Below are 55,785 nucleotides of genomic sequence, written 5' to 3'. Positions count from 1 at the left end.
AGTTCTGGAACAGACCTACCCGAACGTTTTCACCATCCGGTTGATCGACGACGATACGGTTAAAAGAGTCTCGTACAGTTACTCCGACGTGCTTACAAAAACGGTAGAGATCAGCTTGTGCGACGACGAAGAAGAACGCAAAATAGCCTGTAGATAAGCGTCCCCCTTGGTGCAGAACCAAGGGGGCTTACCTTTTAGCGCTTTCTTTTACGCAGGCGGCGCAGGGCCAGGCGGCTGGCACGGCCGGCGTGGTACAAGCCGATCGCGGAAAGACCCATGATGATGCCCTGAACGATGGCCTGGGCCAAGGTGAGGCCGCCAAAGAGAGTAAGGTTGAACAGGCTAAGTACAACGCCCAAGCCGACGGCCGTCAGTGGAGCGTAGTCCGCTGCGAGCCCGTGGCGCTTGAGACCTTCCACCAGGGCCACAATGAGAGCGGTAATGAGCGCTTTGTCCATAGATACCACCTCCCAACCCTAGCTTATGCCGGCGCCTGACTCAGGGTGCAGCCGAACGGCCAGGTCCCACCGCTGGTGGTGAGACCTGGCCGTTTTCGTGTACTTTCGGCGCGACGGTCAGCGCAGGTTAGGTGGACCGGCGGGCTCGGGCCGGTACCAGCCGCGCTTTTCCATGGCGGAAAACAGGGCCTCGGCGTCTTTCAGCTCCTCGGCGTGGAGCTTCGCCAGGGTCGAGCGGACCTTCGGCGTGGCGGCTTCGAGCGCGGCGGTATGGTACCCGCCGGCCACGCCCTTGGAAAGAAGCAGCATATCGGTAAGACGGTCGCGGTCGCACAGCTTTCCTTCACGCACAGCAAATTCCTCCTTGCACGCAGGGGCGTTTTAATGAGGTTGAATGGCGAGACCGGTCTCCCGGAGCAGCTCCTGCAACTTTTCCTCGTGCTGCCCGCTGCTTTGGGCGAGACGGCTAAAGAGCGCCTGCAGGTCTTCGTCCTCGGCTTCGGCGGCGTAGAGGGCGTATTTTTTTTGCTTGAGCTGCTCGGCGCTTACTTGGTCGATGAGGTGCAGCTTTTCGCGCTCGGTGGCCATTGTCACCGGTGCCATATCGTCACCTCCTCACTGCTTTAGCTAGCCTTATTATCTGTTCCACCTCCTGCGCTCATGCGGCCGGCGGTAAAGAGACATACTACTTGACAGCAGCGACGGCGGGTGCTATTATGTAATCGTAAGGATTACAATTATCGACAAGGAGGCAGACGCATGGACCTCATCAACGAGAGCAGGCTCGGTGTTACCAAAGGGACGGCCGTGGAACAAGCGGTGGAAATGAATTTCAAGGGCGAGACGAGCGAGGTCGGCCTTTACCTGGCCATGGCGCGCCAGGCCATGCGGGAAGGATTCCCCGAGGTGGCCGAGGCCCTGCGGCGGATCGCCTGGGAAGAGGCTGAACATGCTTCGCACTACGCCGAGCTCAACGGGATGATCTCCGCCAGCACCAAGGAGAACATCGAGCGGATGCTCAAGGGTGAGCAGGGAGCCAACCGCGGCAAGCGCGAGGCCGCTGTGCAGGCCAAGGAAGCCGGCCTGGATCATGCGCACGACTACTTCGACGAGTCCTCGCGCGACGAGGCGCGCCACGCCCGGGCCCTGGAAGGGCTGCTCAAGCGCTACTTCGCCTAGCTTACCCCCTGATATCCCCCAACCCCCTTCCTTCTCCGGCCTCCCCTGCGGGGCCGGATTTTTCTTGCCGGGAAAAGAGGGCACACAACCCCTCCTGTGCGCATATATTTAGACTGAGATTTTGGCAAGGAGGGAAGAGAACATGGCACCTCAACTTACAGTGCGCCGCCGCCTGCTGCGCGTCCAACGCGTGGTCGGAGAAGCTACAGAGACAAAAACCATCCAAGCTACCGTCGTCCTGCCGGTCTGTGCGATCAAGGTCTTTGAGGTTCAGGCCACCCTCAAGGACACCAAGTGCGAGGTCCGGCGTGATGGCGTCTACGTGCAGGGAACAATTCATAAACAGGTGTTTTATGTCGACCAGGGCGACCTGGTGCGCCATGTGGCGGAGGACGTGCCGTTCCACTTCTTTGTGGACGTAGAGGGCGCGGAACCCGATATGCACTGCCAGGTGCGCACTAAGATCGTCAGCGTGGACTGGACCCTTTCCGCTGATGGGCGCGAGGTGGACCAGGACGTCGCCGTGCAGGCCTTCGTCAAGGTCACCGAGACCGAGCAGATGGAGGTTGTGACCGACGTCACCGACACGAACATCCAGGTAACCCGTGAACTCCTGCGCGTCGAGAGCGTGGTGGGCGAGGACACCAAGCGGGAGACCATCGAGAGCACCGTCACGCTGCCCATGAACGCCATCAAGATCTTCGAAGTCCGGGCTGAGGTGAAAAACGTCACCACCGAGATCAAAGAAGACCTGGTCACCATCCGTGGCACCGTGCACAAGCAGATCTTCTTCGTAGATGAAGGCAACCTGGTGCGCCACCATGCCGAAAGCGTTCCATTTGCCATTTCCGTAGACATCCCCGGCGCCGAGCCGGATATGGAAGCCTTTGTGGACGTGGACGTCGTCGTCGACGAATTCTCTCTTAAGATGATCCCGGGCCGGGAGCTGAGGCAAACCCTCATCGTCGAAGCCTTTGTCAAGGTCGTCGAGCCGCTCCAGCTCCAGGTGGTTACCAACGTTACCGGCCCCAACATCATGGTGGAGCGCCGGTTGCTCAAGGTGGAGCAGGTGGTGGCGGAAGAGACCGAGCGCGAGGTTATCGAGAGCGATATCACCCTGCCCATGCAGGCCCTGAAGATCTTCACCATCATGGCGAAGATCGAGGATGTTACGGCCCAGGTCAAACGGGATAAAGTCATTATCCGCGGCACGCTGCACAAGCAGATCATCTTTGTGGACATGGGGAATCTCCTGCGGCACCATGCGGAGAACGTTCCCTTCAGCATCGTCCTCGACACTCCGGGCGCCGAAGAGGACATGACCGTTCACGAACGGGTTAAGATCATTGGCGATATAGAATTCACGCTGAAAGGCCCGGCGGCGAAGCAACCTGCGGTGGACCCGACTTGCCCGGCACCTGCGATGCCTGTACAACAACCGTGCGGCAACGTTGTCCACCAGGCTGTCGTCGTGGAAGCATTTGCCAAGGTTACCGAAGAGGTTCAGCTCAACGTGGTGGTGGACGTCCGCGAAACGGGCGCCCCGCCGACGCCACCCATGGCCGAGTGCCCGAGCATGCGCTTCCACGTGGTGCAGCCGGGCGAGAGCCTCTGGAGCATCGCCCAGCGCTACGGCGTGACCCTGGAGGCCCTTTTGGCCGCGAACCCCACCCTCAAGCAGCCGGAACTCCTCTACCCCGGCCAGAAGGTCTGTATTCCTCCCCGGGTTATTGGTCAGGGATAAAAAGCGCAAAGAAGAAAACCACGGCCCAGTCCGTGGTTTTTTGTTAGGGGTTCGTTTCCAGTTGCCTGTGCCGCAGGCGAAAAGGGCGGCTGCCTTTGCGAGCCGGGTTCAACGCCGCCCCAGCCTTTCTCTTGGGAGGATGAACCGGATCCGCCTCTTACTGGGACTTTGCACAAAAACTGGTGACACCGTTATAATTATACTGCCAACTTAATTCTACACAAAGTTATGGTAAGAGGTGAAAGAGATGCAGAAACGGTTTTCAGCGCTCCTGGCCCTGCTTTTGGTTCTTGCCTTGAGCCTGGCGGTCCAGGCCCGGCCGGCCACGGTCACCCTCCCGGCTGCCGGCGGGACCGGCTACAACCAAGTTTACAGCCAGGTCCACGCCCAGCTGCAGCGGCACCTCGGTTACCTGCTCAGTCCGGCGACCATTGCCGACCTGGCCCGGCGCTTGAGCGAACAGGTGGTTGCCCGCCTGGGCGGCGGCACCGGCACGCCGCCGGATCCGCAACCGGCACCGGCGCCGCAACCCGTACCCAAGCCGCAACCGGTCCCTGAACCACAGCCGGCGCCGGCACCCGAGCCCGCTCCTGCTCCCCGGACGGGCCTTACGGTGGACGAAGCCCGTATGGTGGAGCTCGTGAATCAGGAACGGGCCAAGGCAGGCCTCAAGCCCCTCGCCGTGGACATGCGGCTGGTGGAGACGGCGCGGGCCAAGAGCCGGGATTTGATCGAAGAGAACTACTTCGGCCACATCTCACCTAAGCTCGGCTCGCCGTTTGAACAGATGCAGCGTGCGGGCATCAGCTACCGGTATGCTGGGGAGAACCTGGCCGGCGCGCCCACCGTGGACCGGGCCCACGCGGCCCTCATGAAGAGCTCCGGCCACCGCGCCAACATCTTAAGTCCCCACTTCACGTGCATCGGCGTGGGAATAGTGGACGGCGGGCCCTATGGCAAGATGTTTACGCAGCAGTTTATCGGGTGACTGTCTTCCCTTTCTCCTGACGTGTCCCGTAAGCGCAGCGTTCTCTGCGACCCTGCGCGGGATGAAAGGCTGGGGGAACTCCACTTCGTAGAGTGAGGTGGGAAGGCGCGGCACGCCTGGACAGCGGCCGCGCCGGGCGCTTGCAGGCAGCCTTTTCTCAAACCTGATGACCCTGGATGGCGCGCAGGGTTTCCTCGCGGATGAGGGTGAGAGCCTGTTCCTTGAGGCGCAGAAAGGCGGCTGTGGTTTTGAGGGAGAAGGGGCGCGGGCGCGGGAGGTCGACCTCAAGGACAGCCTTGATTTTCCCCGGCCGCGCCGTCATCACCAGCACCTTGTCGGCGAGAAAGATGGCCTCCTCCACGTCATGGGTGACAAAGAGGATGGTCTTTTTGCTTTCTTCCCAGGCTGTAAGCAGGACCTCCTGCATCACCGTGCGGGTTTGGGCGTCCAGGGCGCCGAAGGGCTCATCCATGAGAAGCACTTCGGGATCGTTGGCCAGGGCCCGCGCGATGGCCACGCGCTGCTTCATGCCGCCGGAGAGGTTTTTCGGGAGCGCGTTTTCAAAGCCGGCAAGCCCGATAAGCTTGAGGTAACGCTCCGCCACCGCCCGGCGCTCGGCGCGGGGCAGGCCCTTAAGCTCAAGGCCGAACTCGATGTTTTCGTACACGGTGAGCCAGGGGAACAAAGTGTACGATTGAAACACCATGCCGCGTTCCGGCCCCGGCCCGGTGATGGGCCGGCCACCGAGGAGCACCCGGCCGGTGGAGGGCTCTTCCAGACCGGCGATTATTCTAAGGAGCGTGGATTTGCCGCAGCCGGAGGGCCCCAGGAGGGTGATGAATTCGCCCTCAGCCACGGTGAAGGACGCAGCGCTTAACGCCTCCACGCGGCCGGCACCGGCGGCGAAGGACTTGCTCACCCCGTCCACCTGCAGCTTGTTACCCATCAGCGCCCCTCCTTTCCCAGCCAGGGGAAGGACAGCCGGTAGGTCAGCTTAAAGAGCGCATCGGTGATAATGCCCAAAAAACCGATGACGAGGATGCCCACGATGATGCGCTCCGGCTTTAGAAAACGCGACGACTGCATGATCATAAAGCCCAGGCCGGAGGTGGCACCTACGATCTCCGCCACCACCAGGTAAGTCCAGGCCCAGCCGAAGGTGATGCGCAGCGTGTCCACGATGCCGGGCAGGGAGTAGGGGAGGATCACCTTGAAGAAGACGTCGCGGCGGCCGGCCCCCAGGGTGTAGGAGACCTCGATCAGGTCCATGGGGGTGTTCTTGGTGGCGTCCATCACCATGAGCGTAAGCTGGAAGAAGGTACCGAAGAAAATCACCGCAATCTTCTCCAGCTCGCCCAGGCCCAGCCACAGGATAAAGAGGGGGATGAAGGCGGAGGCGGGCAGGTAGCGGATAAAGCCGATCACCGGCTCAAACAGCCCCTCAAAAACCTTGAGGGTGCCCATGAGGATGCCCAGGGGCACCCCGAGGAGGGCGGCCAGGAGAAAGCCGGCGGCGACACGAAAGACGCTGAGACCGGTGTCGGCGATAAGGCCCCCGCCCTGAAGCAGCGCCAGCCCTGCCCTAAGGGCTTGGTCCGGCCGGGGCAGGAACATGGGTGCCACCAGACCGGTGTAGGTTAAGAGCGACCAGACCAGTAAAATGGCGAAAAAACAAGCGAGCCCCAGGGCTGTGTACAGGCCCCGGGGTATATCTTCTTTCGGCGTAAAAAGCTTGGGGTTTAGCACCGGTATCTCTCCTAGAGCTTATTCACGAAGGTGGGGTCAATGACAGCGGCCGCTTGGGGGGCGGTATCGATCAGCTTCTGGTCCTTGTAGAAGGCGGCCGCTTTTTCGGTGGTGGCGTAAAGGCCGCCTGGTTTCTCCGGCGTGCCGAAGAACGCCTTGTTGCCGGCCGCGTCGAAGAAGTGGAGGCCCTGGGCGGTGTCGGTGAACTCCTTAACCTCGATGCCCAGCCCTTTGGCCATAAGGGCGGCGGCCTCATCCGGATTCGCCTTGTAGTAGTCCATGGCCTCGGCCAGCGCCGCTACGAAGCCCTGCACGGCCTCCGGGTGCGCCGCCACAAAGTCGCTGCGCAGGCTGACGCTGTCCACGATGATACCCGGGAGATCTTGCGAGGAGAGGAGCACGTGGCCCTTCTTCTGCGCCACGGCCTTACTCAGCCAGGGCTCCCAGGTGACGGCCGCATCCACCTTGCCGGACACGAAAGCCGCCCCCGCATCGGCGGCGCTCATCTGAGCGATCTTGACGTCCTGGTCGCTAAGGCCGGCCTGCTGCAGGGCGGTGAGGAGGAAAAGGTGGCTGGTGGAACCTACCTCCAGGGCCACCGTCTTGCCCTTCAGGTCGGCTACGCTCTTGATGTCGTCCTTAGCCAGGATGCCGTCGCCGCCGGCCGACTCATCCAGCGCCCAGACCACCTTGATAGGCAGGCCCGCCGCCGCCAGCGTCACCTGCACGTCCTGTGCCGTAGCCATGCCCTGCACCTGGTTGCCGGCCAGCGCCTGCTTGCGCTCGGCCAGGCCCTGCACCACAGTGAGCTTGACATCCAGGCCGTGCTTGGCAAAGAAGCCTTTGTCTTTAGCCAGAAAGAGCGGGCCGTAACCCGTCCAGGTCGGCAGCGTGATGGTAAGGCTGGTGGTGCCCGGCGCCCGGTCACCGTCCACCTGCGCGGGCTTTTGCGACGCGGCGCCACAGCCGGCCAAGCTCACCACGAGCAGCAGGGCCAGCGCCGCACCGATCCACTTTTTCATCGCCTATCTTCCTCCTCATGCCATTTTTTGCCCCAGGCATCGGCCTGGTACAGTGCGTCGAGGACCATGGGGGGCGTCACCGGGTAAGGCATGTTGAACATATCTTCCACCTCGACCGAGGTGGCGGCCACCTTCTCAAGGTCGGACCGGCTCACCCCGGCGAGGCCGATCTCCGCCAGGGTGATGGGAAGCCCCGCCCCGGCCAAAAACGCCAGGTAATCCTGCACCTCGGTCGCGGCCTTTCCTTCCAGCGCCAGCTGGGCCAGCACGCCGAAGGCCACCAGCTCACCGTGGTACAAGCGGTGGACGGCCGGCAGTACAGTGAGGCCGGAGTAGATGGCGTGGGCCGCGGCGGTGCGGCAGGCGTCGCCGCCGTAACCGCTCACCGAACCGGAAAGGAGGATGATGGCGTCGATCACCTCTTCGAGCGCGGGCGTGGTCGCCCCCGCCAACGCGGCGCGCCGGGCGGCGGCCCCGGAGCGAAAGAGGACGTCCAGGGTAAGGCGGGCCAGCGTGTGGGCCGCTTCGGTGGCGGCGTTCCTTTTCTCCGGGGTGAAGGTGGCTGCCAGCTCCACCCACTTGGCCAGCGTATCCCCCATCCCGGCGCTCAGGAGGCGTACCGGCGCGTGGGCGACGATGTCCGTATCCACCACCACCAGGGCCGGACTGACGGCCGGTTTCAAGGCGATAAACACGCCGTCGTCGCTGTAGTGCACGGCCACACTGGTCCAGGCCGCACAGGTGGCCGCGATGGTGGGTACTGTGACCAGCGGCAGATTGAGTTCCGCCGCTGCGGCCTTCACCGTGTCAAGGGCCCTCCCGCCGCCTACGCCCACCAGGAGGTCAGCCTTCTGGGAACGGGCCGCCCGGGCCACGCGCTGGATGTTGGCAGCCGAGCACTGCCCGCCGTACCAAAGGGTCCCGGCCGGCTCCAGGCCGCTTTCCACCAGGCTTTGCGTGAGGACCGCGCCGGCCACCTTTAAGGCGGTCTCACCGCCGACAATCAGCGGGCGCCCGCCCCAGAGCTTCATCCAGGTTCCACAATTCTTAAGCGCCCCTGCCTGCCGCACGTAGCGGCCGGGGGCCGGTGTCAGCTGCACCAGTTCTCCCTCCCTGACAGCGATAATTATACACCATAGAGTATAATATTACAACGGGTCACAACCCCTGCCCCTGGTTCATATGAATGAAGGAGATAGGCCTTTTCAGCGGGGAAGTGAAAGGGGGCGGGGATATGGGGCCGGGAACGGTACTCGCTTTGGTGCTGGTGGCTGTCGCCTTTCTGGCCGCTTTCTGGTGGCTGCTGCGGCGCCAAGTAACCATGTCGCAGCCGAAGAAGCCGACTCTGCCGGCACCGGTGGAGAAAGCCGGCGCCCCGGAGGAGGACCGGCCACCGGCAGGGGGCGGGAAGCCGGCGCCAGAAGCAGGCGCCGAGGAGGGTGAAACCGCGCCGGGAGAAAGCGGAAAGGGCGGCGGCTGTCCGCCGGAGGAGCCGCCGCGCACGGGTGCGGTTGGCGTTGCGCCAACCGCAGAGGGCACTGGTGTGTCGGATACGGGCACCAACGCCGGTGGCGCCGTAGAACAGTGAGGGAGGAGAAACCCCATTTTTGCCGGCAGCAAGTAAGGTGGCCGCCTCGCACTGCGAGGCGGCCACCGCGGCTTTAACAGCACCTCCCGAAACGAGGGGCCACTCCTAGACCTGTGGCGGCCGTGGGTTCGGTTCCGGGCATTCGCCAGGCGGAGCAGTATACATTAGGGGGTGCGGTGCACCCAGGCGGGTGCACATGTCCTGCCGCTGCCAGACGATCTCGGCGCTTAAGAGGGCAGTGCCAATATGGTCCAGCCTGTCTTCGATGTTTTCGAGAACGGCGAGTTTTGCAGCCAAGCCGTTTAGAATCTCCTGGTGGCGACTTTCGCGCTTGCTGTTCTCTTTGAGGGTCCAGAAGAGGAGGGCGACAAAAAGTACCGCCCACAGGCCCTGGGAGGCTGCCAGCCTGAAGATCTCAAGGTCCATTGGCCCACCTCCCGCCAGAACCTAGCGGCAACCTCGACCTGGGGTTGGGTTATTCCGCAGCAGATACTGCCTGAGCCGCTTTAAGCCCCGTTTCTTCAGACGGTGAACCGCCGGCTGGGACAAACCCATCCTGCGGGCGACTTCGGTTTCGGTGGCCGCCTGCAGGATGGTGGCCTTGATGATTTTTTGTTGCTCTGCCGTGAGCAGGGAGAGAAGCTCAGCGAGGAAAAGGAGCTCTTCCGCTTGAGCGGCGGTGTCCGCCGGTCCGGCAATGGTCTCCAACCTTTCCACCGCTTCGGGCTCAGGCTCCCGGTGCACGCGTTCATTGAGGATCAGAAGTTCGTGTTCCTTCTGTCGGGCCCGCTGCTTGACTAACCTGCCAAACTCATGGCGCAGTCCGGTCAGAATCCACGTTACGATCCTGGCGTCCTCGCCCGCAGATTTACAGGCGGTCCACGGTTCTCACCTTCTTCCTTGCGGTTTCACCTTATAAAGAGGCTTGTATGCCGCTTTTTAATAACCCCCGTCGTCCTTTTTCTCTGCTGACGCCCCGCCGCGGCTTTCTTCCGGCGCCGCCTCCGGTTCGTACTGGTGGATGGCGGTCATCAGCCAAAGGACGAGATCGGAGAAAGTCTCCTCGCCGTTTAAGCGTCGGCTGTACTTTTTCAGTACCGGGAGAAAGCGGCGGACGATCTCGGCGGCAGCTTCCTTATCCCCTTTTTGCGCCGCGGTTATCAGATCTTTCAGGCTCTTCTCAGTCATTTAGCGGCCTGCCTTTCAAACAAACTCAGCTACGATCCGGTTACATAGATAGGTATTCGCTGTCTCAGCCGCCAAGGTTCAAGTGCGAAGACGGGTAAGTAAAATAGCTTCTGAAAAATAAAGGAAGCCCGCCTGCTTTCCATATTAAGGGAAAATCAAGGCGCTGACAATCGGGCGAAGGTAGGAGGCCGGCATGGTAAGTTGTTCCCGGGCCCTCCTGCCGGACTGCGGAGAAGGGGAGGACGCTCGCTGCCCGGCAGGTAGAGCTTCTGGCCGGGATAGATGATGTAGGGCGGTTCGATATGGTTGCGGGCGGCCAGTTCATCGACGGTAGTGCCGAAGCGTCCGGCGATGAGCCAGAGGGAATCGCCCGGCTGGACCACGTACGCGCCGCCTGTGCCCGGGTTGGCTTCCGGGCTGAGGTTCAGGATGCGCACCTGCGTGCCCACCTCCACCCGGTCATAGACGTACTCCACATCTGCATTGTGCATACGGACGCAGCCGTTCGAGACGGCCTGGCCGAGGAGCCAAGGGGCGTCAGTACCGTGGATGCCGTAGTAACGGCGTGAAAGGCCGAGCCAGCGGGTGCCGAAGACGCCGCCCGGGTAGGGGATTTTCTCGATGATGGTGTAGGTACCGGCAGGTGTGGGTGTCTCCGGCTTACCCACGGCCACCGGGAAGCTTTTTTCCTGGTGGTTCCCCTGGTAAAGATAGAGCAGGCGCGCCGGCACGTCGATGACGATGCTGTACATCCGTTCACCTCCTCGCCAGCATTTATATGCAGAGAAGCGGCAGGAGGCGTACGCGCTCCCGTCGAATTACCTGGACGGAAAGCGGAAAGATTAGACAGAAACAGGGGGCGATGCCGTGGCGGAGGACAAACTCTACAGCGTGGAGACTGCTGTCGCACAGACCCGCGAAGAAATCATCAAAAATCACCGTGAGTATGTAAATGCCGGCCTCACCGCCATGCTGGGGCTCATCGGCTTCGACAAGCACTTTGTACGGGCGGCCGGAACGCGTGTCTGGGACGAGGAGGGCGGCGAGTACCTGGACTTTTTGGGGAGTTACGGGGCCCTCAACCTGGGACACAACCCGCCCGCCGTCCTGGCGGCCATCGAGCAGGTGAAGGATCTGCCCAACATGCTGCAGGCGGCGCTGAATCCCCTGGCCGGGGCTGTGGCCCGCAACCTTGCGGCCATCCTGCCGAGCGGCCTTAAACGGGCCTTTTTTGGCAACAGCGGGGCCGAGGCGGTGGAGGGAGCATTGAAGCTGGCCCGCATCGCCACCGGCCGGGAGAAGATTATCTCGTGCGAAGGTTCGTTTCACGGCAAAACCCTGGGCGCACTTTCGGTGACCGGACGCAAAAAATACCAGGAGCCCTTCCGGCCCCTGCTGCCGGGCTGTGAAACCATCCCCTACGGTAACCTGGACCTTCTTGAGGCCAAGCTCAAGGGCGGCGACGTGGCGGCCTTCATTGTGGAACCCGTCCAGGGCGAGGGCGGGATCATTGTGCCCCCCGACGGCTACCTAAAGGGCGTGCGAGAGCTGACGCAGAAGTACGGGGCGCTCTTCATTGCCGATGAGGTGCAGACCGGCTTTGGGCGCACAGGGTACCTCTTTGGCTGCGACTACGAAGGCGTGGTCCCGGACGTGATCTGCCTGGCCAAGTCTTTGGGCGGGGGCGTGATGCCCGTGAGCGCTTACGTGGCGGCGGAGGAGGTTTGGCAACGCGCCTACGGCAGCATGGACAAGGCGCTGCTGCACACCTCCACCTTCGGCGGCAATACCTGGGCCATGGCGGCGGCCCTGGCCGCCATCCAGGCGGTGGTAGAGGGAAGGCTCGCCGACCAGGCCAAAGAGAAGGGCGAATACTTTCTGGGCCGCCTGCGCGCCCTGCAACAAAAATACCCCTTATTAAAGGAGGTCCGGGGGCGGGGGCTTTTTATCGGGCTTGAGTTCAACCAGCCGGAGGGGCTGCTCAACACGCTGACCGGCGGCGCCTTGAAGAACCTGGCCCACGAATACCAGGGGGCGCTGGTGGCCGGGGAACTGCTCAACAAGCACCACATCATCACCGCCTATACCCTGAACAACCCCAATGTCATCCGGCTGGAGCCGCCGCTTATCGTGACAAAAGAAGAGCTCGACCGGGTGGTGGACGCCTTGGAAGAGATCCTGAGCCGCCAAAAGAGCTTCCTTTCCATCGCCTTCAGCGCCGGTAAAAATATGCTGGGCCGGCTTACACGCTCCTAGCGGAGTCCTCGCGGCCGTCCGCGCTGCAGGGCCATGTCCGCGGGAGGGAAAAGGCCGTGATCTAAGAGGAAACGGACTTGGCCAAGAGGAGCCAGGCACCGGCCGCCAAAAAGACCACCCCCAGGAGTTTGAGCCAGGTAAAGGGCACCTTGTCCAACCCAAAGCAACCCAGGTGGTCGATGAACAGCGCCGTAAGCGTCTGGCCGACGATGATGGCCGTGGTGGCCGTGGCCACGCCGAGCTTGGGAATACTGGTGGCTACGCCGTAAATGATCAGCACGCTGAGGATACCGCCCAGCAGGGTGTACCAGGGCGCACGGGTGATCTGAGCCAGCTGCCCGTCACCCAGGCGCAAGAAAAAAAGAAGCGCCGCCGCCACGCCCAGGGCGTGCACCACCAGGGTGGCCTCCCAGAGGCCGATCACCTTGCCTAACGCGGCATTGAGTGAGCCTTGGACGGCCATGGTCAGGCCGGCGGCAGCAGCGATGGCGAGCGGAATGAGTTTCACAGCGGTACTCCTTTCGCTAGGTACGGGACAGACCTGCCTCGCAGGAGGCTTCCGGCCTGTCCTTGTTTTTTTCTACCTACTGACCTTACTGTTTAAGGCCTGTTCCGCCATCTCGATCATCTTGCGCACCATGTGGCCGCCCACCGCGCCGCAGTCGCGGGAGGGAATGTCGCCCCAGTAGTCCTCGGAGCCCTGATATACTGGAATCCCCAGCTCTGCCGCCACCTCGTACTTAAAGTTGTCCATGGCTTGGTGAGCCTCGGGAACAACGTGCTGCCTCTTGTTCCAGCTCCCACGTGCCATCAGCCTCACCTCCTGGTTTTATTTTGCCCTGAACAAAGAGCAACTTGCCCGCAAACTAAAGGAAGCAGGGACGCTTTCTTCCTGCCGAGCTAACGACAAGTTTTTGTTTTATAATAAGGGTGGACGAAAATTTTATGTTTGGTTGTAACGCTGCTCTGTCGCATGACGTCTAACGGATAGAGAAGGTGGTTGGGTTGCAGCCGGCACCCGAAGAGAAGAAAAACCACCCCGAGCCGGGGGCCGCCGACACGCGCGCGGCCTACCTGGATTTCCTCATGCGCCGCTACGGTGATCAGGTGCTGAAGTTGGCTTACTTTTATCTTAAAGACTACCACCTGGCCGAGGATGCGGCACAGGAGGTTTTTCTGAAAGCCTTTCGCCGCCTGGACGGTTTCCGGGGGGAGAGCGCGCCCGGTACCTGGCTGTACCGGATCACCGTAAATATCTGCCTGGACTACCTGCGCCGCGCCGGCCGGCGGCGCCTCTTTTCCATGCTGGGGCCGGCTGCCGATGACGAAGGAGCACCGGCGCCCGAGGCGCTCTTTTTGTCAGCCGAAGAAAAAAATCAGCTGCTGCAGGCGGTGCTGCGTCTGCCGCTCAAGTACAGGGCGGTTATTGTATTACGTTATTTCCATGATTTGGAAAATAGCGAGATAGCGGCCATATTGGGGCTCAGCCCGGGCAATGTGCGCGTGCGGCTTTTCCGCGCGCATGCGCTCCTTAGGACGTACCTGGACGAAGGAGGTGGTTCAGGTGGGGGAAAGAGACCTGGAGGAACGCCTTAGAGACCTGGGCCGCGCAGTGGAGGTACAGCTTAAGAAGCGCGGCGGCTTTTCCTCGCTCCTGCGCGCCGGGACGCTGGCCCGGGCACAAGGTGGCGGGCGCCGGCGGCGGTGCCCCCTTTGCTGGCCACCGGCTGTGGCGCTCGCCGGAGTCGCGGCGCTGCTTTTTCTGAGCCTGCGGCCGGCACCCGGCTCCGGCCCGGCGGTCACCGTGGCGGAGGAACGGGTGGACCTGGACGGCCGTCTGCCGGCCGAGGTGGTCAGGGTGCTGCGCCTCACCGCACCCGGGGCGGACTCGGCCGGTTACCTCACCACCATCTGGGCTGCGGACGCCGGCCTGGCGGGGCGTTGGAACCTGGTCTACAGTGAGGGGTGGGCGGCGGGAAGCGAGCCGCTGCCGGTGGAGGCTATTTCCCTTCCGGACGTGCCGTACCACCTGTTGCTGGCGGCGGCGCAGGAGGTGAAGACGAAACTCTTGCACTACCGCGTACTGGGCTACGATGGTACCCGGGTGGTCACCTACCTGGCGCGCTCGGGGGTACCGGCCGGGGAGGTTACGGCGGGCTTGGGTTATATCCGCGAGGCCAGCAGGCAGGGGGAGCAGCGCCTCTACTGGTGGGACGGCGCGGCCTTCACCGGCGGCGAGGTACCGGCTGTTCCCGGCCCGGTGGTGGTGTCCTACAGTCTCGACGCGGCCGGGCGACCGGCTTTCACGACCCCGGGGCCGGTCCGGCTGCGGCCTGGCCAGTACCTGTTGGCAATGGGTCCCAGGCGGCAGGAGGTGCGCCAGGCAGCCCTCCCCGCCACGGTGCTGCGGCAGGAGATGACCGGGTTCCGGGCGCTTACGCCGGGCAGCGCCCGCCTGTATCTCGTGCCGGTGCAGGGAGGCTGGCCGGCGGCTGCTTCGCTGGCGGTAGAGGTTAAAGACGACGCAGATTGAGGTGATGGCTGTGATTCGCCTGCAAAATGTAACTAAGTATTACGGCAACCAGGTGGGCGTGCGCAACCTGACGCTCACGGCGGAACCCGGGGAGATTCTCGGGCTCCTGGGGCCGAACGGGGCCGGCAAGTCAACCACCATGGGCATCATCACCGGTTATCTCCCGCCCACCGCGGGGCGCGTGGAGGTACTGGGGATTGATGTGACGGAGCACCCGCGTGAGGCGAAAAAGCACCTGGGCTATTTACCCGAGGTACCGCCGCTCTATGACGAACTTACCGTGGCCGAGTACCTGGGCTTTGCGGCCGAGATGAAGGGGCTGCGCGGCAAAAGGGCGCGCGCGGCGGTGGACAAGGTGGTGCTGGCGACGGGCCTTACCGCCATGCGCCACCGCCTGATCGCCCATCTCTCCCACGGCTACCGGCAGCGGGTCGGTCTGGCCCAGGCTATTGTGAACGATCCGGCTGTCCTGGTGCTGGACGAGCCCACCAGCGGCCTGGACCCGCAGCAGATCACCGAGATCCGCTCCCTCATCCGCGAGCTGGCCCAGGAACGCACGGTGATCTTAAGTTCCCACATCCTGCCGGAGGTGAGCATGCTCTGCCGCCGCGTGGCCATCTTAAACCACGGTGAACTTGTGGCGGAGGACACGCCGGAGAACCTGGCCCAGCGCCTTGCAGGCGGCCGCGTGCTCACAGTGGCGGTGCGCGGGCCGGCGGCGGAGGTGGCATCGCTCCTCAGCGAGCTTCCCGGCGTAGAGGGCGTGACGCCCGCAGAAGCGCTGGAAGCGGAGGCCTGCCGCTTTACCCTTACGGTGGCCAAAGACCGGGACGTCCGCCCTGAGCTCTTCTACGCGCTGGCGGACCGGCGCTATCCGCTCCTCGAACTTAGTTGGCAGAGCACTTCACTCGAGGAGATCTTCCTCAACCTGGTGACCAGGGAGGCAACTTCCCCGGCGGCGGAAAAGGAGGCAGCGTCAAAGTGAACGTCTGGCATCTAATGAAGAAGGAGCTCCGGAGTTACCTGCTCTCACCCCTGGCCTGGGTGCTGCTGGCCGTCTATTTTGCCTTGGGCGGTTACTTTTTCTCCGGCATCATTATCATTACCGGCCAGGCGGACCTGACCGGCTACTTCGGCAATATGGCCGTGACCCTGCTCTTTCTGGTGCCGGCGCTCACCATGCGCCTCTGGTCGGAAGAGGAGGCGCGCGGCACCAGCCGTTTCCTCCTGACTGCTCCCGTCACGGTGGCCGAGGTGGTAACGGCCAAGTTTTTGGCCGCCTTCTCCCTGATGCTCCTGGCAGAGCTGGCCAGCCTGGTGTATGTCCTTATCCTCTGGCGCCTGGGCAGCCCCGACTGGGGGACCGTTCTCGCTTCTTACCTGGGCTTTACCCTCCTTGTCGCCGCCTCTTTGGCGGTGGGGCTGTTTGCTTCTTCTCTATCCTCGAGCCAGATGGTGGCCGGGCTGATCGGCTTCGGGCTGCTCCTTCTCTTCTGGGTGGTGGACTGGGTCAGCTCTTCCGTGCCGGCCGGGCTGGGGAGCGTGCTTAAGGCCATCTCCTTCCCCGGGCACCTGGTGGACTTCCTCAAGGGCCTGGTGGTGACGAATCATATCGTATTTTACCTGAGCGCCGTCGTCCTGTTCCTGTTCCTGGCGGTGCAAAGCATTGCCAAACGAACCTGGGCCTAACGGGGTGAAAGATATGCAGCTTGCGAGACTCTGGAAAAATCTTAACAGCGCCGGCAGGGGCCGGGCGCTGCAGCGCGGGAGCCAGGCCACACTGCTGGCGGTGGCTCTTTTGGTGATACTGGTTTGCGTCAACGTCCTGGCGGGGCGCTTTCCCCAGCGTTTCGATCTCACCAAGAACGGCCTGCACACCCTTTCTCCCCAGACAAAGGAGGTGCTGGCGGACCTGAAGGGGCCGGTGCAGGTGACGGCTTACGTGCAGGCGGGCACGGACACCGCCCGGCAGATTGAGGACCTGCTCCAGCAGTACCGGGCGGCCTCGCCCAAGGTGACGACGACGGTGGTGGATGCCGATAAGCAGCCGGCACAGGCGAAAGCAGCGGGGGTACGCCTCTACGACACGGTGGTGGTGGAGGACGCCGGCGGCCGGCGCCAGGTGATCGAGCCGTCCAACATGTTTTCCTTGGGTGCAGACATGACCTTCAGCGAGTTCCGCGGGGAACAGGCCCTGACCCGCGCGCTCCTTAAACTGCAAAGCAAGCAGTCGGCGGTGCTCTACTTCCTGGGTGGACACGGCGAGGTGAACCTGAGCCAGGATGCGTCGGACCTTAAGAGCTACCTTACGGGCGAAGGCTTCACCGTGCGCGAGCTGAACCTGGCTCAAGGCCAGGTACCCGCCGACGCGACCTTGGTGGTGGCGGCCGGCCCCACCAAGGACCTTACCCCAGCGGAAGCGGGCCTCCTGAAGAACTATGTCGCCGGAGGCGGGCGGCTGCTGCTGCTTTTCGATCCGCGCGGCACGCAGCCGGCCCTGCCTCACTGGGCGGAGGTGGCGGCGGCGGTGGGGGTAAAGGTGGCGAATGACGTGGCTGTAGACCCACCGCGTTCCTTCTTCGCCGATCCGCTCACCTCGCTCCCGGAGCTGGGCGAGCACGAGATCACCGGTCGGCTCAAGGAGAACAACCTGAACGTCATTCTGCCCCGCGCCGCCAGCTTGAGCGCGGCCGGCAAGGACTTCACCTTCACCCCCCTCCTCGTCACCACCGGCCAGGCTTGGGGCGAGACCAACTTTAAGGCTAAGCTCGCCCGCGATGGCGCCGATGTCCCCGGGCCGCTCACCCTGGCAGCGGCCATCTCGCGCCCGAGCGCCCCGCAGGGCGCAGGCAGCGGCGCCGACACCACCGATGAGCAGCGAGTGGCGGTGGTGGTGGGCTCGAGTTCCTTCATCACCGACGCCACCTTTGGCCTTCAGGGCAACGCCGATTTCTTTACCAACGCCGTGAACTGGCTGGTAGGGCAGGATAAGCTCGTGACTATCCGGCCCAAGGCCCTGGGCACCAGCACCATCCAGCTTACCGCGAGCGGCGCCCGGCGCCTGCTCTACGGCACCACCTTGGGCCTGCCGGCCGTAATCTTGGCGGCTGGAGCGACCATCTGGCTGAGGAGGCGGGCGCTATGAAGCGCTGGCTGCTTGTTTTGGGTGTGCTCGCCCTGGCTGTGGCCCTGGGTGCCTTCACCCTGTACAGCCCGGCGGCGCGTAAAAAAGAGCAGCTTCCAAACCCCAAACTCTTCAGTTTCGCCGGCGACGACGTTGCCGAGTTCACCATCGCCGGCCCCGACGGGAGCTTTACGCTCAAACGGACCGCCGAACAGCCGGCGCCGCGCTGGGAACAGGCGGCGCCGGAGAAGGCGCCCGTGGAGGCGGCCGAGGCCTCCTTCTATGCCGACCAACTGGCCGGCCTTACGGCCGACCGGGAACTTGAGGTCGATCACCCGGACCTGGCCCAGTACGGCCTGACCAAGCCTGAACTTACAGTGACGGTTAAGCTCAGAGACGGTGCGCAGCACGTCCTCTATGTCGGAGCCGAGGCGCCGGTGGCCATGGCGCGCTACGTCACCACTGACGCTAAAAACCGGGTGTATCTTCTTTCCAGTTTCACCGCCGACCAGCTCAAGAAAAAACCCGCCGACTTCTGGCCGCAGCCGAAGACGTCCACCCCCTCCGAGGCGGGAAAGGCGGCCGAAACAGGGCAAAAGTGAGAGGCGGCCCCGAGCGGGCCGCCTCTTTCTGGGTGCGCCCGGCATGGGCGCTGTCTTCAGGGTGAAAGTACTGAACGGCGAAGGTAAAAGCAGGCGTAGCCTAAGGCAGGGATGCCTGCGGCGACGCCGGGTGCCCGCCGAAGGTGGGTGTGTCGGCTACGCCGGGGATACTGGCCGGCCGGGTCGAAGGCCCTTGAACCGGAGGGAGTCACCGAGGCCCAGGCCGATGAATAGAGCACGGCACCACCTAAGTGGGAAGCCCAGAGCCGCATGAGTTCAACCGCGCGTTGCCGAAGCCTTCGTCGACAAGCCGGGTCAGGAGTTCGGCGGCACGGGCGGGGTTGAAGACGCCGCAGATGCACTGCCGTGCCAGTTCCTGGGCGGCGTCTTCGGCTGTCCGGCGGCCGGCTTCAATCTCCCGGACCATCCGGCGGACCAGGTTGAATGAAACCATGCCGTGGCCACACATGGTGGTCACCTCGAGCAGGGAGCGCTCGGGTAGACGCTCCACCGCGCCGTGCACCCCCAGCGAGTATTCCACGGTGTGCCGTGTAAGGCCGGCTTTTTGACAACAGGCGCCGACGTGATCGAACAGGCCGGAGACCACGATGGACATCCCCGTGTCGGCGTCTTTCAGCTCCCGCAGGACGGCGACCAGGTCCTCCTGGGTGGTAAAAACGGCGTGCACCACGGTGCCGTCCTGAGTGGCGGTCAGCACGGCGTCCAGTCCCGGGTTGTACATGTTACCCCGCTTTATGTCGCCCAGGTTAACCGGGTTGTGACGGCGGAAGATCTCTTTGATGGCCTGCAGCTTCGGGCCGGAGCCGGTGCTGTTGATGCCCCGGGCGGCAATGGCCAGAACGCAGTAGTCGTGCGCCAGATTTTCCGCCGTGCCCTGCCGATGCAGCGTATGCGTCACGCCTGAGCCCTCCCCTCGTCACAGCGCGGCCGGCCTAGGCCGACGTTCGTTTTGCCGTTCGGGGACAGCGGGTACGGCAGTTCCGAGCCGACGAAGGGAAAGGAGCCGTCTTTTGGGCAGGGAGCAGCCAGGTCCAGGCTGAAAACCGTCGCGAGCTCCGGTTCAAGCTCCTTAAGGCGTGCCAGGATGGCCGGGACCTTCGCCGCAGGGGCAGCGAATTCAACGATGGCCGAAAGGACTTTCACCGGCAGCAGCTCCGGGGGCAGGCTACCGGCGGCTTTATCGGTCATTAAGGCGGTAACCGGGTTTTGGGGCTCAAATTGTACCTCAAAGGCGGCCATGGCCCGGGCCACCTTTTCTACGTCGCGAAAACGCGTTCCGGTACCGGGCCGCCCCAGTTCAATGCCGATCCCGGCGAAGCCGGGCGGAAAGCGGCCCGTTACCTCATTGGTCTTCATTTCCTCCGTGCCCCGGCCGGGTACCTGGGTGGAGGGATGCGTCGCTTCCGGGTCGGAGAAGAAACGGGCGATGTCGCGCGGGTAAGTGAGGGGCGGGCGGTAGAGGGCGCCTCCAGGGCAGCAACCGGCCCGCAGGCAGACGCCGCACTCCACGCACTCCGCCTGGTCGATGGCCGCCGTGGCGCCGGCCAGGGAGATGGCGCTCATGGGGCAGTAGTCCAAGCAGTTGCCGCATCCCAGGCACTTTGTTTCGTCGACGAGCATGGTTTCACTCCTTGCTGCTAGAGTTTGCCTGCCGGGAGAAAAAAGCTGCCACGTGCTCGATGAGCGCCGCCGAAGTCTTGATGCCGTTTAAGTACCCCGCGACGATCATGCTTTCGTTGGGAGCGTGGTTGTTTTGGTCGGCGGCGGCGAAGGGGATGGTGAGACAGGGAACGCCCAGGTGCTTTTCAAAGATGTAGTTCGGGCCGGCGCCGCCGATGCCGGGGTAGACGTACGGTTCGACGCCGTAGGCGTCGGCCACCGCCCGCCGGGCCACCGCCACCAGCGGGTGGGTGATAGGCGTGCGCGAGGGCTCGAGGAAGCCCAGAGGCTTAACCTCCGCGTCGGCATAACCGCTGCGGGCCAGGTGCTCCTTGAGGAGTTCTAAAACCCGCTCCGGCTTCTGGTCGGGCACCAGGCGCAGGTCGAGCTTGGCCGTGGCTTGGGCAGGGAGCACCGTCTTGGAGCCGGGGCCTTGGTAGCCGGCGGTAAGGCCCGAGATGTTGCAGGTGGGCTCGAAGATCATGTTCTTGTAGTAGTCGTCACCGTGGCGGTTCACCAGGAGGGAGGTTACGCCCAAGTCGGCCGCCAGGGCGGCTTTGTCGCACGGGACAGCTTCCACGGCGGCGATCTCTTCCGGCAGGAGTGGGCGCACGTCGTCGTAAAAACCAGGGATGCGCACCAGGCCGTCTTCACCCTTTAAGGCGGCCAAAAGGTGGACCAGACGCCAGACCGGACTGGGTACGGCCGCAGCGCGCATGGAGTGCAGGTCCCGGTCGGCGCCGCGCACGGTGATCTCCACGTAGAGCATCCCCTTGAGCCCCAACACCACCAGCGGGCGGCCGTTTTCCTGGACGTGGCTGTCGGAGAAAATGCACACGTCACAACGCAGCAGGTTCCGGTGGGCGGCGACAAAGGGCTCAAGGTTGGGGCTGGAGATCTCTTCTTCCCCTTCAAAGATAAACTTCACCTTGAGCGGCAGTTCACCCAGTGCGGCCCGGTAGGCCTGGATACCCTTAACGTGGGCGAAAAGCTGGCCCTTGTTGTCCGAGCTGCCGCGGGCGTAGATTTTACCGTCCCGAATCACCGGTTCAAAAGGGTCACACTGCCAGAGCTCGAGCGGCTCCGGCGGTTGCACGTCGTAGTGGCCGTAGACCAGGATGGTGGGAGCGCCGGCCGGGCCGATCTCCCCGTAAACCACCGGGTGCCGGGCCGTAGGGTAAACCGTGGCGTCGATGCCCACCTCGCGCATTTGGGTGGCGAGGAGTTCCGCGCACTCCTTCACGCCATCGTCCTGGGTGCTGATACTCCGCTGCCGGAGTAAGCGAAAAAGGTCGGCCAGCAGGGCGTCGGCGTGCGCGTCAACATAGGCGTACACAGGCTCAAGGTCCAAGGCTGCCCCTCCTTATTAGAACTATCGTACACATCTGATGACATGATGACAGATGGGATGCTAATATATTTGCCGTCGCCCGTGTTTCTCCTGCCTGATCTTAAAAAATTGTGCCGTGGGTAATTAAAGTCCGGGGAAAAAATATTTTCTACTACCCGGGAGGAATTCACCGACCGGCCGCGAATCTATCTTCTAATCTCCGCCTAAACATCTGATGACCTGATGATAGGGGATGTCTAATGCACTTACGACGAGTCGGTCGGCCGGCCGGGCTGGTTCAGGTTGTGCGCGACGAAATTGAACGCCTGATCGTGGCCGGCAAGCTGCAACCCGGCGACCGCCTGCCCACGGAAAAGGAGCTGGCTGAACAGCTGGGTGTGGGGCGGTCCTCTGTCCGGGAAGCGCTCCGGGCCCTGGCGGAAATGGGCATTGTTGAGATAATCCAGGGCAAAGGAACGTTTGTCCGCAATGAACCGCAGCAGGCCATTAAGGCTCAGCTTCAGTTTCTAATCAATTTTGAAGACAAGGCCTATGAGGATCTTACCGAGCTGCGTCGGCTGCTCGAGGTGGGACTGGTGCGCCTGGCGGCGGAGAGGGCGGGCGAAGCCGACCTCGAGCGACTGCGCGCCTCCCTGGCCGAGATGAGCCAGGCCCGAACCACTGAGCTCCTGGTGGAGGCGGGAACCAGATTTCACCTGGCGGTGGCGGAGGCGGCCAAGAATGCCTTTGCGACAGCGCTTTACGCTGCGGTAACCCAGGTGATCAACGAGGTTTACCGTCACCTGGAACGGTCGCAGGCGCAAAAAGAGCGTTCCATCATGGACCACCAAGCTATCTATGACGCCATTGCCCGACGCGACGGCGACCTGGCCGCCCAAAGGGTGGAGGCGCACCTGACGCACCTGCGCGGTGATTTTGTCGCCCGGCCGAGTGAAGGTCCGCCTTCCTAGCCGGGGCGCAAAGTCTGGAGAGTTGAGACCGCGGGTCATTTTGCCCAAAGGAGGTGACAAGGAAGGTAAATAGGCCAGCAATTATGGCAACTGCCCCATGCATTTCTAAGAAAAAGATTCGGAGGAGGTAGAACCATGCACAGAAAAATAAAATGGCTGCCTTTGCTCTTGGCGACAATACTGGCCCTTACCGCCGGTTGTTCCTCCGGAGGCGGGCAACAGCCGGCAGGTGGAACGCAAGGACAGCAGGACAGTGCCGGCGCCGGCGGTGGGAACGATGCCGTCGTTTACGGTGTTGGTGTCGATGCCACCACCATGGACCCGCAGATGGTGGACAATGTACCCACCGCTAACGCCGTGATGCATGTGCACGAGACCCTGGTAACCTGGGATAAGGACATGAACATCGTCGGCAAGCTGGCAGAGACGTGGGAGACCTCCTCCGATGGGAAGACCTGGACCTTTCACCTGCGCCAGGGTGTAAAGTTCCAGGATGGGGCGGACTTCAACGCCGAGGCGGTAAAGAAGTCCTTTGAACGCATCCTTGACCCGGCGACCGGCTCGCCGCGGCGTTCCATCCTTTCCATGATCACCGCCATGAAGGTGGTGGACCCTTACACCATTGAGCTTACAACCAATGAACCTTTCGGTCCCTTCCTTTCACAGCTGGCTACTTACAACGCGGCTATTCTCAGCCCCAAGGCCATTGATCAGTACGGTAAGGACTACGGCCGGCACCCCGCCGGCACCGGCCCCTATATTCTAAAAGAGTGGCAACCGGGCGAAAAAATGGTCTTTGAGCGTAACGAGAACTACTGGGGCGAAAAGCCCAAGACGAAAACCCTCGTCTTTAAGATTATCCCCGAAAACACCACCCGGGTGATGGCGCTGCAAACGGGCGAAGTGGACATCATCTCCAACGTACCGCCCTTCCAGATCGAGCAGCTCAAGGCCAACAAGGATGTCGAGGTTGTCTTGGCGGAAGGGTTCCGCACCATCTACCTGGGCATGAACATGAAGAATAAACCCTTCAATGATGTTCGCGTCCGCCAGGCGCTCAACTACGCCATCGACCGCGATGCCATCATCCAGACCGTCCTCGGCGGTACGGCAACGAAGGCCGTCGGCCCGGAGGCTACCTCTATCCCCGGCGCTGCCAGTGACCTGCCGACGTACGAGTACAATCCGGACAAGGCCAAGCAGCTTCTGGCCGAGGCCGGTTACCCCAACGGTGTCGAAATCAAGTTCTACGCGCCTTTTGGCCGCTATAACATGGACAAGCAGGTGGCGGAAGCCATCCAGGCCCAAATTGCACAGGCAGGGTTTAAGGCCGATCTACAGACGCTGGACTGGTCCATCTTCTCCAATGCTCTTCGAGAGGGTAAGGATACGCAACTTTTTATGGTAGGCAAGGGCTCGCCCTCCGGCGACCTCGACTTTACCTCTCAGATTTGTTGGAAGACGGGTGGTTCCCTGAACTACTCCTTCCTCTCCGATCCTACCATTGACAAGCTGGTGGATGAACAGCGGCGCACGGTGGACCCGGAGAAGAGAAAGCAGGTTTTGCACGAAATGCAGCTCAAGGTGCAGGAGGCGCTGCCCTGGGCTTCCCTTTACTACGAAAAACAAATTGTGGCCAAGCGCAAGAACATCGCAGGCGAGGTCATTTGGCCCAACGAGTTCGTTGACCTGCGCTACGTAGAAAAGAAGTAGTTCCGTCTTAAGCCGGCCCCTGGCCAGGGAGCTCCTGCTGTCCAGGGGCCGCTCCAAATCACCTTGAGAGGGTGGCCGTATGTTCAAGTATACCCTCCGCCGGTTGCTGATGCTGATCCCGCTTCTTGTTGTGGTGTCAGTCCTGGTGTTTTCTACCATCTACCTGATGCCGGGGGACCCGGCCGAGGTGATTGCCGGCGAAGGAGCTTCACAGGAAGACATCGCCAACGTGCGCCAGAGCCTGGGCCTGGACCGCCCGTTGTACGAACAGTACCTGAGCTGGATGGCACGGGCGGTGCATGGGGACTTCGGCACGTCCATACGTACCGGTCGGCCGGTAGCGCAGGAGATTGGTTTTCGCTTCAAAAACACCCTCAATCTTACCGTCTTCTCCATGCTTTTTGCCACCATTTTCGGCCTGGTCACCGGGATCATATCGGCCGTACGCCGGTATTCGGTTTACGACAACATCAGCATGGTGGTCGCTTTGATCGGCATTTCGATTACACCCTTTTACCTGGGCCTTATGCTGATGCTGTTTTTTTCGGTACGGCTTGGCTGGCTGCCGCTTATGGGCCTCGATTCCTGGCGGGCATGGATCCTGCCGGCCATTACCCTGGGGGCGCGGCCGCTGGCCATGATCGCGCGGATGACGCGTTCCAGTATGCTGGAGATTATGGGCCAGGATTATATCCTGACCGCCCGCGCCCAAGGACTACCGGAGTGGGTGATTATTTTTAAATACGCCCTCAAGAACGCACTCAACACCGTCATCACTGTGGTCGGCCTGCAATTTGGGCAGCAGCTGGGCGGGGCGGTGATCACGGAGACGGTCTTTGCGTTGCCGGGGATCGGTCGCCTGGCGGTGGAGTCCATAAAGGCGCGCGATTTTCCTGTCGTGCAGGCGGCGATCCTGGTGGTGGCCGCAGCCTTCGTCCTGGTGAACCTGGTGGTCGACCTGCTTTACGCCTACGTTAACCCGCGCATTCGCTACAGCTAAGGACGAGGGGGTAGTGCCTTGCCTCAGGTACAGGTTGCACGGCCGGCACCACCGCGGCGGGCCTGGCTCAGCCCGGCTACGCGCCGGGAACTGGCACGGCAGTGGTACCGGTTCCGTAAACGCCCGGTGGCCGTCATCGGGCTGGTGATTGTCCTTGCCTTTGTCGCGGTGGCTCTAATTACACCCTGGATAGCACCTTACGATCCTTTGCTGCCTGACTTCGCTCAAATTTTGACTAAGCCGGGGCCCCAGCACCTCTTGGGGACGGACGAACTAGGCCGCGACATCCTGAGCCGTATCCTGTACGGCTCGCAGATTTCCCTGCTCGTCGGCTTGGTGGCGGTAGGGCTGGCGGCTCTGGTTGGTGTACCGCTCGGGCTCACCGCCGGGTATTACGGCGGGACGTTTGACAACGTGGTGATGCGGATTATTGACGTTTTGATGGCGTTTCCGAGCATCCTTCTTGCCATCGTCATTGTCAGCATTCTTGGCCCCAACCTCCAGAACGCCGTGATCGCGGTGGGCGTGTTTACCGTGCCGGCCTTCGCGCGCCTGGCGCGGGGAGAGGTGCTTTCCATTAAGAATCAAGAGTATATCGAGGCCGCCCGGGCTATGGGGGCTAGTGACCTCTGGATCCTCGCCTGGCACATTTTGCCCAACATCATCTCCCCGCTCATCGTCTGGAGCACCCTGAACGTGAGTTCGGCGATTCTTACCGCTGCCGGGTTGGGCTTTCTGGGGCTGGGGGCGCAACCGCCTTCACCTGAATGGGGTGCCATGCTGGCCAAGGGGCGCGAGTACCTCCTGGTCGCACCGCACCTAACCACGTATACTGGCTTGGCCATTCTGCTCCTGGCGCTGGGACTTAACCTCTTGGGCGATGGCCTGCGTGACATTCTCGATCCAAAACTTAAGGAATAGCTGCACCGGGGGTGAGACATTGGCCTCGCTACTAGAAATCCACGACCTTTCGGTGGAGTACCACACGTTTGAGGGCCGGGCGCAGGCCGTGAACCACTTGCACCTGGTCGTCGGCGGAGGCGAAAGCCTGGGGCTGGTGGGGGAGACAGGAGCAGGCAAGACCACCACGGCGTTGTCCATCCTGCGCCTGCTGCCGCAACCGGTCGGCCGCATTGTAGGCGGGGAGATCAAGTTTAAGGGGCGCAACATTCTTGAGCTGCCTGAACTCGAAATGCGCCGCCTGCGCGGTAACGAGATCTCGATGATCTTCCAGAACCCGATGACGTCGCTCAACCCTGTCTTCACTGTGGGCGAGCAAATTGCCGCTGTTTTGGCCCAGCACCAGGGGCTGCAGCCCCGCGAGGCGCAGGAACGGGCGGGCGGCATGCTGGAAGTGGTAGGTATACCCTCTTACCGGGCGAACGAGTACCCGCACCAGTTCAGCGGTGGGATGCGCCAACGTGTGGGCATCGCCATGGCCCTGGCTTGTCGCCCGGAGCTGCTTATCGCCGACGAGCCGACCACGGCTCTCGATGTCACCATCCAGGCCCAGGTGCTGGCGCTAATGAATGAGCTGAAAGAGAAGTTCCGGATGTCGCTCATCATGATTACCCACAACCTGGGGATTGTGGCGGAAATCTGCGACCGGGTGGCGGTCATGTACGCAGGCAGCATTGTCGAGAGCGGTACAGTGGCAGCGGTGTTTGGCGCTCCGGCGCACCCGTACTCACGGGGGCTGTTCGGCTCGTTGCCCGATCTGGAAAGGCGCAGCCGGCGCTTACGGCCGGTGGAGGGTATGATGCCGGATCCGCTGCACCTGCCGCGCGGTTGCGCCTTCTACCCGCGTTGCCCGGAAGCTGCCGCGGCCTGCGCCGGAGAGCGCCCCAATCTGGTGCCGGTGGCTCAGGACCATAGTGTTGCCTGCCTGAAGGCCGGGAGGGGAGGTGGAGGCCGATGAGCACACCGCTGCTTACGGTTAAAGACCTGACCAAGCACTTTGAGGTAAAGGGACGCGGTAAACTCCACGCCGTGGATGGCGTCGACTTTGCCATCAACCGGGGGGAAACCCTGGGCCTGGTAGGGGAGAGCGGGTGCGGGAAGTCCACCACCGGCCGCTTGGTGTTGCGGCTCCTGCCGGCTACCAAGGGACAGGTTCTCTTTGCCGGCGAAAACGTCCTGGCGGCCGGGGCGGCACAAATGAAGGTCCTGCGGCGCAGAATGCAGATGATCTTCCAGGACCCGTATTCGTGCCTGGACCCGCGCAAGACGGTGCGCCAGATCATTGCCGAACCGCTCTTGATTCAACGCACTGTCAAGGGCAAAGAGCTTTGGGAGCGGGTGGACGAGCTAATGGCGGCCACAGGCGTCACGTCTGAGATGGCCGATAAATTTCCCCACGAGTTGGATGGCGGCCGGCGGCAACGGGTGGGCATCACCCGCGCCCTGGCGCTTAACCCGGAGTTCATCGTCTGCGACGAGCCGGTGTCCGCACTGGACGTTTCCATTCAGGCGCAGATCCTCAACCTGCTGCAGGACCTGCAGGAAAAGCTGGGGCTCACCTACCTCTTCATTTCCCATGACCTGAGCGTGGTGAAGCACATCTCCCAGCGGATCCTGGTGATGTACCTGGGACGCGTGGTGGAGGAGGCCGAGGGCGAGGAACTGTTCCGGCGGCCGATCCATCCCTACACTCAGGCCTTGCTCTCGGCCATCCCCGTGCCGAAGGTAGGTAAACAGCGGGAACGTATCATCCTGAAGGGCGACGTGCCCAGCCCCATCAACCCGCCGCCCGGCTGCCGCTTTGCCAAGCGTTGCTGGCGGGCAGAAGAAAGGTGCGGGAAAGAAGATCCGGTACTGAAGGAAGTGGCACCGGGACACCGAGTGGCTTGCCACCTGGTGCAGTGAGCAAGCCCGGAAAAAACAGAACCGGCGGCGTACGCTGTCTGCGCTGCCGCCGGAAAAACTACGGAGGGATGATTGGCGTGAATATAGAGGGCATCTACCTTCTGCCTGAGATGACCTGGCCGGAGGCTGAAGCAGCCTACAAGGTAGCGAAACTGGCGATTATTCCTGTGGGATCCAATGAACAGCACGGCCCCGGCATTAAGCTGAAGGTGGACGGGGCGCAGGCGTACGAACTGGCCAAGCTGGTGGCCAAGCAGGTGCATCCGCTGGCGGTTGTCACCCCGCCGGTGCACATCGGTGTTTCTTTCCACCACATGCGCTTTCCCGGCACAGTGACGTTGCGACAGTCCACCTTTATGGCCGTGGTTGAGGACATCGTCACCAGCCTGCATCGGTTCGGTTTCAAGAAGTTTCTCTTAATCGACACGCACGGCGGCAACAAACACGCCTGCAACGTGGTGGCTATGGACCTAAAAGAAAAGCTGGGTGTGGAAGTGGCGCACACCCTGTACATCGACCTGGTACGCGACGTGGTCGCCAAAATCCCGGCTGAAAAGCGCGGCCACGGGGCCGACCCAGGGTTGGCTGTCGCGCTCTACCTGGACGAGGATCTTGTGCATATGGACCGCTTAGCCAAGGGTGACGAGCACTGGCCCTACAAAATGATCGGCTCGCGGGACCAGTGGAAGGTGGACTTTCCCTTCTATACCCACGAAGTCACTGCTAACGGTGCCTTTGGCGATCCAGAGGGAACCGGCAAAGAGCTGGGGAAAGAGATCTGCGACAAGGTAGTGGAGCGGCTGGGGGTTTTTATCCGCGACTTTGTCAAGAACGCGTGATCCGGCTGTAAACTCCCAACCCGTTCGATAATGCACCTTCGCCGTGGAGAGCACTAAGATACAAGAACCGGCGCGGCGGTAAGCGGAGAAAAGCCCCATGGGCTGCAGGAGGAACGCTGCCCGCCGTTAAACAGGAGCGAAGCGGAAACCGCATCATACTTAGGGCGGCCCTACAATAGGGCCGCCCGCGCACATTTCTGCCGGCGGTTTTTCCACCTGGCCGCGGCACTGCACAACTCACCTGCCCGCACTAAAAGGGGGTGTGCGGAACCCGGCGCTCAGGCACTGCCCTCCGGTTCCGGCGGCCAGAGACCGGCGAGGGCGAGGGTCAGGCCCGGGAAGAGGGTAGAAGTGAGCTCGCCTGTGTCTTCGTATTCGGCAACCTTCACCAGGTGGTTCTCGCCGTCGCGGCGGTAGATCTCAGCGATGCGCAGCTCGGGGTCGAAAAGCCAGTACTCGCGGACATCGCAGCGGCTGTAGAGGGCGCGCTTGAGCTTCTTGTCCAGCCGGCGGGAGGCATCGGAGATGACCTCCACCACCAGGTCGGGGGCGCCCTGAATGTTCTTGGCCGTCAGGCGCTGGCGGCGGCTGTTGCTGAGGAAGATGAGATCCGGCTGCACCACATCCTCGGGGGAAAGGACGACGTCGACGGGGGCAAACAATACTTCACCCAGCGTATACTTTTCCACCTGCTCGCTAAGGACACGGAACAGTCTGGCCAACAAGCGCTGGTGCCGTGTGGTTGGTGCCGGCGTCACGTAATGCTCCCCCCCAATCAGTTCGTGCCGCCGCCCGTCTTCCGGGAAGAGCAGGTAGTCCTCGTAGGTGAGCTTGGTGGCGGCGACCTCTTCGAGTGCCATGCCCATGGCTTTGCCCTCCTTTCCTGGTTTATTATACCACAAGGAGCTCTTCATAAGACTCATCAACCTGGTCTGGGATGCCTCTGCCGCGCCCCCACCTGCTCGAATAAACCACCGACCGGTGCTTGGGCTAGGGCCGCAGTACCACCTTCACCGCCGTGTCATCCTTGTCCACCAGGGCAAAAGCATCTTTGATCTCGCTCAGCTTGAACTCGTGGGTGATGAGGGGGCGGATCTTCACCAAGCCCTGGGCCACCGGCCGCAGGGCGCGCGGCGCCCAGACGAAGCGCTCTTCGCGCGTGTGGTGGACCAGGCAGGCGTTGATGAAAGTGAAGCCGTCGTCGTGCCAGCGCGAGATATCGAGGCGCACCGGCTGTGTCACCCAGCTGTAAAAGACGAACTTCCCGCCGTAGGCCAGGGCCTGCGTGGCCTGGTTGATGGCCTCCTCGCTGCCGGCCGCTTCCACCACCACGTCGGCGCCCCGGCCGCCGGTTAGGTCTTTAACGGCGGCCACCGGGTCTTCTTCGGCGGTGTTCACCACGACGTCCGCCCCCAGCTCCTTGGCCAGGCGGAGCTTGCCGGCGCAGACGTCCACCACGGCCACGCGATAGGCGCCGGCGGCCTTGGCGCACTGGGCGATCACCTGGCCGGCGAAGCCGGCGCCGAACACCGCCACCACGTCTCCCAGCTTCACCTGCGCTTCCATGCCGGCGAACATGGCGCAGCCGACGGGCTCGCCCAGGCTCGCCAGGTCCAGGTCGAGGCCGGGCGGGACGGGCTGCAGGTCGGTCACCGGGGCCTTGAAGTAGTCGGCGAAGTTGTTGTTCCAGCCGAAGGCCATAACCGCATCGCCCACCTTGTACTCGTGGACGCGCTCGCCCACTTCCACCACGGTACCGCCGCTTTCGTGGCCGAGGTAGAAGGGGAAGCCGGGTTCCTGGCGAAACTCCGCCGTCTGCGGCGGGAGCTTGCCGCGGTAGAAGTTCTTGTCGGAGCCGCAGATGCCCATGAGGTGGTTTTTGACGATCACCTCGGTGGGCCCGCAGGTGAGTTCCCGTTCCGTGAGCTCAATATCATACGGCCCCTTCAGCACGGCAGCGCGGGTCTTGATGGACACGACGGTCACTCCTTTCTCTTTCTACAGAAAAAAGGGCGCACTGGGCGCCCCCGCACGGTTACACCAGCCCTTGGATGATCTCCGCCGCCCGCACGGGGTTAAAGACCCCGCAGACGCACTGCTTGGCCAGCTCCCGGGCCGCCTTTTCCACCGTGGTGCGCCCGGCCTTCACCTCGTCCACCAGGTGCTCCACCAGCGAGAAGGCCACCATGCCGTGGCCGCACATCGTGCTGATGTCGAGCACCGCCGGGGCCGGGAGCTTCTCCCTCGCCCCGTGGATCCCCAGCGAGTGCTCCACCGTGTGCGCCGCCGTCCCGGCGGCGCAGCAGGCCTCGCCCACCTCGTGCACCAGGCCCGAGACCACGATGGAAAGCCCGATGTCCGCCTCCTTCACCTCTTTCAGGCACTTGAGGACGGTCTCTTTATCCGTGAACACCGCGTGGACGATGGAGTTCTCCCGGAAGTTCCCCAGAATCTCGTCCTTCCCCACGGTGAACATGTTCCCGCTCTTCATGTCGCCGAAGTTCACCGGGTTGTACTTCAAAGCGATGTCGGCGAACCGTTTGAACTTGGGGGCCGCGCCCTGGGAGTTCACCCCCTGGGCCGCGATGGCAAAGATCACGTAGTCGTGGGCTAGGCCAGCGGGGTCGCCGCTTCGGTGCAGGGTGTGGGTCATGGGTTAGTCCTCCTTTGCCAGGGGCCGGCCGAGGCCGGCGTTGGTTTTGCCGTTGATGGAAGGGGTGAACCCGGCCCGGCGGGCCAGCTCCGCCGTGGGGATGGTGCCGTCCTCCGCCACGCGGCTGCAGATGTCCAGCGAGAAGACAGTATCGAGCTCGGCCGCCACCTTCTTGATGGCGGTGAGGATGGGCACCACCTGGTCCTCCCGGCAGTCGAACTCCACAATGGCGGAAAGGACCTTCTCGTTCAGGCAGTCGTCCTTTAATTTCCCGGTGCTCTGGTCCACCATGAGCTGAGTGGTGGGGTTCTTCGGCTCGAACTTGACGCCGAAGGGGGCCACCGCCTGGGCCACCTTCTCCACGTTGTAGAGGCGGGTGCCGGTGCCGGGCCGGCCGAGCTCCACGGCGATGCCGGCGTGACCGCGGCGGAAGCGGCCGGTGACGTCGTTGGTCTTCATCTCCTCGGTGCCGCGCCCGGGGACGTTGGTCCCGGGGTGGGTCACCAGAGGGTCGGAGAAGACCTGGCGCAGGATGCGCGGGTACTCGAGCTTAGGCGGCTCGAAGGCGTCCACGGGGCAGACGCCGGCGCGGATGCAGATGCCGCACTCCACGCACTCGTCCTCGTTCACCACGGCGTGGTCTTTCAGGCTGATGGCGCGCATGGGGCAGTACGGGACGCAGGACCCGCAGCCGATGCAAAGATCGGGGTTGATGCGCATGAACGGTCCTCCTCTTTTGCCGGTTGGCATTTAGATTAAAGAGAAAGTACAGGTATCTTGAAGTGGGCCGCCGGCCGGGAGCTTTTTGCTCAGTACTAGTCAGCGGAGGCGAAGATGTGGGGCAGCGCGCCGACGAGGATGCGGGCAGCGGCTGCAGCGTCGCGCACGTCCACCACCTCGCAGGGCGAGTGCGAATAGCGGCGCTCCACGTATGGCTGCAGGGCTGCTTCCATGCGCGCGGCCACACGCCCCTCGTGCCCTGAAGGGCCTGGGATCTGCACCAGTTCATAGAGCAAATCGGCGAGCAATCTAAACCTCCTCCACGACGTTTTCCAGAGTGCCGAGCCCGCTGCCGGTTATCTCCACCACGTCACCCGGCGCGAGCGCCGCCGCCTCCGGGACGATGATCCCCGTGCCGGTGAGGATGGCGGTGAGGGGTGGAAGAACGTTGGCGGAGCGAACGGTGCTGACCAGGTCGGGGATCCGCCGCTTCAAATTAGCGGTGCTGCTGGCACCTGTGAAGATTATATCCCCTTGCCGCCGGATGCGGCAAGATATGGCTATGGCATACGGATCAGGGATTTCGTCGGGGGTGACGAGGTAAGGCCCGAGGGCGCAACACTTGGCGTAGATTTTGCTTTGTGGGAGGTAGAGGGCGTTTTCCCGCTCGATGTCCCAGGCAGAGACGTCGTTGGCCAGGGTGTAGCCCAGCACCTGCCCCTCCGCTCCCACCAGCACGGCCAACTCCGGCTCGGGCGCGGTGAAGTGCGAGTCGGCCCGCTTGCCGATGGTCTCGCCCGGCCCGCTGCAGCGGGCCGCCGTACCCTTGAAGAAAACCTCCGGCCGGGCGGCGCTGTAGACCCGTTCATAAATGTTCTCTGGTTCGGCTAGTTCCTCGGCCCGAAACTCCATGCTCTTTTTGTAGGTTACACCGCATCCCCACACCTCGTCCGGGTAAAAGGGCAGGGTAAGGCGAACCTGCGCCAACTCCCAGCACGGGAGTTCCCGACCGGCCGCTACGCCCGCCACCAGAGCGGCCAGGTCGGTACCGGCGGCCAGAGCGCACCGACAGTAGGCATTGGTAGTGGTCAGCCCGTCCCCGGGCAGGGTTAAATCGCGCACAACGTTGCCCTGGAGCAGGCCCACCTTAAGCGCACCTTGTGGACCGTAAAACTGCACCAGCTTCATACTCCAGCCTCCTTCCCGCTTACCCGCCGACCACTGCACTCTGTTGCGCCAGCCGCTTCTTGTGCCAGGCGCTGAGCGCCGGAAGCAGCGTCAGAAAGACCGCGATCAAAAGCAGGGTCAGGGAGATGGGCCGGGTGAGAAAGATGGCTGCGCTGCCGTGGGAGATCATGAAGGACTGGCGGATGGAAGTCTGCAGGCGCGGGCCGAGCACGAGGGAGAGCACCAGCGCCGGGATGGGGAAACTGAAGCGGTTCATGAAGTAGCCCAGGAGCCCGGCGAAAACCATCACCCAGAGGTCGAAAACGCTGTTGTTCACGCTGTAGGCACCGAGGATGCAGACAGTAACGATGATGGGCGCCAGCGCGGAGCGCGGCACCTTAAGGACGTAAATCAAAAAGGGAATGGACAAAATGCACGTGAGGGCTACCAGGAGGTTCCCTACGTACATGCTGGCGATGAGGCCCCAGACGAACTGCGGCGCTTCCTTAAAGAGGAGAGGGCCGGGGGTGAGCCCCCACATCATGAGACCGCCGAGCAGGATGGCCGTGGTGCCGGAGCCGGGAATGCCCAGCGATAAGAGCGGAGCAAAGGCGCCGATGCTGGCGGCGTTGTTCGCCGCCTCCGACGCGGCTACACCCTCGAGGGCGCCTTTGCCCAGCCGTTCCGGGTGCTTACTCAGCCGCTTGGCGGCGATATACGAAAGGAAGGCGGCAGTGGTTGCCCCCGAGCCGGGAAGCAGGCCGATGTAAAAGCCCAAAACGGCGCTGCGTACAATGGTCCAGGCGCAACGGAGCCACTCGGCCCACGCGAGGAGGCTGTCTTTGAGCGACAATTTCTGATACAGTTGTTCGCCGCCGGTGAACTCCTCCGGACGAGCCAGCATCAGCATCACTTGGGAGAGGCCGAAGAGACCGATGACGAACGGGATGAAGGGAACGCCGGCAGAGAGGTTGACCAGGCCGAAAGTGAAGCGCGGTTGGCCTTGAATCATGTCCACCCCGATGGTGGCCAAGAGCAGTCCCACCGCGCCGGCGATGACACCCTTCACCGGATTGTCCCCCAGAAGCCAGCCGATGCTGGTGAGGGCGAGGACGATGAGCGCCGCGAACTCCGGCGGCCCGAACTTGAGCCCTAAAAAGGCGAGCAGCGGCCCCATGAGGGTGAGGATGATGATACCGATCAGTCCGCCGCAGAAGGAGGCGCTGAAGGCCATAAAGAGGGCGTGACCGGCGCGACCTTGCTTGGCGAGCTGGTTACCGTCCAGGGCGGTCATCACGGCAGGTGAGTCCCCGGGGATGTTAATGAGGATGGCGCTGATGGAGCCGCCGAACATGTTACCGTAGTACAGGGCGGCCAACATGATGATGGCCGTGGCCGGGTTCATCTTAAAGGTGAGCGGCAGAAGCAGGGCCACGCCGGCGACCGACCCCAGCCCCGGGAGTCCGCCCACGATGACGCCCATCAGGCCGCCCAGGAAGGCGAACAGGATGTTGACCGGTTGCAACGCCTGGGCAAATCCTAGCAGCAGGTAATTGAGGATTTCCATAGGTGACCCTACCTTTCCTTAAAAACCGAAAAGACCCTGCGGCAGTGGAACCTGGAGCCAGACGGTGAAGACAAGATAAGCCACTATCACGGTGGGTAGAGCGATCTTCAGCGCGGCCGCCAAGCGGTAATGTTCCAGGAGACACAGCCAGGCGACCAGAAAAAGTCCCAAGCTGACAAAGGTGCCGAGAAGGTGCATGAGCCAGATGCTTACGCCTACCGCGGCTGCCACGAGGGCGACTGTACGCACCTCCCGGACGGTTAGGGCGTCGCCTTTTTTGCGCAGGGTTTGCAGGAAAAGTGAAATACTGAGGATGAGCGTCAGGCTGCCGAAAAGTACCGGGATAAACCCGGGCCCTGGTCCCATGTCCATCCAGTAACCGTAAACCAGGCCCTTGTAGGACCAGTGCAGGCCGACGACAAAGCTTACCAGGGCGGCTAGACGATCGCCAGACATATGATCTGCCCCCGTTCTCTTAGTCCGCCACGAAGCGGGGAGGGTTTTCCGGCTCCCGGCAGGCCGCGACCCAGTAAGCCCTCCCCTATCTGGTCTTGCAGCGCGCCGGGCGCCCAAGGCAGCGGGCGGAGGATGAAACCTGCTCTGCCCGTGTGGGCAAGCCCCGTTCAGGCTGTTTTACTTCTTTATAAGCCCAAGATCGGTAAGAATCTCGGTGTACTGTTTCTCCGCGTCGGCAACGGCCTGGGCGTACTCTTCCGGTCCCAGGTACTGGGAGGTGAGGGCGTTCTTCTCGATGTAGTCCTTCTGCCAGCGCTCCGACTCGGAGACCTTCTTCAGGGCCTCGGCGATGGTCTTGACGGCGTAGTCCGGCATGTCCGGTGTACCGGAAATGGCACGAAGCTGGCGGAAGACGGCGTCGTAGCCCTGCTCCTTGAAGGTGGGAATGTCCGGGTAGGTCTTCAAGCGCTCGGGTGCCATAACGCCCAGCACCTTCACCAGACCGCCCTTCAGCTGCGAGGCGCACTCCGACGGGTTAGCCCAGGCTAACTGAACGTGCCCGCCGAGGAGGGCGCTGATGGTTTCGCCGCCGCCGTCGAAGGGGATGTACTCCACCTTAATGCCGGCGGCCTTTTGGAAGAGGCCGGTGCACATGTGGTCCTCGGAGCCGGTGCCGGTGCCGCCCACCGTGAGTTTCCCAGGGTTGGCTTTGGCGTAATCCACGGCGTCTTTCAGGGTTTTGAACTGGGAGTCAGGCTTGACCAGGAGGAAGAACTCATCCAGGGCCAGAGCGGCGATGGGCTTGAAGGTGGAGGCTTTCACCTCGGCACCGGTGGTGATGGGCGTACTGATCTGGCCGGAAACGACGCCGATGATGGTGTACGGGTCTCCCTTCTTCTGGGCCACTTCGTTCATGCCGATGGCCCCGCTGCCGCCCGGCTTGTTAACCACGACCACAGGTTGTGGCAGGAACTTGTTCTGCTGGATGATGTCCACCACCATGCGGGCCATAACGTCGCTGCCGCCGCCGGCGCCCCAAGGAACGACGTAGGTGATGGTTTTTTCCGGGTACTTGGACTCAGGTGCAGCCTGCTGCCCGCCGCTCTGCGCACCGCAGCCGGCAACGAGAAGGAGCACCATAAGTGCCGCCGCCACAACGCCAATTCGCCTTGTCACTCTTATAACCCCCTTCCGCACTTTCTGCACCATCTTTTCTGCATGATCGACGCTACCCGACTGTTCTTTCTGGCATTCGCACCTCCCTTCAGCTGCGCGACGGGAAAAAGGAGGTTGCTTAGCCGGCCGCGGCGCCCCGGCAGGGTGCTGCTAAAAGCGTGCGGCCAGGGCGGTGAGCAGGCGCGCGGCGCGCTCGGTGTTAAAGATCCCGCACATGCAGGGCTTGGCGAGCTCCGCCGCTGCCGCCGCGGCGGTGCGGCGCCCGGCTTTTACGTCTTCAATCATTTTGTGCACCAGCTGGGCCGGTACCATGGAGTGGCCGCACATGTTGGTTATCTCCAGGATCTCACGGGGCGGTAGCTTGTCGGTGCGGCCCCAGCGGCCCAGCGAGTGTTCCACCGTGTGCCGCGTGAGGCCGGCGGCGTGGCAGGCTTCGTGCACCTCGGCGGCAATGCCCGACACTACCACCGACATCCCCAGGTCGGCCTTGACGAGTTCCTTGAGCACCTCCACCACGGTTTCCTTGTTGTCGAAGACGGCGTGCACCACCGCCTGGTCCTCCACATTGGCCAGGAGGTTGTCGATACCGCCCTGATGGTAGGCGTTGCCCTTGCGGGCATCACCGATGCTGACCGGGTTGTGCTGCAGCGCAATCTGCAAGAAGGTGCGGAGTTTTTCGCCGGAACCCTGGACGTTGATGCCCTTGGACGGCATCATGAGAAATACATAATCGCCGGCTAAGTCGTCCCAACTACCGATCCGGTGCAGGGTGTGTGTCATCTCTGCTGCCTCCTCTATTCCGCCGCCGGCGGCCGGCCCAGCCCGACGTTGGTCTTGGTGTTGATGGAATACCACCAGTTGCCTTTGGCCAGTATCTCTTCGTGCGGGATAGAGCCGTCGGGGTTGCAGCGCGAGCAGACGTCCACGCTGAACACCGACTCCACCTCATGGGACACGCGCTCCAGGGTGTAGAGCACATCCTCCAGCTTTTCAAGCGGTACGGCAAACTCGATGATGGCGGAGAGCACCTTTTCGCGCAAAAGCTCGTCCTTAAACTTGCCGGTCTTGGGGTCGGCCATAAGGCTGGTGGTGGGGTTGACCTTCTCGAATTCCACCCCGAAGCGGGCGATGGCCATGGCGATCTTCTCCACGTCGCTGAGGCGCGCGCCGAGGAGCGGCCGTCCCACCTCCACGGCCACGCCGGCGCAGCCCCGCTTGAAGCGGGCGGTGACGTCGTTGGTCTTCATCTCTTCCGTGCCGCGGCCGGTGATGCCGCTTTCGGGAGCAATGGTGAGGGGGTCGCTCAAAATGCTGCGTACGCTCCGCGGGTAGCTCAGCTCGGGCTGGTACAGCGCACCCGTCTTGCAGGCGGGGCTGCGCAGACAGGCCCCACACTCCACACACTCATCTTGGTCGATTACGGCGTGCCCGCCGTCCGCGCTCAGGCTGATGGCCTGCACCGGGCAGTACAGGACGCAGCGGCCGCAACCGACGCAGCGATCTTCGTCTACCTGCATGCCACTCTCCCCTTCGTCAAGATGTTAACCAGAACTGCGTGTCTTATATAATAAGACAGAGTTTCTGGATTTTCTGTACAAGGGAAATTCGACGGTAAAAAGGTAACACCTTCTTACAACAGCTAAGATTCGAGTTTTGTAATTAAAGTACATAAACAAAACAGGCGTACGGCCTATTTCTTTTTGCGCCCGGCAGGGTTTTGGCAGTGGGAAAAGAAATGGATAGCAAGACTTCGGGTAGACGAGGAGGGGACTACGAAATGACGGACTTGAGCGTTGACCTGGCCGCTGCCTCGCAGAGGGTGCAGGTGGGGGGCAGGGAGTTCTGCGTGCTCCCGCAGGCCGCGGCAGAGAAACTGGCTAAGGGGTCTCAGCGGTCACGGCGGGAGGTGGAGCGCGCCGCGCTTACGGCTGGGATCATCCCCGGGCGTTACCTGCGCAACGTGGGCACCGTGGGGATTTCCGGCCAGTTGCGCCTCTTAAACGCCACGGTGGCGGTGGTGGGCTGTGGTGGTTTAGGCGGACTGGTGGTGGAACTCCTGGCCCGGATGGGGGTGGGCACGTTGGTGCTGGTGGACGGCGATGTTTTCGAAGACAACAACCTTAACCGCCAGCTTCTCTGCACCGAGGCCGACCTGGGGAAGCCCAAAGTGATGGCGGCCTACGAGCGCGTGCTGGCCATCAATGCCGCCGTGGAAGTGCGCTGCCACGAGACGCGCCTAACAAAGGAAAACGCCGCCTTCCTGCTCGGGGGCGCGGACGTAGTGGTTGACGCACTGGACAACCTGCCCAGCCGCTTTGTCCTGGAAAGGGCCGCGCGCCGGCTGCAGATTCCTCTGGTGCACGGGGCCATTGCCGGCTTCTTGGGGCAGGTTCTGACCATCTATCCGGACGACCCCGGGCTGGCCGAGCTTTATGGCCCGGAGGGAAGCCGCGAGCGGGGCGTGGAGGTGGAGACGGGCAACCCGGCCGCCACTCCGGCCCTGGTAGCGGCTTACCAGGCACAAGAGGTGGTCAAGATCCTTACGGGGGCAGGGGAGCCGCTGCGCCGGCGGCTGCTCTACATCGATTCGGCCGGCGGCGAGGTCTATACGCTCAACCTGGGGGAAAGGGGCAAGGAAGAACAAAAGGCCGCTGGAACCAGGCAGGGACCGGCGGTGGTCAGCTTTGTCGGCACCTCCGGGAGCGGCAAGACCACCCTTTTGGTCGAGCTGATTACAGCGCTGACGCGCCGCGGCTTGAAGGTCGCGGCGGTGAAACACTCGCACGAGGAAAACGCCGGCGACGCGCCCGGCAAAGACACACAGCGGCTCAAACAGGCCGGGGCGGAGGGGGTGGCACTCCTAACCCCGGCGCGCACGGCGCTTTTTTACCCGTTGGCGGACGAGGAGGCGGGGGCCCGCTTGACGGACTGGTTTCCCGGGGTCGACTTGATCCTGGTGGAGGGCTGGAAACACGGGCCCTTCCCCCGAGTGCTTGTATTTCGGGCCGGGGTCTCCGAGCCCTTAAGCCCGCCGCCGCCCGATACGATCGCTGTCGTGGGCGACGTGGCGGCGGCCCGGGCAGCGGGTCTCCCCGCCGACCGGCCCGGCTTCGGCTGGGAGGAAGTGGAGGAGCTGGGCGAATTCCTGATGCGTACTTTTCGGGTGGGCGCAGGGCAGAATTAGCAGGTACTTTCCGCCTCGGCCGAGAATAAAGGGGGAACATGACTCGCTGTGCGGGCCAAAATCATCCAAAGGAGGCAGGAGGAGTGGAAAAGCAGGCTGGCATGAGCTACGCGTCCTCGTTCCGGGACCAGTTCACGTGGCGGGCGGTGATCCTGGGTGCTATCGGCTCGGCCATCATCACCACCAGCTCCATGTACGTGGCCCTGCGCATGGGGGCGCTGCCCTGGCCCACCATTTTTGTGGCCATTCTCTCCTTAACCGTGCTCAAGGCGCTGGGACGCACCAACCTCAACGAGATCAACGTCACCCACACCGCCATGTCGGCGGGGGGGATGGTGGCCGGCGGGGTGGCCTTCACCATCCCGGGGATTTGGATGCTGGACAAAAATGCCGCCGTGGGCCTCTGGCCGCTCCTTACGGTCGCCCTGGCGGGTACGGTGCTCGGTGTCATCCTCGTTGCTTCCATTCGCCGCCACTTCATCGAGGTGGAAGAGCTCCCCTTTCCCATGGGGATCGCCGCGGCCGAGACGGTGCTGGCCGGCGATGAAGGCGGCCAGAAGGCCAAGTGGCTGTTCGGCTCCTTGGGGGCGGCGGCGCTGCTCACGGCCCTGCGCGACCAGTGGCAGAGAATCCCCGGGGCCTGGACGCCGCCGGCCCTCTGGTCCCGGAACATCCAATTCGGCCTCTGGGTGTCTCCCATGGCGGTGGGTATCGGTTACCTGATCGGTCCCTTCTTCACCGGTACCTGGTTCCTGGGGGCGGCGCTGAGTTACCTGCTCTTTATCCCGCTGGCCGTAAACGGCGGCTACCTGAGCATGGAGGCGGCCACCGCCCTGAAAAACAGCCTGGGCATCGGGCTCATCGTGGGCGCCGGGGTGGGTGTGCTCCTTAAGGGGGTGCTGCCCAGGGCCCGGGAGATCTTCGGGCCGCTCCTGGGCGGCAAAGGAGATATCAACCTGCGCTGGGCGCCCTTGACTGTGGCGGCCATCATCTTCCTTCTCACCACCGTGGCCGGGATCGGTTTTCTACCCACCCTGGTGACGGTGTTGGGCGTTTGGGTCACCACGGCCATGGCGGCGACCCTGGACGGCCAAACGGGCATCGATCCCATGGAGATCTTCGGCATCCTGGTGCTGCTGGCCGTGAAGCTGTTCTGGCAGCCCGACGCCACGGCCGCCTTCTTTGTGGCCGCGGTGGTGGCGGTGGCCTGCGGCCTGGCGGGGGACAACCTGCAGGACTTCAAGTCCGGGTACATCCTGAAGACGCAGCCGCGGGCCCAGGTGTATGCGGAGCTCATCGGCGGCGTGGTGGGCGCTCTGGTGGCGGTGGTGGTGCTCTTTGTCATGCACCGGGCGTACGGCGCCATGGGCCCGGGCACCGAACTGGTGGCGCCCCAGGCCTACGCCGTTTCCACCATGGTGAGCGGCCTGCCCAACCCGCCGGCCTTCCTCGTGGGCCTGGTGGCAGGCGCCGTCCTCTACTTCCTGGGCGTGCCCGGCATGACCATCGGCATCGGCATCTACCTGCCTATGTTTATCTCCACCACAGCGGCCCTGGGCGGGCTGGCGCGTTGGGTGGTGGACAAAAGGTGGCCGGGCTGGAATGAGAGGGGCCAGCTCATCTCCTCGGGCTTTTTAGGCGGAGAAGGCGTGACGGGAGTAGTCATCGCCCTGGTGCGCGTCTTCACCGGCGCTTGAAACGGATCGGCCCGGGGCCTGGGCCGTTGCCCGCCAAGGCACATCCTCAAGCCGCGTGTTGGGCACTCGGCCCTTGCCCCTCTCACAAGCTGCCGCGGTTAGCATTTTTCAGCCAGGAGGTAGACCATTATGTACAACGCCATTACCGATGTCGACGGTATCCTGGTGGGGCAGGTGAGCGACCGGCGGGCGCTCACCGGCTGCACAGTGGTGCTTTGCCCGGAGGGCGCGGCGGCCGGGGTGGACGTGCGCGGCAGCGCCCCGGGCACGCGCGAGACGGACGCCTTGAGCCCGGTGAACCTGGTGGATAAGGCCCACGCCGTGGTCCTGGCCGGGGGGAGCGCCTTCGGCCTGGACGCGGCGGGCGGGGTCATGGCTTATCTGGAAGAGCGGGGCTGGGGCTTCGATGTCGGTGTCACCAAGGTTCCCATTGTGGCGGCGGCGGTGCTTTTTGACCTGGGTGTGGGTGACTTCCGCGTGCGGCCCGACCGGGCCATGGGCTACCGGGCGGCTGAGCTCGCGGCCGGCGGGCCGGTGGCGGAGGGCAACGTCGGTGCCGGCTGCGGGGCCACGGTGGGCAAGGTGCTGGGCCACGGGCGGTGTATGAAGGGCGGGCTGGGTACGGCCAGCCTGCAGGTGGGGGAGCTTAAGGTGGGAGCGCTGGTGGCGGTGAACGCCCTGGGGGACGTGGTGGACCCGGCCAGCGGGCGGATCGTGGCCGGCGCCTTGGCGGAGGACAAAAAGACCTTCCTTGACACCGAGGCCTTCCTGCGCACCCAGCCCCTTACCCCCGGCGGAGCGATGGGGAACACCACCCTGGGCGTCGTGGCCACCAACGCGCGCCTCACTAAGGCTCAGGCCGGCAAGGTGGCCCAGATGGCCCACGACGGTTACGCCCGGGCCATCCGGCCGGTGCACACCATGCTCGACGGGGACACCATCTTCAGCTTGGCCACCGGCCGGGTGGAGGCCGATGTCAATCAGGTGGGCGCCCTCGCAGCGCAGGCGACGGCCCAGGCCGTCCTGCGGGCGGTGCAGGCGGCCGAAGGCGTGGCCGGCATCCCGGCGGCGCGGGACCTCGCTTGAGCCCCGCCCAGATACGGCAGGTGGAATGAGCCGGGGTGTGACGCGCTGGGCGGCGGCTTCCACGGCACCGCCTTCTTTCCCCGCGCACTACCCCTTCAACCGCCGGCTGCCGGCGGCGCGATGAGGATCTCGTCGCCATCAGCCACCCGGTAGTCCAGCTTTTTGCGGCGGCCGTTCACTGTAACGAGGGGCTGGAGTTCTTCCGGAAAGCCGCAGAGCGCGAGCAGTTCGGCCACCGTAACCGGTGCGGTCAGCTCCTTGACCATAACCTTTTCGCCTTCCGGCAGGTATTTTTTTAAGTAAGAAACAGGCTTAACCCTAACCTGCACACTCTTCACTCCCTGCGGGGCACTGTCCGCGCCAGGGGCGCGCCGCAGCGCGCCCCTTACCTGCTACACGTACTTAAGGAGCTCGCCCAACGCCAGTTTCTCCACCGTTTCGCGCGTGGGCACGCCGTTTTCGTCCCAGCCGCGCCGGGCATAGTACTCGGAGAGGACGCGCTCGTGCTCTGTGGCCGGGGTCTTGCCCACGCGGCCGCCTTCCTTGGCCGTGATGTACATCTTAGGCGGGAGCACATCGTCCTTGCGGCCGATGCCGTCGCGCACGTTGACGAGACGCTGCACCGTAATGACCCGTTTACCTACGTCGGCCAGCTCGGCCGGGGTCCAGTTCCAGCCCGTCACGGCGTTAAAGATGTCGGTGAGCTCGGTAAGGGTCATCCCGGCGCCTTTGACGATAAACTTACAGAACGTCAGGGAGTTGTACATCAGGCTGGCATTGGTGATGACGTAAGCCACCTCGGCGGCGCGGTCGATGTCGAAGCGCTCCGGCGGTTCATCCCAGCCGAGCTCGGGGTAGCAGAGGCCCAGGGCGGTGGCCTGCGGGTCGCCGCGCTCGTGGGAGGCGCCGATGGGGCAGGTGGCGTAGTTCACGCCCAGGCCGAAAACGGCGCGCGGGTCGTGGGCGGGGAAGTCCAGGTTCTTCACGTGGACGATGAGCTCTTCGGCGCCTTTCCCGACCATTTTCGCTGCGCCCACAATGCCTTCCTTAAAGAAGCGGCTCACGCCTTCACCCCGGGCGATCTGCTCGACGAGCTCCACCATCCGGTGGCCGTCGCCCCAGCGCACCGGGCCGCCCAGCTCGGCGTCGGTGAGGAGCCCCTTCTCGTAGCACTCCATCAGGAAACCGATCCAGGCGCCGGCCGAGATGGTGTCGATCCCCAGCATGTTGCAGAGCTCGTTGGCCTTGGTGACGGGGGCCAAGTCGTCGATGAGGAGGTTGGAGCCCAACATGGCGATGGTCTCGTACTCCGGGCCGTTACCCTCCATGGCGAACTCCGGCGGACCGTCCACCCGCACGCGGCGGTGGCAGCCCACCGGGCAGTGCAGACAGTGCAGCGGTTTCGTGTTTAGGACCTCGTTATAGTGCGGCGTCCCCAGCAGGCGCGCGCCCTCGTGCCACACGTCCCCCGTCCAGTATTTGATGGGGGTGTCGCCCATCTCCTCAAACGGTACGATAACGGCGGGTGTACCGTTCTCGCTGAAGCCGGCGCCGCGCTCGGCCAGTTCCCTCATCATTTCCCGGCTGAGCCGGTAGGCCGTTTCGCGGTCGGCCACGGGGCACTCCTGGGTCCCATAGGCGGCGATGGCCTTGAGGTTCTTCGAGCCCATTACGGCGCCGGCACCGCCGCGACCGGCGAAGCTGATGCCGTCGGAGGCGATGCAGGCGATGGGAACCAGGCGCTCACCGGCCGGACCGATACTGAGCACGCTGGCGTTCTTGCCTAGTTCATCCTTTAAGGTGCCGGTGGTTTCGCCGGTTGTCTTGCCCCAGAGGTGCCCGGCGGGGCGGAACTCCACCCTGCCGTCGGTAATGTAGAGGTAGAGCGGTTCGCTGGCCTTGCCTTCGATGACGAGCGAGTCGTACCCGGTGCGCTTGAAGATGGGCGCCCAGGTGCCCGCCCCGGCGGAATCCAGGTACGTGCGGGTTAAGGGTGACTTGGTGACCACGCTCCACTTGGCGCTCCCCGGCGCCGGGACGCTCTGCAGGCAGCCGATGCCGAAGATGATCTTGTTCTCCGGTCCCAGCGGGTCCACCTTGGCCGGTGTCTCCTCGAGCAGCACCTTGGCCCCGTAGCCAGCCCCACCCAGGAGCCTGCGCCAAACGTCCTCACCCACTGGTTCTTCCCGAAAGGTGCGGTCGGTCAGGTTTACGCGTAAGACCTTGCCCCAGTACCCGTTGCCCATACTCTGCTCCTCCTTCCGTGCGTTTACTGGGCTCTGCGGCAGCAGCAACCCATATCCATCACAGCAAACCGTGTGCCAGCGGCGGGCGGCTTAGAAAAGCGCGTGCGGCAGGGGATGTGTACCTACGGTCGGGCGGCGGATCCCCGGTTGTGATCGCAATCGGTACGCCCGTCTGTCCGATATCCGGACAGTGAACGGGAATCCGAACAGCGGCCCCGGCTCTGGTTCAAGTTATGCTTACGAAGCTTGTCGTAGAACGTGGTGCGGCCGATGCCGAGCTCCCGGGCGGCGCGCGTCACGTTGCCCCCCGAGCGGGCCAGGGCGCCGAGGAGCGCCGCCCGCTCGTCACCGCCAGGACGGAGCCGTCGGCGGCTTTCACCGGCACGGCGGTGGTCATGAGGCGGCGCGGGCCCTGGCTGGTCTCCACCAGAAACTCCCGATCGGACCAGGCCTTCCCCGTCTCCAGTGCCGCTGAGATGCCCGGGCGCGACCGTACCAGCGCCGTCACGGGGCGGCCGATGGCCTCCTGGGGGGTGACGCCCAGGGTCTTGCCGCCCAGCGGGTTAAGCTCCATTACCCGCCCCGTTCGGTCCACCACCAGAAAGCCGCTGAAAATGGCGCTCACGATTGCCGCCTGCAGCCGCCGGGCCAGGTCCAGCTCGCGGCGCAGCCGCGCCGCTTCCGCGCATCGGTCGTGTTCTGCGCCTTCCATAACCCCGAGCCCCCTTGCCGCGAACTTCTGAATTGTACTTCGCTGAGCCACCATGTTTTTCCTGCCCGGCCCGCGCCAAACGAAAACAGGACCCGCGCCCTGGCGAGCCCTGCTCATTTTTCCGTCTTCTGATAGAATCCTAGACCAGCCTTTGGATGATCTCCGCCGCCCGCACGGGGTTAAAGACCCCGCAGACGCACTGCTTGGCCAGCTCCCGGGCCGCCTTTTCCACCGTGGTGCGCCCGGCCTTCACCTCGTCCACCAGGTGCTCCACCAGCGAGAAGGCCACCATGCCGTGGCCGCACATCGTGCTGATGTCGAGCACCGCCGGGGCCGGGAGCTTCTCCCTCGCCCCGTGGATCCCCAGCGAGTGCTCCACCGTGTGCGCCGCCGTCCCGGCGGCGCGGCAGGCCTCGCCCACCTCGTGCACCAGGCCCGAGACCACGATGGAAAGCCCGATGTCCGCTTCCTTCACCTCTTTCAGGCACTTGAGGACGGTGTCTTTATCCGTGAACACCGCGTGGACGATGGAGTTCTCCCGGAAGTTCCCCAGAATCTCGTCCTTCCCCACGGTGTACATGTTCCCGCTCTTCATGTCGCCGAAGTTCACCGGGTTGTACTTTAAGGCGATGTCGGCGAACCGTTTGAACTTGGGGGCCGCGCCCTGGGAGTTCACCCCCTGGGCCGCGATGGCGAAGATGACGTAGTCGTGGGCCAGGCCCGCGGGGTCGCCGCTTCGGTGCAGGGTGTGGGTCATGGGTTAGTCCTCCTTTGCCAGGGGCCGGCCGAGGCCGGCGTTGGTTTTGCCGTTGATGGAAGGGGTGAACCCGGCCCGGCGGGCCAGCTCCGCCGTGGGGATGGTGCCGTCCTCCGCCACGCGGCTGCAGATGTCCAGCGAGAAGACAGTATCGAGCTCAGCCGCCACCTTCTTGATGGCGGTGAGGATGGGCACCACCTGGTCCTCCCGGCAGTCGAACTCCACAATGGCGGAAAGGACCTTCTCGTTCAGGCAGTCGTCCTTTAATTTCCCGGTGCTCTGGTCCACCATGAGCTGAGTGGTGGGGTTCTTCGGCTCGAACTTGACGCCGAAGGGGGCCACCGCCTGGGCCACCTTCTCCACGTTGTAGAGGCGGGTGCCGGTGCCGGGCCGGCCGAGCTCCACGGCGATGCCGGCGTGACCGCGGCGGAAGCGGCCGGTGACGTCGTTGGTCTTCATCTCCTCGGTGCCGCGCCCGGGGACGTTGGTACCGGGGTGGGTCACCAGAGGGTCGGAGAAGACCTGGCGCAGGATGCGCGGGTACTCGAGCTTGGGCGGCTCGAAGGCGTCCACGGGGCAGACGCCGGCGCGGACGCAGATGCCGCACTCCACGCACTCGTCCTCGTTCACCACGGCGTGGTCTTTCAGGCTGATGGCGCGCATGGGGCAGTACGGGACGCAGGACCCGCAGCCGATGCAAAGATCGGGGTTGATGCGCATATCAATGCCTCCTTCTCAGTGCAGCCACAAGTTGGGCAAATAGGTAACCGTAGCTGGGAAAAAGATCATTATCAAGATGACCAGAGTGATCAGGGCAAGAAAGGGAAGGACAGCTTTACTTATCCGCACGAGATCCAACTTGGCGATGCTGGAGACCACGTACAGGTTGAGTCCCACCGGCGGCGTCAACACACCGATGCTCAAATTCAAGGCAAGCAGTACACCGAACAGGACCGGATCGATGTTCAGAGCTTTTGCCGCAGGCAAGAGAACAGGCGTCAGAATGGTCAGGGCGGACACGGCGTCGAGGAACATACCAACGACAATCATAAAGACATTGACGAGGAGCAGGAACACTATCGGGCTGGATGAGACTGTCAGCAGCGCCTGCGTTACGGTCTGCGGCACCCTCTCTAGAGTCAAAACCCATGAAAGCAGGGTTGCCGTAGACATTACCATTAAGACCATCGCCGTGCTGTTGGCTGCGCGCAAGAAAATCCCCGACAGGTCTGTCCACTTAATCTCTCGATAGGCAAAGGTTCCGACTAAAAAGGCGTAAACCACGGCCACTACCGCGGCTTCTGTGGGCGTGAACACTCCGCCCAAGATTCCTCCCATTATAATTACGGGAAGAAGCAAGGTGAGGAACGCTTCCTTGAACGAGGAGGCAAACGACTTTAGGGTAGGAAAACTTTCGGAAGGATAGCCTCGTTTTCTGGCAAAAAAGTAGGTGTAAGCCATGAAAGAAAGCCCCATTAGGATACCTGGAATATAGCCGCCGACGAAGAGCTTAGCGATCGAAACCTCGCCGATTACCCCGTAAATGATGAACGGAATGCTGGGTGGGATGATTGGACCGATAGATCCAGCGGAAGCAACCAAGGCGGCGGAAAAGTCAGTCTCGTAACCACGTTCTGCCATGGCGGGTATCATTACCATACCAATCATGGCCGCACTCGCTGACGCCGACCCGAGAATCGCGGCAATGAACATAGAAGCTAAAACTACTGCAAAACCGAGACCTTCCCTTACCCACCCGATCAGACACTGGGCGAAACCAACCAGGCGACGTGAGACGCCGCCGGTGTTCATCAATTCTCCCGCAAGCATAAAGAAGGGGATGGCCATGAGCGGAAAGCTGTCGATGCCAATAAACATTTTTTGAATGAGGATTGCTGGTTCTAAGGCGCCGAAGTGCCAAAGCCAGATGCAAAGGGAACTCAAGCCGAGGCTCATAAAAATCGGTACACCTAGAAAGATAAAAAAGAACAGTGAGACTAGAAATACGAGCAGTGCCATCATGGAGGTGCTGTTACCTCCCTTTCCCTAGAATCGCGCACAGGTTACGCATAACCTCCAAGAGCGTCAGCAACGCACTGACCGGTATTGCGGCGTAAACGTAGGCCATGACGATGTTGTTAGCGGGAGACTTCTGCAGGGCCGTGGTTGGAAGCACGGCGTAGGCCCCCCACAATAGAACGACTAAGAAAAGCACCATCGCCAGATGAGCTGCCGCCTGAACTGCGCTTGCCCAGGGACCTGGCAAAGCCTTGACAAGGTTGTCCACCATTATGTGCGATTTTTGTTTGAAAGCCAGGTAGGAAGCAAGGAAAACCATCCAGATCATTAGAAAACGTGACAGTTCTTCACTCCACGTGAGGGAATGGTTCGTCAAGAAGCGCGTGTAAACCTGAGCAAAGACGAGTACCACCATCCCTGTGAACAAGGCAACAGTAAGCACTTGAACGAGCCACGTTAATTTCCTGTCAACTATATAAAATAACGATCTCGCGTCCACCGGGCCTGTCCCCCCTCGTGTGGTAGGGTGGGGGCGTAGCTTTACCGTTACGCCCCCAGACGTTATCACTTCAGACTAAGAATCTCATCCACAATACCCTTGAACTCCGGGTGATCCTTGTACATATCCTGGTAAACAGGTTGAACAGCTTGAATGAACTCCGCTGGATCGGGTGTTGTGAGTTGCATTCCTTTACTGAGGCACAGCTCTTTGCTTTTAGCCGTCTGCTCACGAAAGAGCTGCCGCTGGCGTGTACTGGCTTCTTTGGCGGCTTTGCTGATGGCGTCTTGTACGTCCTGGGGCAGGCTTTGCCACCACTTTTCACTAACCAAAATAGCAAAGTTGCCCCACATGTGATGCGTTTCGGCCACGTACTTCTGTACTTCAAAGAACGAGGAGGAAGCAACTGTGTTGTAGGCGTTTTCCTGCCCATCAACGACGCCCTGCTGCAGCGCGCTATAAAGTTCGTTGAAAGCCAGGGGCGTGACATTGGCGCCCAACGCTTTGAAAATGGCCACTGAAATGGGCGCTTCAGGAGTTCTGATCTTGAGGCCACGCAGATCCGCCAGCTTATTGATGGGTCGCTTTGAGTTCGTAACGACGCGAAAACCGTTTTCGAAATACCCCAGTGAGCGTAAGCCTTTACTTGGTAGGTCGGCCAGCAGTTTTTCACCGATAGGACCATCCAGGACCTTGTCCACGTGCGTTTCATCTTTGAAAAGGTAGGGCAGATCAAGAATATTGATCTTGGGTTCAATCGCACCCAGGACGGGACTGATATAAGACATCTGCAGTGTGCCGAGCTGCAGTTGTTCCATCATGTCTCGTTCGCCGCCCAACTGGGAATTGTCGAAAACCTGGACCTCGACCTGCCCATTCGTGAATTCTTGCACGCGAGGCTTAAAGACCTCGTTGAGGGCCATCACGCAGGGATGTGTAGAATTGTTAACTGCTCCCACTTTCAAGATGAATTTTTGACCGGGTGCCTTGTTAGCTTCTGGGGCGCTTCCTTCTTTGGGTGCTGAAGCGCCACCACAACCAACAAGACTGAACACCAGCCCAACCAGGATCAGATGAGAGACAACTCGAATCCACCTGCTCATTGCCACCCTCCTCTGCATTTTGCGCTGGTCTTTACGCCGGCTCGACGATTCTCTTATGGGCCATGTTTTCTAGAACTTGGCACACAGCTGTATGGTCCTTGTTATCCCATCCTTGGTACAGGGCCGCGCTGTAGAGCTCCTTCGTAGCCGCGGCTAAGAGAGAGGGGATATGGTATTCTTGGGCCATTTTCATATACAAGGAAACATCTTTATGCATTAGCTTGAGCTGGAAAAGTGGATGGTCATAATTACCCTTAAGGATGGAGTTGGGCGCAAAGTAATCGATAATGAAGCTGCGTCCCGAGCTCTTGCTGATCACCTCGGCTAGAATTTCAAGCTTTACTCCAGCCTGCGTACCGGTTAGCAAGGCTTCACCGAGAGCAACGGTGTGAATAGCTGCGAGGATATTATTAACAATTTTCACCACCTGGCCGGTGCCGACACCGCCCACGTGAATGATATTGGTGGCGAAGCATGCTAGCAGTGGCTTAATGGTAGCAAAGTCTTCATCACTGGCACCAACCATTGTGGTCAGTGTGCCGTTAGCAGCCCCCGTCGGGCCTCCACTAACAGGGCAGTCACAGAATCGCGTTCCTTTCTGGCCGGCTTGTTGCGCTAAGCGGCGCGTGGTGCCGGGATCAATTGTGCTCATGTCCAGGATGTAAGAGCCTTCTTTGATGTTCGCCAGAACACCTTTTTCCCCGCCCATTACTTCCTCAATGGCAGCTACGGAAGGAAGACTGGTAAATACAGCATCGCTCACCCGCACAACTCCGGCGATATCGTGAGCCCCACGTATACCGGCTGAGCTCAATGCTTCAACTTTAGTGGGATCGACATCGTATGCCACAACGTTAAAGCCGTGTTTGGCCAAATTCTTCGCCATGCCGCTGCCCATGGCACCTACACCGATGAAGCCGATGGTTTTGAACTCCATAAAATGTGCCCCCCATCTGTTTTGCGAACCCTGTCAGAGACAGCCGAGCGAATCAGCGACTACGTTCCGCCACCTCCTCACTTGACACTCAGTGATGTAGAACCACCCCCTATCCGCCCAATATGGGTGGAACAATGTACAACTGATCGTTACCGCAGAGGTGAATGTGGTTTGCTTGGTCGAGGTTGACCCTTTCTCCGTTTAATATAAAGAGAAAAGTTCCTTCTGGAGTTGAACCCGCTCCAGCAATAAGCTGTGCCACGAAGGGGGCGCGGTGTCCTGCCAGCTTGAGCGCTTCTGCCAGTGAGGTTCCCTTAGTTACCTCAATTACAATCTCCCGTTCATCGCTATCGACTCCAGGAGGTAGGTGAATCAGCAATTCCCTTTCCTCCTCGTCCTAGGAGTTGGAGTAAATATCAGATATGACGTAACCTAAGCCGAGTTCCTGAAGCCTTTGGCGAAGAGGTTTCCCTGATGCTGGATCCCACTTCTGTGCCTCGTAGTACTCGCGGGTCATAGAGGCAACGTCAATGACGATGCCTTCGAGTGGTCCGGCATCCAAGGGTGGATTACCGTACGAACGACCTGGCAACTGGAATTCTGTCACGGGTAGGCCCTCGCGAATGTTGAAGGCCTGCCTAAGAGCCGCTATGCGTGCGCCCGTCTCTTCGAGCCTTGCCAGATCATAGTCCTCGCCGGTAACGGCAGAAAGGAATTCCGGCCAGCAACTGATGTCAGAACGCAGAATCACCTGCATGCACAGGCCGGCCGAGTAAAGAGCGTGCATTATGTTTTGCACTTTTGCCGCGGCTTGGCCTTTGCCAGTAAATTGGTACTTTGTAATCTTGCCAAGGTCCAAACCAGGGATGCCACCACCGTTTTCGTAAATTACCAGACCGATTTGCGTATGACGTCCAGGTGTTGCGTCGACTTTATAATAGGTGCCCCAACTTGGGCCATAGCGTGGATCGTGAGCCGCCAGCTCTTGCCCCTGGATTTGTATTGCATACTGGAGGGCTTCTCCGCCAATTCGCTGCGCTGCAACGCGACTACCATCCGCCAGAAGTTGGCCCAAGGGACCTTCACGTCTCCCGATTTGCTTAACTGCTTCTACCACCGCCGCGTGATCGCCCCAGGACAGTTTCAGCCCACCGGCTGTTTTTTCATCGATAAGGCCTTTTTCGAAACACTCGGTGGCGAAAGCTACCGTTGCAGCGGTGGAGATCGTGTCGAGTCCCATGCGGTTGCAAATATCGTTAAGCATGATTATTGCTTCCAAGTTGTCGTTAAGCAGATTGCTGCCGAACATAGCACATGTTTCGTATTCCGGCTTGTGTGCCTCGGCGACAGCGTATGGCCCGGCCGGTACCTCATAGATGCCTCCGCAGACTAATGGACACTGCCAGCAGGCATACTTCTTTTTTTCATACTGCAGAACATGGTCATCACTAATAGCTGTAGCTTGAGGAAAGTCACGTAAACCTACGCCAGCCCAGTTTCGCACTGGGGCATCGTTACTAAATGTTGAGCTCGCTACGTGATCAACGGTCCCGTATTTCCGAAACTTTTGAGCGCTGGGGCGTGCCAACAAATCCTTTACCCATTTACTCCTCAGTTTCTTAGCTGCTTCCGGATCAGCCATGGGTATTTCTTGATTTCCGCGCGCTACGATGGCCTTCAGCTTCTTAGATCCCATTACAGCGCCGAGACCAGAGCGTCCGGCTGCCCGACCGCGATCATGTATAATTCCAGAGATGAGGGACAGGTTCTCACCGGCCGGTCCTACGCACGCGATTTGAATGTCGCTGCCCAGCCTTTCTTTGAGCACCTCTTCAGTTTCCGTGGTGTCTTTACCCCAGAGGTCTCCTGCTGGACAAATCTCGGCCCGTCCGTTATCAAGGAACAGATAAACCGGTGACGGTGCAACGCCGGTTACAAACACTGCATCGAAGCCGGCCCGCCGAAGGGCCGGTCCAAAATACCCCCCACAGTTGCTGTCACCCCAGGTTCCAGTGAGGGGGGACTTGGCACATGCAGTGAACCTGTTGCCGGACATGGCTGGTGTTCCTACCAACACACCGGTTGTAAAACCAAGTATGTTCCCGGGACCTAGTGGGTCGACCCCTGGCTTCATATGGTCGTAAATGAACTTAACACCCAGGCCATAGCCTCCCAAGAAACTGGCGTATACGTCCTCGGGCAGATGTTCCTCAGTAAGGGAGCACTTGCTTAGGTCGGCAAAGAGAATCTTTCCGGTGTTACCTTTCATCTCATGCTGACACTCCTTCACCCTGGAATCTTGGTTCAGCATTGAGAATTGCAAGATACATGCCAAAGCACTTTGTATGGGGAAGGGTGACGAAATAAGGCGCTGCACATGGCAGCGCCTTGAACAATGTTCTTATTCCGTACACACGTTGCTGTACAGTATGGCAACAAACTGAACACTTATGCGCGTGCGAGGTTCCACTTCCTTATCTTCTGGTAGATCGTCGTCCGGCTTACGCCGAGCTGTCGGGCGGTGCGTGCGATGTTGCCTTTGTTGGCGGCTAAAGCGCGTGCTAAGGCTGCGTGTTCGAGCTCCTGCAGGGTCATGCCGGAAGAGGGTTCGGCAGCCTGGGTTAGGCGAGGGGTAGAATTTGGGCCGGGACCTTTTGCACTGGCGGCCGCCACGATATTCGCGGGAAGATTGTCAGGCTCAATTTCTGTGGAGCGGGCCGCGTTGAGGGCGCGTTCAATGGCGTTCTCCAGCTCGCGGATATTGCCGGGCCACTCATACCTGGTGAGGGCGAGGAGGGCCTCGCGTGTGAAGGCGGTGGTTGATTTGTTAAGGCGCGCCGCAGTCTTCTTGAGAAAATGGTGAGCCAGAAGAGGAATGTCTTCTTTGCGGTCGCGCAGCGGGGGCAACTTTATGCTCACCACATTGAGGCGATAGAAAAGGTCCCGGCGGAAATTGCCCCTCTGCACCTCTTCTTCCAGGTCTTTGTTGGTGGCCGCGATGATGCGCACGTCGACGGGAATGACCTTGTTGCCGCCGATGCGCATGACCGCCTTGTCTTGGAGCACCCGGAGGAGTTTGGCCTGCATGTCGAGCGGGAGATCGCCGATTTCGTCGAGGAGAAGGGTACCGCCCGCGGCGAGCTCGAACTTGCCGGCGCGCCCGCTTTTGCTCGCACCGGAAAAAGCCCCTTCAACGTAACCGAAAAGCTCGCTTTCCATAAGGTCCCGCGGAATGGCTGCGCAGTTTAAGGCAAGATAAGGTCCACGGCTGCGGCTGCTGGCGTTATGAATGGCCTGGGCAAAAATCTCCTTACCCGTTCCGGTTTCACCCTGCAGAAGGACGGTGGAGTCACCTTCGGCGGCCAACGCGGCTAAGTCCACAGCCTGCCGGATGGCACAGCTGTTGCCGATGATGTCGTCGAAGGTGAAGCGGGCGCGGGCCCCCATTACTTTGGTGGCGAATTCGTGCACGCGGTCCATTTCGCGAAAGGTCTCAATGACGTAAACAACCTCACCGCTGGCGTTCTTAATGGGGATGGCCGTTTTGATCAGCCGGATGAGCCCGCGCTTGCTGTCAATAAAGAACTCACGGTCGGTCCAACCCATGCCGGTTTCAAACACGTCGAGGACCACCGGCCGCGAGTTGACGATCTCTGTTATGTGCTTACCGATGGATTTAGTCGCATCTACACCAAAAATCTTCCCACCCACTTCATTCATTTGGGCGATGTTGCCGTTGCGGTCGATGAGCATAAAACCGCTGAAAATAGAGTCGATGATGGCGGCTTGGCAGCGGTTGGAGAACTGGACGTCGGCCAGGGCCCGGCGCAGTTCCACTTGCTTCGTAATTGCTTCACCGATGGCGATGGTCATGCCCAAGGTGTTGGGATAAACATTGGCCTTATGCCCTGACATGCACAGGCAGCCGAGAAGTTCGCCTTCCTTCGTAATAAGGGGAGTAGCGGCGCAGGTGAAAGGGTGAAAGCGCGTACAGTAGTGTTGTTCGCCGACGACCTGCACGGGTGCTCGGGCCAAGAGCGCAATGACTATGGCTGAGGTTCCCACTTCGTTTTCACGCCAGCGTGCCCCGACGAAGAAGTTGTGTTTACGAAAAGCCGCCTGCAGGCGGCTGTCGCCGGCGATGCTGAGCACATAGCCATCCGCGTCGACCAGGGTGATCAAAAACCTGGCGGTGGCTGAAACGCCTAAAACCGTCCGCATGAAAGGCTCGGCAACATCTATGAGCTCCTTGCGCGTGCGGCGGCGTCTAACGATTTCTTCAGCGGTGGGAATAGGCGAAAGAAACGTGGCGTCAGGCAGCAAGCCGTACTGGCGGCAGCGCTCCTGCGACTGGCGGATTAACACCTCCGCGGCGGGCAGAAGCCCGCCTTCAGGCTCGATCAGGGGCTCAAGACCCGCAGCGTATGATCCGCTGCTTTCAGCAAGCATCTCCTTCCCCCCCACTGCACAAAATCGTGCTATTACCGTTAATTCTACATAAGTTGTAATTTACCTGCTACCGCGCGAGGACTCTGTAAACATTTCAAACACTTCCGGGCTGGGACACAAGCAGTCAGGCATTCAGAAACTTGACAATGTCTTTCGTCGCCGGAGGACAACCGGGCAGGTTCAAGCTCAGCCCGGCCGTACAGGAGCCTACGCCCGGGCCGGGGCCGCCTTGACCCCGGAAACCCTGGCCGATCTTAATCTTGTGGGTCAGTCGGGCCAGGACGCCGTCTTCCCTAAGACAGGCCAGGGCACGCAAAAGGTTTCCGTAACAGATGGAGCAGGCCGAACGCTCCTCAACCCAGCGGCTGAGTTCGCGTGCCAGAGGAGAAACGGTGGGGGCGGCCGGCGGGCGTACTTCCGGGTTAAGCACCAGAATGTCGGCTTGCTCGCACTGTGCTGAACCAAGTCCTAGTTCGGCAGCCAACCGAATGTAGGGAATGGTGAGCGGTTCGTAGCCTAAAGCCGTCGCGG

62 protein-coding genes and 1 pseudogene (2 of these 63 running past the window's edge) are annotated in these 55,785 nt (G+C 61.9%); 22 read left to right on the top strand and 41 right to left on the bottom strand.

The window, feature by feature from the left end:
• Window positions 1–157, top strand: the 3' portion of a protein-coding gene (locus K5554_RS01920) for a Veg family protein (RefSeq protein WP_255565465.1). Its footprint begins 110 nt before the window's first position; 157 of the gene's 267 nt are visible here — the last part of the coding sequence; the start codon falls outside the window, past its left edge; it ends in the stop codon at window positions 155–157.
• 37 nt (window positions 158–194) lie between these two features.
• On the opposite strand, the gene K5554_RS01915 is transcribed toward K5554_RS01920, so the two are convergent.
• The 3 genes from K5554_RS01915 to K5554_RS01905 all read right to left on the bottom strand — a co-directional run bounded on the left by K5554_RS01915 (window position 195) and on the right by K5554_RS01905 (window position 1,061).
• A complete protein-coding gene (locus tag K5554_RS01915; RefSeq protein ID WP_221039485.1) occupies window positions 195–458 on the bottom strand; it encodes a hypothetical protein in 264 nt (87 codons plus the stop codon).
• Window positions 459–575: 117 nt separating this feature from the next.
• Window positions 576–809: a spore coat protein gene (locus K5554_RS01910; RefSeq protein WP_221039484.1), complete on the bottom strand. Its 234-nt coding sequence runs from the start codon at window positions 807–809 to the stop codon at window positions 576–578.
• Window positions 810–839: 30 nt separating this feature from the next.
• Window positions 840–1,061 carry a hypothetical protein gene (locus K5554_RS01905; RefSeq protein WP_221039483.1) on the bottom strand — a complete coding sequence of 74 codons (222 nt, stop codon included), beginning with the start codon at window positions 1,059–1,061 and terminating at the stop codon, window positions 840–842.
• A gap of 156 nt (window positions 1,062–1,217) precedes the next feature.
• Between K5554_RS01905 and K5554_RS01900 the strand changes: the two genes are divergently transcribed.
• From K5554_RS01900 to K5554_RS01890, 3 genes are all read left to right on the top strand, one after another.
• Complete coding sequence (locus K5554_RS01900) at window positions 1,218–1,637, top strand: ferritin family protein (RefSeq protein ID WP_221039482.1); 420 nt, start codon at window positions 1,218–1,220, stop codon at window positions 1,635–1,637.
• Between the two features lie 142 nt (window positions 1,638–1,779).
• Window positions 1,780–3,381: an SPOCS domain-containing protein gene (locus K5554_RS01895; protein WP_221039481.1), complete on the top strand. Its 1,602-nt coding sequence runs from the start codon at window positions 1,780–1,782 to the stop codon at window positions 3,379–3,381.
• Window positions 3,382–3,628: 247 nt separating this feature from the next.
• Window positions 3,629–4,369, top strand: a complete 741-nt coding sequence (locus K5554_RS01890) for a CAP domain-containing protein (protein ID WP_221039480.1) — start codon at window positions 3,629–3,631, stop codon at window positions 4,367–4,369.
• A gap of 157 nt (window positions 4,370–4,526) precedes the next feature.
• Here K5554_RS01890 and K5554_RS01885 read toward each other — a convergent pair whose 3' ends face one another.
• From K5554_RS01885 to K5554_RS01870, 4 genes are read right to left on the bottom strand one after another with little or no spacing between them, the layout of a single operon-like run.
• Entirely contained in the window at window positions 4,527–5,315 is a 789-nt protein-coding gene (locus tag K5554_RS01885; RefSeq protein WP_221039479.1) for an ABC transporter ATP-binding protein, read from the bottom strand.
• Window positions 5,315–6,115, bottom strand: coding sequence for an ABC transporter permease (locus K5554_RS01880; RefSeq protein WP_255565462.1), 801 nt, complete (start codon window positions 6,113–6,115; stop codon window positions 5,315–5,317). Before K5554_RS01880 ends, K5554_RS01885 begins: the two co-directional genes overlap by 1 nt.
• A gap of 11 nt (window positions 6,116–6,126) precedes the next feature.
• Window positions 6,127–7,137: an ABC transporter substrate-binding protein gene (locus K5554_RS01875; RefSeq protein ID WP_221039478.1), complete on the bottom strand. Its 1,011-nt coding sequence runs from the start codon at window positions 7,135–7,137 to the stop codon at window positions 6,127–6,129.
• Window positions 7,134–8,237 (bottom strand): iron-containing alcohol dehydrogenase family protein, encoded by a 1,104-nt coding sequence (locus K5554_RS01870; RefSeq protein ID WP_221039477.1) that lies wholly within the window; start codon window positions 8,235–8,237, stop codon window positions 7,134–7,136. The genes K5554_RS01875 and K5554_RS01870 overlap by 4 nt, the downstream gene beginning before the upstream one ends.
• Before the next feature lie 134 nt (window positions 8,238–8,371).
• Between K5554_RS01870 and K5554_RS01865 the strand changes: the two genes are divergently transcribed.
• Window positions 8,372–8,725: a hypothetical protein gene (locus K5554_RS01865; protein ID WP_221039476.1), complete on the top strand. Its 354-nt coding sequence runs from the start codon at window positions 8,372–8,374 to the stop codon at window positions 8,723–8,725.
• Window positions 8,726–8,830: 105 nt separating this feature from the next.
• On the opposite strand, the gene K5554_RS01860 is transcribed toward K5554_RS01865, so the two are convergent.
• The 4 genes and pseudogenes from K5554_RS01860 to K5554_RS01845 form a co-directional block, all read right to left on the bottom strand.
• Entirely contained in the window at window positions 8,831–9,151 is a 321-nt protein-coding gene (locus tag K5554_RS01860) for a BhlA/UviB family holin-like peptide (RefSeq protein WP_221039475.1), read from the bottom strand.
• 21 nt (window positions 9,152–9,172) lie between these two features.
• A pseudogene (locus K5554_RS01855) lies at window positions 9,173–9,595 on the bottom strand (sigma-70 family RNA polymerase sigma factor); the annotation flags it as partial.
• Window positions 9,596–9,664: 69 nt separating this feature from the next.
• A complete protein-coding gene (locus K5554_RS01850) occupies window positions 9,665–9,913 on the bottom strand; it encodes a helix-turn-helix domain-containing protein (RefSeq protein ID WP_221039474.1) in 249 nt (82 codons plus the stop codon).
• Between the two features lie 155 nt (window positions 9,914–10,068).
• On the bottom strand, window positions 10,069–10,665 hold the full coding sequence (locus K5554_RS01845) for a L,D-transpeptidase family protein (RefSeq protein WP_221039473.1): 597 nt from the start codon (window positions 10,663–10,665) through the stop codon (window positions 10,069–10,071).
• Between the two features lie 115 nt (window positions 10,666–10,780).
• On the opposite strand from K5554_RS01845, the gene K5554_RS01840 reads away from it, so the two are divergent.
• Window positions 10,781–12,169 carry an aspartate aminotransferase family protein gene (locus K5554_RS01840; protein WP_255565461.1) on the top strand — a complete coding sequence of 463 codons (1,389 nt, stop codon included), beginning with the start codon at window positions 10,781–10,783 and terminating at the stop codon, window positions 12,167–12,169.
• 61 nt (window positions 12,170–12,230) lie between these two features.
• Here the strand turns inward: K5554_RS01840 and K5554_RS01835 are convergent, their stop codons facing one another.
• Window positions 12,231–12,677, bottom strand: a complete 447-nt coding sequence (locus K5554_RS01835; protein ID WP_255565460.1) for a DMT family transporter — start codon at window positions 12,675–12,677, stop codon at window positions 12,231–12,233.
• 72 nt (window positions 12,678–12,749) lie between these two features.
• Window positions 12,750–12,980, bottom strand: coding sequence for an alpha/beta-type small acid-soluble spore protein (locus K5554_RS01830; RefSeq protein ID WP_221039472.1), 231 nt, complete (start codon window positions 12,978–12,980; stop codon window positions 12,750–12,752).
• Window positions 12,981–13,174: 194 nt separating this feature from the next.
• Between K5554_RS01830 and K5554_RS01825 the strand changes: the two genes are divergently transcribed.
• From K5554_RS01825 to K5554_RS01800, 6 genes are read left to right on the top strand one after another with little or no spacing between them, the layout of a single operon-like run.
• Window positions 13,175–13,765: a sigma-70 family RNA polymerase sigma factor gene (locus K5554_RS01825; protein WP_221039471.1), complete on the top strand. Its 591-nt coding sequence runs from the start codon at window positions 13,175–13,177 to the stop codon at window positions 13,763–13,765.
• A complete protein-coding gene (locus tag K5554_RS01820) occupies window positions 13,734–14,702 on the top strand; it encodes a hypothetical protein (RefSeq protein ID WP_221039470.1) in 969 nt (322 codons plus the stop codon). The genes K5554_RS01825 and K5554_RS01820 overlap by 32 nt, the downstream gene beginning before the upstream one ends.
• A gap of 10 nt (window positions 14,703–14,712) precedes the next feature.
• A complete protein-coding gene (locus K5554_RS01815; RefSeq protein WP_255565459.1) occupies window positions 14,713–15,687 on the top strand; it encodes an ABC transporter ATP-binding protein in 975 nt (324 codons plus the stop codon).
• Entirely contained in the window at window positions 15,684–16,391 is a 708-nt protein-coding gene (locus tag K5554_RS01810; protein ID WP_221039469.1) for an ABC transporter permease, read from the top strand. The genes K5554_RS01815 and K5554_RS01810 overlap by 4 nt, the downstream gene beginning before the upstream one ends.
• A gap of 13 nt (window positions 16,392–16,404) precedes the next feature.
• Window positions 16,405–17,847, top strand: a complete 1,443-nt coding sequence (locus tag K5554_RS01805) for a GldG family protein (protein ID WP_221039468.1) — start codon at window positions 16,405–16,407, stop codon at window positions 17,845–17,847.
• Entirely contained in the window at window positions 17,844–18,428 is a 585-nt protein-coding gene (locus K5554_RS01800; protein WP_221039467.1) for a DUF4340 domain-containing protein, read from the top strand. Before K5554_RS01805 ends, K5554_RS01800 begins: the two co-directional genes overlap by 4 nt.
• Before the next feature lie 247 nt (window positions 18,429–18,675).
• Here the strand turns inward: K5554_RS01800 and K5554_RS01795 are convergent, their stop codons facing one another.
• Genes K5554_RS01795 through K5554_RS01785 form a run of 3 tightly spaced genes read right to left on the bottom strand, consistent with a single transcriptional unit; the run spans window position 18,676 to window position 21,459 of the window.
• Entirely contained in the window at window positions 18,676–19,347 is a 672-nt protein-coding gene (locus tag K5554_RS01795; protein ID WP_221039466.1) for a hypothetical protein, read from the bottom strand.
• The gene (locus K5554_RS01790) at window positions 19,344–20,069 is read right to left on the bottom strand and encodes a 4Fe-4S binding protein (protein WP_221039465.1); all 726 of its coding nucleotides are present in this window, start codon (window positions 20,067–20,069) and stop codon (window positions 19,344–19,346) included. Before K5554_RS01790 ends, K5554_RS01795 begins: the two co-directional genes overlap by 4 nt.
• 4 nt (window positions 20,070–20,073) lie before the next feature.
• Window positions 20,074–21,459 carry a M20/M25/M40 family metallo-hydrolase gene (locus K5554_RS01785; RefSeq protein ID WP_221039464.1) on the bottom strand — a complete coding sequence of 462 codons (1,386 nt, stop codon included), beginning with the start codon at window positions 21,457–21,459 and terminating at the stop codon, window positions 20,074–20,076.
• Window positions 21,460–21,698: 239 nt separating this feature from the next.
• Between K5554_RS01785 and K5554_RS01780 the strand changes: the two genes are divergently transcribed.
• The 7 genes from K5554_RS01780 to K5554_RS01750 all read left to right on the top strand — a co-directional run bounded on the left by K5554_RS01780 (window position 21,699) and on the right by K5554_RS01750 (window position 28,826).
• Window positions 21,699–22,409 (top strand): FadR/GntR family transcriptional regulator, encoded by a 711-nt coding sequence (locus K5554_RS01780; RefSeq protein WP_221039463.1) that lies wholly within the window; start codon window positions 21,699–21,701, stop codon window positions 22,407–22,409.
• 135 nt (window positions 22,410–22,544) lie between these two features.
• Window positions 22,545–24,122 carry a glutathione ABC transporter substrate-binding protein gene (locus tag K5554_RS01775; RefSeq protein WP_221039462.1) on the top strand — a complete coding sequence of 526 codons (1,578 nt, stop codon included), beginning with the start codon at window positions 22,545–22,547 and terminating at the stop codon, window positions 24,120–24,122.
• A gap of 79 nt (window positions 24,123–24,201) precedes the next feature.
• Window positions 24,202–25,122: an ABC transporter permease gene (locus tag K5554_RS01770; protein ID WP_221039461.1), complete on the top strand. Its 921-nt coding sequence runs from the start codon at window positions 24,202–24,204 to the stop codon at window positions 25,120–25,122.
• A gap of 18 nt (window positions 25,123–25,140) precedes the next feature.
• Window positions 25,141–26,043 (top strand): ABC transporter permease, encoded by a 903-nt coding sequence (locus K5554_RS01765; protein WP_255565458.1) that lies wholly within the window; start codon window positions 25,141–25,143, stop codon window positions 26,041–26,043.
• Window positions 26,044–26,062: 19 nt separating this feature from the next.
• Window positions 26,063–27,040 carry an ABC transporter ATP-binding protein gene (locus K5554_RS01760; protein ID WP_255565457.1) on the top strand — a complete coding sequence of 326 codons (978 nt, stop codon included), beginning with the start codon at window positions 26,063–26,065 and terminating at the stop codon, window positions 27,038–27,040.
• A complete protein-coding gene (locus tag K5554_RS01755; protein ID WP_221039459.1) occupies window positions 27,037–27,987 on the top strand; it encodes an ABC transporter ATP-binding protein in 951 nt (316 codons plus the stop codon). The genes K5554_RS01760 and K5554_RS01755 overlap by 4 nt, the downstream gene beginning before the upstream one ends.
• A gap of 77 nt (window positions 27,988–28,064) precedes the next feature.
• Window positions 28,065–28,826 carry a creatininase family protein gene (locus K5554_RS01750; RefSeq protein ID WP_221039458.1) on the top strand — a complete coding sequence of 254 codons (762 nt, stop codon included), beginning with the start codon at window positions 28,065–28,067 and terminating at the stop codon, window positions 28,824–28,826.
• A gap of 278 nt (window positions 28,827–29,104) precedes the next feature.
• On the opposite strand, the gene K5554_RS01745 is transcribed toward K5554_RS01750, so the two are convergent.
• The 11 genes from K5554_RS01745 to K5554_RS01695 all read right to left on the bottom strand — a co-directional run bounded on the left by K5554_RS01745 (window position 29,105) and on the right by K5554_RS01695 (window position 38,082).
• Complete coding sequence (locus K5554_RS01745) at window positions 29,105–29,692, bottom strand: Uma2 family endonuclease (RefSeq protein WP_221039457.1); 588 nt, start codon at window positions 29,690–29,692, stop codon at window positions 29,105–29,107.
• Window positions 29,693–29,816: 124 nt separating this feature from the next.
• Window positions 29,817–30,803, bottom strand: a complete 987-nt coding sequence (locus K5554_RS01740) for a zinc-binding dehydrogenase (RefSeq protein ID WP_221039456.1) — start codon at window positions 30,801–30,803, stop codon at window positions 29,817–29,819.
• Between the two features lie 58 nt (window positions 30,804–30,861).
• Entirely contained in the window at window positions 30,862–31,479 is a 618-nt protein-coding gene (locus K5554_RS01735; RefSeq protein ID WP_221039455.1) for a hypothetical protein, read from the bottom strand.
• Between the two features lie 3 nt (window positions 31,480–31,482).
• The gene (locus K5554_RS01730; protein WP_221039454.1) at window positions 31,483–32,199 is read right to left on the bottom strand and encodes a DUF362 domain-containing protein; all 717 of its coding nucleotides are present in this window, start codon (window positions 32,197–32,199) and stop codon (window positions 31,483–31,485) included.
• Between the two features lie 95 nt (window positions 32,200–32,294).
• Window positions 32,295–32,507 (bottom strand): hypothetical protein, encoded by a 213-nt coding sequence (locus K5554_RS01725; RefSeq protein WP_221039453.1) that lies wholly within the window; start codon window positions 32,505–32,507, stop codon window positions 32,295–32,297.
• Between the two features lies 1 nt (window position 32,508).
• A complete protein-coding gene (locus K5554_RS01720) occupies window positions 32,509–33,387 on the bottom strand; it encodes a fumarylacetoacetate hydrolase family protein (protein ID WP_221039452.1) in 879 nt (292 codons plus the stop codon).
• Between the two features lie 19 nt (window positions 33,388–33,406).
• A complete protein-coding gene (locus tag K5554_RS01715) occupies window positions 33,407–34,933 on the bottom strand; it encodes a tripartite tricarboxylate transporter permease (protein ID WP_221039451.1) in 1,527 nt (508 codons plus the stop codon).
• Between the two features lie 18 nt (window positions 34,934–34,951).
• On the bottom strand, window positions 34,952–35,389 hold the full coding sequence (locus tag K5554_RS01710) for a tripartite tricarboxylate transporter TctB family protein (RefSeq protein ID WP_221039450.1): 438 nt from the start codon (window positions 35,387–35,389) through the stop codon (window positions 34,952–34,954).
• Between the two features lie 177 nt (window positions 35,390–35,566).
• Window positions 35,567–36,565, bottom strand: coding sequence for a tripartite tricarboxylate transporter substrate binding protein (locus tag K5554_RS01705; RefSeq protein ID WP_221039449.1), 999 nt, complete (start codon window positions 36,563–36,565; stop codon window positions 35,567–35,569).
• A gap of 150 nt (window positions 36,566–36,715) precedes the next feature.
• The gene (locus tag K5554_RS01700; protein WP_221039448.1) at window positions 36,716–37,345 is read right to left on the bottom strand and encodes a hypothetical protein; all 630 of its coding nucleotides are present in this window, start codon (window positions 37,343–37,345) and stop codon (window positions 36,716–36,718) included.
• A gap of 14 nt (window positions 37,346–37,359) precedes the next feature.
• On the bottom strand, window positions 37,360–38,082 hold the full coding sequence (locus K5554_RS01695) for a DUF362 domain-containing protein (protein WP_221039447.1): 723 nt from the start codon (window positions 38,080–38,082) through the stop codon (window positions 37,360–37,362).
• Between the two features lie 260 nt (window positions 38,083–38,342).
• Here K5554_RS01695 and mobB point away from each other — a divergent pair, with 260 nt between their 5' ends.
• The 3 genes from mobB to K5554_RS01680 all read left to right on the top strand — a co-directional run bounded on the left by mobB (window position 38,343) and on the right by K5554_RS01680 (window position 42,532).
• Window positions 38,343–39,749 carry a molybdopterin-guanine dinucleotide biosynthesis protein B gene (gene mobB / locus K5554_RS01690; protein ID WP_221039446.1) on the top strand — a complete coding sequence of 469 codons (1,407 nt, stop codon included), beginning with the start codon at window positions 38,343–38,345 and terminating at the stop codon, window positions 39,747–39,749.
• A gap of 83 nt (window positions 39,750–39,832) precedes the next feature.
• The gene (locus K5554_RS01685) at window positions 39,833–41,446 is read left to right on the top strand and encodes an OPT/YSL family transporter (RefSeq protein ID WP_221039445.1); all 1,614 of its coding nucleotides are present in this window, start codon (window positions 39,833–39,835) and stop codon (window positions 41,444–41,446) included.
• Window positions 41,447–41,575: 129 nt separating this feature from the next.
• Window positions 41,576–42,532: a P1 family peptidase gene (locus K5554_RS01680; protein WP_221039444.1), complete on the top strand. Its 957-nt coding sequence runs from the start codon at window positions 41,576–41,578 to the stop codon at window positions 42,530–42,532.
• A 95-nt stretch (window positions 42,533–42,627) separates the two neighbouring features.
• Here K5554_RS01680 and K5554_RS01675 read toward each other — a convergent pair whose 3' ends face one another.
• The 14 genes from K5554_RS01675 to K5554_RS01615 form a co-directional block, all read right to left on the bottom strand.
• Complete coding sequence (locus tag K5554_RS01675) at window positions 42,628–42,861, bottom strand: MoaD/ThiS family protein (RefSeq protein WP_221039443.1); 234 nt, start codon at window positions 42,859–42,861, stop codon at window positions 42,628–42,630.
• 63 nt (window positions 42,862–42,924) lie between these two features.
• A complete protein-coding gene (locus K5554_RS01670) occupies window positions 42,925–44,778 on the bottom strand; it encodes an aldehyde ferredoxin oxidoreductase family protein (RefSeq protein WP_221039442.1) in 1,854 nt (617 codons plus the stop codon).
• A gap of 122 nt (window positions 44,779–44,900) precedes the next feature.
• Window positions 44,901–45,077, bottom strand: a complete 177-nt coding sequence (locus K5554_RS14640) for a helix-turn-helix domain-containing protein (RefSeq protein WP_370636933.1) — start codon at window positions 45,075–45,077, stop codon at window positions 44,901–44,903.
• Entirely contained in the window at window positions 45,074–45,490 is a 417-nt protein-coding gene (locus K5554_RS01665; RefSeq protein WP_221039441.1) for a PAS domain-containing protein, read from the bottom strand. The genes K5554_RS14640 and K5554_RS01665 overlap by 4 nt, the downstream gene beginning before the upstream one ends.
• A 139-nt stretch (window positions 45,491–45,629) precedes the next feature.
• Entirely contained in the window at window positions 45,630–46,247 is a 618-nt protein-coding gene (locus K5554_RS01660; RefSeq protein WP_221039440.1) for a hypothetical protein, read from the bottom strand.
• A gap of 3 nt (window positions 46,248–46,250) precedes the next feature.
• The gene (locus K5554_RS01655) at window positions 46,251–46,967 is read right to left on the bottom strand and encodes a DUF362 domain-containing protein (RefSeq protein ID WP_221039439.1); all 717 of its coding nucleotides are present in this window, start codon (window positions 46,965–46,967) and stop codon (window positions 46,251–46,253) included.
• Window positions 46,968–46,982: 15 nt separating this feature from the next.
• On the bottom strand, window positions 46,983–48,269 hold the full coding sequence (locus tag K5554_RS01650) for a TRAP transporter large permease (protein ID WP_221039438.1): 1,287 nt from the start codon (window positions 48,267–48,269) through the stop codon (window positions 46,983–46,985).
• A gap of 10 nt (window positions 48,270–48,279) precedes the next feature.
• The gene (locus tag K5554_RS01645; RefSeq protein ID WP_221039437.1) at window positions 48,280–48,765 is read right to left on the bottom strand and encodes a TRAP transporter small permease; all 486 of its coding nucleotides are present in this window, start codon (window positions 48,763–48,765) and stop codon (window positions 48,280–48,282) included.
• Window positions 48,766–48,830: 65 nt separating this feature from the next.
• Window positions 48,831–49,868 carry a TRAP transporter substrate-binding protein gene (locus K5554_RS01640; protein WP_221039436.1) on the bottom strand — a complete coding sequence of 346 codons (1,038 nt, stop codon included), beginning with the start codon at window positions 49,866–49,868 and terminating at the stop codon, window positions 48,831–48,833.
• 31 nt (window positions 49,869–49,899) lie between these two features.
• The gene (locus K5554_RS01635) at window positions 49,900–50,805 is read right to left on the bottom strand and encodes an NAD(P)-dependent oxidoreductase (protein WP_221039435.1); all 906 of its coding nucleotides are present in this window, start codon (window positions 50,803–50,805) and stop codon (window positions 49,900–49,902) included.
• 109 nt (window positions 50,806–50,914) lie between these two features.
• Window positions 50,915–51,184, bottom strand: a complete 270-nt coding sequence (locus K5554_RS01630; protein WP_221039434.1) for a MoaD/ThiS family protein — start codon at window positions 51,182–51,184, stop codon at window positions 50,915–50,917.
• Between the two features lie 18 nt (window positions 51,185–51,202).
• Complete coding sequence (locus K5554_RS01625; protein WP_221039433.1) at window positions 51,203–53,074, bottom strand: aldehyde ferredoxin oxidoreductase family protein; 1,872 nt, start codon at window positions 53,072–53,074, stop codon at window positions 51,203–51,205.
• Between the two features lie 179 nt (window positions 53,075–53,253).
• A complete protein-coding gene (locus K5554_RS01620; RefSeq protein ID WP_221039432.1) occupies window positions 53,254–55,254 on the bottom strand; it encodes a sigma-54-dependent Fis family transcriptional regulator in 2,001 nt (666 codons plus the stop codon).
• Between the two features lie 124 nt (window positions 55,255–55,378).
• A protein-coding gene (locus K5554_RS01615) for a DUF362 domain-containing protein (RefSeq protein WP_255565456.1) crosses the window boundary here: on the bottom strand, window positions 55,379–55,785 show its 3' portion. 673 nt of this gene lie beyond the right edge of the window; only the last 407 of its 1,080 coding nucleotides appear in the window; its start codon lies off the right edge, out of view; its stop codon occupies window positions 55,379–55,381.

Source organism: Gelria sp. Kuro-4, assembly GCF_019668485.1.
Lineage (GTDB): Bacteria > Bacillota > DTU030 > DUMP01 > DUMP01 > DUMP01.
Note: the sequence above shows the minus strand (reverse complement) of the source record. Positions and strands in the feature narration are given on the sequence as shown.

Coding starts and splice junctions, on each gene's coding strand:
- K5554_RS01710 (WP_221039450.1), bottom strand. CDS start 35,389: ATGTCTGGCGATCGTCTAGCCGCCCTGGTAAGCTTTGTCGTCGGCCTG.
- K5554_RS01735 (WP_221039455.1), bottom strand. CDS start 31,479: ATGACCCACACCCTGCACCGAAGCGGCGACCCCGCTGGCCTAGCCCAC.
- K5554_RS01695 (WP_221039447.1), bottom strand. CDS start 38,082: ATGCAGGTAGACGAAGATCGCTGCGTCGGTTGCGGCCGCTGCGTCCTG.
- K5554_RS01620 (WP_221039432.1), bottom strand. CDS start 55,254: ATGCTTGCTGAAAGCAGCGGATCATACGCTGCGGGTCTTGAGCCCCTG.
- K5554_RS01890 (WP_221039480.1), top strand. CDS start 3,629: ATGCAGAAACGGTTTTCAGCGCTCCTGGCCCTGCTTTTGGTTCTTGCC.
- K5554_RS01660 (WP_221039440.1), bottom strand. CDS start 46,247: ATGACCCACACCCTGCACCGAAGCGGCGACCCCGCGGGCCTGGCCCAC.
- K5554_RS01680 (WP_221039444.1), top strand. CDS start 41,576: ATGTACAACGCCATTACCGATGTCGACGGTATCCTGGTGGGGCAGGTG.
- K5554_RS01805 (WP_221039468.1), top strand. CDS start 16,405: ATGCAGCTTGCGAGACTCTGGAAAAATCTTAACAGCGCCGGCAGGGGC.
- K5554_RS01720 (WP_221039452.1), bottom strand. CDS start 33,387: ATGAAGCTGGTGCAGTTTTACGGTCCACAAGGTGCGCTTAAGGTGGGC.
- K5554_RS01755 (WP_221039459.1), top strand. CDS start 27,037: ATGAGCACACCGCTGCTTACGGTTAAAGACCTGACCAAGCACTTTGAG.
- K5554_RS01845 (WP_221039473.1), bottom strand. CDS start 10,665: ATGTACAGCATCGTCATCGACGTGCCGGCGCGCCTGCTCTATCTTTAC.
- K5554_RS01905 (WP_221039483.1), bottom strand. CDS start 1,061: ATGGCACCGGTGACAATGGCCACCGAGCGCGAAAAGCTGCACCTCATC.
- K5554_RS01770 (WP_221039461.1), top strand. CDS start 24,202: ATGTTCAAGTATACCCTCCGCCGGTTGCTGATGCTGATCCCGCTTCTT.
- K5554_RS01830 (WP_221039472.1), bottom strand. CDS start 12,980: ATGGCACGTGGGAGCTGGAACAAGAGGCAGCACGTTGTTCCCGAGGCT.
- K5554_RS01860 (WP_221039475.1), bottom strand. CDS start 9,151: ATGGACCTTGAGATCTTCAGGCTGGCAGCCTCCCAGGGCCTGTGGGCG.
- K5554_RS01745 (WP_221039457.1), bottom strand. CDS start 29,692: ATGGGCATGGCACTCGAAGAGGTCGCCGCCACCAAGCTCACCTACGAG.
- K5554_RS01670 (WP_221039442.1), bottom strand. CDS start 44,778: ATGGGCAACGGGTACTGGGGCAAGGTCTTACGCGTAAACCTGACCGAC.
- K5554_RS01895 (WP_221039481.1), top strand. CDS start 1,780: ATGGCACCTCAACTTACAGTGCGCCGCCGCCTGCTGCGCGTCCAACGC.
- K5554_RS01650 (WP_221039438.1), bottom strand. CDS start 48,269: ATGATGGCACTGCTCGTATTTCTAGTCTCACTGTTCTTTTTTATCTTT.
- K5554_RS01780 (WP_221039463.1), top strand. CDS start 21,699: ATGCACTTACGACGAGTCGGTCGGCCGGCCGGGCTGGTTCAGGTTGTG.
- K5554_RS01900 (WP_221039482.1), top strand. CDS start 1,218: ATGGACCTCATCAACGAGAGCAGGCTCGGTGTTACCAAAGGGACGGCC.
- K5554_RS01700 (WP_221039448.1), bottom strand. CDS start 37,345: ATGACACACACCCTGCACCGGATCGGTAGTTGGGACGACTTAGCCGGC.
- K5554_RS01775 (WP_221039462.1), top strand. CDS start 22,545: ATGCACAGAAAAATAAAATGGCTGCCTTTGCTCTTGGCGACAATACTG.
- K5554_RS01715 (WP_221039451.1), bottom strand. CDS start 34,933: ATGGAAATCCTCAATTACCTGCTGCTAGGATTTGCCCAGGCGTTGCAA.
- K5554_RS01885 (WP_221039479.1), bottom strand. CDS start 5,315: ATGGGTAACAAGCTGCAGGTGGACGGGGTGAGCAAGTCCTTCGCCGCC.
- K5554_RS01625 (WP_221039433.1), bottom strand. CDS start 53,074: ATGAAAGGTAACACCGGAAAGATTCTCTTTGCCGACCTAAGCAAGTGC.
- K5554_RS01850 (WP_221039474.1), bottom strand. CDS start 9,913: ATGACTGAGAAGAGCCTGAAAGATCTGATAACCGCGGCGCAAAAAGGG.
- K5554_RS01875 (WP_221039478.1), bottom strand. CDS start 7,137: ATGAAAAAGTGGATCGGTGCGGCGCTGGCCCTGCTGCTCGTGGTGAGC.
- K5554_RS01865 (WP_221039476.1), top strand. CDS start 8,372: ATGGGGCCGGGAACGGTACTCGCTTTGGTGCTGGTGGCTGTCGCCTTT.
- K5554_RS01790 (WP_221039465.1), bottom strand. CDS start 20,069: ATGCTCGTCGACGAAACAAAGTGCCTGGGATGCGGCAACTGCTTGGAC.
- K5554_RS01800 (WP_221039467.1), top strand. CDS start 17,844: ATGAAGCGCTGGCTGCTTGTTTTGGGTGTGCTCGCCCTGGCTGTGGCC.
- mobB (WP_221039446.1), top strand. CDS start 38,343: ATGACGGACTTGAGCGTTGACCTGGCCGCTGCCTCGCAGAGGGTGCAG.
- K5554_RS01665 (WP_221039441.1), bottom strand. CDS start 45,490: ATGGAAGGCGCAGAACACGACCGATGCGCGGAAGCGGCGCGGCTGCGC.
- K5554_RS01730 (WP_221039454.1), bottom strand. CDS start 32,199: ATGCGCATCAACCCCGATCTTTGCATCGGCTGCGGGTCCTGCGTCCCG.
- K5554_RS01655 (WP_221039439.1), bottom strand. CDS start 46,967: ATGCGCATCAACCCCGATCTTTGCATCGGCTGCGGGTCCTGCGTCCCG.
- K5554_RS01640 (WP_221039436.1), bottom strand. CDS start 49,868: ATGAGCAGGTGGATTCGAGTTGTCTCTCATCTGATCCTGGTTGGGCTG.
- K5554_RS01915 (WP_221039485.1), bottom strand. CDS start 458: ATGGACAAAGCGCTCATTACCGCTCTCATTGTGGCCCTGGTGGAAGGT.
- K5554_RS01635 (WP_221039435.1), bottom strand. CDS start 50,805: ATGGAGTTCAAAACCATCGGCTTCATCGGTGTAGGTGCCATGGGCAGC.